This window comes from Paenibacillus sp. D51F (genome assembly GCF_053345695.1).
In genome coordinates this window covers 225368-281202 of sequence record NZ_JBKFAO010000002.1, presented here as the reverse complement: position 1 = coordinate 281202, position 55835 = coordinate 225368, and the positions used below count along the sequence as shown (strand labels likewise).

At 56.8% G+C, this 55835-nt stretch carries 54 protein-coding genes, 1 tRNA gene and 4 pseudogenes (2 of these 59 running past the window's edge); 38 read left to right on the top strand and 21 right to left on the bottom strand.

The window, feature by feature from the left end; translation table 11 throughout:
* The 10 genes from ACLBWT_RS04940 to ACLBWT_RS04895 all read left to right on the top strand — a co-directional run.
* A protein-coding gene (locus ACLBWT_RS04940; RefSeq protein WP_447661938.1) for a chromate transporter crosses the window boundary here: on the top strand, positions 1 to 90 show its end. 1122 nt of this gene lie to the left of the window's left edge; 90 of the gene's 1212 nt are visible here — the last part of the coding sequence; its start codon lies beyond the left edge, outside the window; the stop codon is at positions 88 to 90.
* A 237-nt stretch (positions 91 to 327) separates the two neighbouring features.
* Positions 328 to 1887, top strand: coding sequence for a response regulator transcription factor (locus tag ACLBWT_RS04935; RefSeq protein WP_447661937.1), 1560 nt, complete (start codon positions 328 to 330; stop codon positions 1885 to 1887).
* A gap of 24 nt (positions 1888 to 1911) precedes the next feature.
* Entirely contained in the window at positions 1912 to 3675 is a 1764-nt protein-coding gene (locus ACLBWT_RS04930) for a cache domain-containing sensor histidine kinase (RefSeq protein WP_447662249.1), read from the top strand.
* A 171-nt stretch (positions 3676 to 3846) separates the two neighbouring features.
* Positions 3847 to 5166: an ABC transporter substrate-binding protein gene (locus tag ACLBWT_RS04925; RefSeq protein ID WP_447661936.1), complete on the top strand. Its 1320-nt coding sequence runs from the start codon at positions 3847 to 3849 to the stop codon at positions 5164 to 5166.
* Positions 5167 to 5276: 110 nt separating this feature from the next.
* The gene (locus ACLBWT_RS04920) at positions 5277 to 6170 is read left to right on the top strand and encodes a carbohydrate ABC transporter permease (protein WP_447661935.1); all 894 of its coding nucleotides are present in this window, start codon (positions 5277 to 5279) and stop codon (positions 6168 to 6170) included.
* Entirely contained in the window at positions 6163 to 6987 is an 825-nt protein-coding gene (locus tag ACLBWT_RS04915) for a carbohydrate ABC transporter permease (protein ID WP_447661934.1), read from the top strand. The genes ACLBWT_RS04920 and ACLBWT_RS04915 overlap by 8 nt, the downstream gene beginning before the upstream one ends.
* A gap of 365 nt (positions 6988 to 7352) precedes the next feature.
* Positions 7353 to 7832, top strand: a complete 480-nt coding sequence (locus tag ACLBWT_RS04910; RefSeq protein ID WP_447661933.1) for a DUF6530 family protein — start codon at positions 7353 to 7355, stop codon at positions 7830 to 7832.
* Positions 7833 to 7858: 26 nt separating this feature from the next.
* On the top strand, positions 7859 to 8245 hold the full coding sequence (locus tag ACLBWT_RS04905) for a GIY-YIG nuclease family protein (RefSeq protein ID WP_447661932.1): 387 nt from the start codon (positions 7859 to 7861) through the stop codon (positions 8243 to 8245).
* Between the two features lie 153 nt (positions 8246 to 8398).
* Positions 8399 to 8482 (top strand) — tRNA-Leu (locus tag ACLBWT_RS04900).
* A 417-nt stretch (positions 8483 to 8899) separates the two neighbouring features.
* Positions 8900 to 9688: a divergent polysaccharide deacetylase family protein gene (locus ACLBWT_RS04895; protein WP_447661931.1), complete on the top strand. Its 789-nt coding sequence runs from the start codon at positions 8900 to 8902 to the stop codon at positions 9686 to 9688.
* Here the strand turns inward: ACLBWT_RS04895 and ACLBWT_RS04890 are convergent.
* Positions 9653 to 10369, bottom strand: coding sequence for an N-acetylmuramoyl-L-alanine amidase (locus ACLBWT_RS04890; protein WP_447661930.1), 717 nt, complete (start codon positions 10367 to 10369; stop codon positions 9653 to 9655). The two genes, ACLBWT_RS04895 and ACLBWT_RS04890, sit on opposite strands and share 36 nt — an antisense overlap.
* Before the next feature lie 124 nt (positions 10370 to 10493).
* On the opposite strand from ACLBWT_RS04890, the gene ACLBWT_RS04885 reads away from it, so the two are divergent.
* Positions 10494 to 10685 (top strand): YqzE family protein, encoded by a 192-nt coding sequence (locus ACLBWT_RS04885; RefSeq protein ID WP_447661929.1) that lies wholly within the window; start codon positions 10494 to 10496, stop codon positions 10683 to 10685.
* Between the two features lie 54 nt (positions 10686 to 10739).
* On the opposite strand, the gene ACLBWT_RS04880 is transcribed toward ACLBWT_RS04885, so the two are convergent.
* The 3 genes from ACLBWT_RS04880 to ACLBWT_RS04870 all read right to left on the bottom strand — a co-directional run bounded on the left by ACLBWT_RS04880 (position 10740) and on the right by ACLBWT_RS04870 (position 14538).
* Entirely contained in the window at positions 10740 to 11663 is a 924-nt protein-coding gene (locus tag ACLBWT_RS04880; protein ID WP_447661928.1) for a hypothetical protein, read from the bottom strand.
* Positions 11664 to 11824: 161 nt separating this feature from the next.
* Positions 11825 to 12775 (bottom strand): YqhG family protein, encoded by a 951-nt coding sequence (locus ACLBWT_RS04875; RefSeq protein WP_447661927.1) that lies wholly within the window; start codon positions 12773 to 12775, stop codon positions 11825 to 11827.
* Positions 12772 to 14538, bottom strand: a complete 1767-nt coding sequence (locus tag ACLBWT_RS04870; protein ID WP_447662248.1) for a DEAD/DEAH box helicase — start codon at positions 14536 to 14538, stop codon at positions 12772 to 12774. Before ACLBWT_RS04870 ends, ACLBWT_RS04875 begins: the two co-directional genes overlap by 4 nt.
* A gap of 282 nt (positions 14539 to 14820) precedes the next feature.
* On the opposite strand from ACLBWT_RS04870, the pseudogene ACLBWT_RS04865 reads away from it, so the two are divergent.
* Positions 14821 to 15458 (top strand): annotated as a pseudogene (locus tag ACLBWT_RS04865) (adenosylcobalamin-dependent ribonucleoside-diphosphate reductase); the annotation flags it as partial.
* A gap of 78 nt (positions 15459 to 15536) precedes the next feature.
* Here ACLBWT_RS04865 and ACLBWT_RS04860 read toward each other — a convergent pair.
* Positions 15537 to 16055: a GNAT family N-acetyltransferase gene (locus ACLBWT_RS04860; RefSeq protein WP_447661926.1), complete on the bottom strand. Its 519-nt coding sequence runs from the start codon at positions 16053 to 16055 to the stop codon at positions 15537 to 15539.
* 28 nt (positions 16056 to 16083) lie between these two features.
* On the bottom strand, positions 16084 to 16536 hold the full coding sequence (locus ACLBWT_RS04855; protein ID WP_447661925.1) for a MarR family winged helix-turn-helix transcriptional regulator: 453 nt from the start codon (positions 16534 to 16536) through the stop codon (positions 16084 to 16086).
* A gap of 153 nt (positions 16537 to 16689) precedes the next feature.
* Here ACLBWT_RS04855 and ACLBWT_RS04850 point away from each other — a divergent pair, with 153 nt between their 5' ends.
* From ACLBWT_RS04850 to ACLBWT_RS04795, 12 genes are all read left to right on the top strand, one after another.
* Positions 16690 to 17028 carry a Gfo/Idh/MocA family protein gene (locus tag ACLBWT_RS04850; RefSeq protein WP_447661924.1) on the top strand — a complete coding sequence of 113 codons (339 nt, stop codon included), beginning with the start codon at positions 16690 to 16692 and terminating at the stop codon, positions 17026 to 17028.
* Positions 17029 to 17229: 201 nt separating this feature from the next.
* On the top strand, positions 17230 to 18366 hold the full coding sequence (locus ACLBWT_RS04845; protein WP_447662247.1) for a Gfo/Idh/MocA family protein: 1137 nt from the start codon (positions 17230 to 17232) through the stop codon (positions 18364 to 18366).
* Positions 18367 to 18446: 80 nt separating this feature from the next.
* The gene (locus ACLBWT_RS04840) at positions 18447 to 19499 is read left to right on the top strand and encodes an oxidoreductase (RefSeq protein WP_447661923.1); all 1053 of its coding nucleotides are present in this window, start codon (positions 18447 to 18449) and stop codon (positions 19497 to 19499) included.
* A 28-nt stretch (positions 19500 to 19527) separates the two neighbouring features.
* On the top strand, positions 19528 to 20364 hold the full coding sequence (locus ACLBWT_RS04835) for a sugar phosphate isomerase/epimerase family protein (protein ID WP_447661922.1): 837 nt from the start codon (positions 19528 to 19530) through the stop codon (positions 20362 to 20364).
* Between the two features lie 12 nt (positions 20365 to 20376).
* Positions 20377 to 21147, top strand: coding sequence for an SDR family NAD(P)-dependent oxidoreductase (locus ACLBWT_RS04830; RefSeq protein ID WP_447661921.1), 771 nt, complete (start codon positions 20377 to 20379; stop codon positions 21145 to 21147).
* Positions 21144 to 21989 (top strand): MBL fold metallo-hydrolase, encoded by an 846-nt coding sequence (locus ACLBWT_RS04825; protein WP_447661920.1) that lies wholly within the window; start codon positions 21144 to 21146, stop codon positions 21987 to 21989. The genes ACLBWT_RS04830 and ACLBWT_RS04825 overlap by 4 nt, the downstream gene beginning before the upstream one ends.
* A gap of 15 nt (positions 21990 to 22004) precedes the next feature.
* A complete protein-coding gene (locus ACLBWT_RS04820) occupies positions 22005 to 23054 on the top strand; it encodes a Gfo/Idh/MocA family protein (protein ID WP_447661919.1) in 1050 nt (349 codons plus the stop codon).
* The gene (locus ACLBWT_RS04815; protein WP_447661918.1) at positions 23051 to 23812 is read left to right on the top strand and encodes a sugar phosphate isomerase/epimerase family protein; all 762 of its coding nucleotides are present in this window, start codon (positions 23051 to 23053) and stop codon (positions 23810 to 23812) included. The genes ACLBWT_RS04820 and ACLBWT_RS04815 overlap by 4 nt, the downstream gene beginning before the upstream one ends.
* A 260-nt stretch (positions 23813 to 24072) precedes the next feature.
* Complete coding sequence (locus ACLBWT_RS04810) at positions 24073 to 24387, top strand: ArsR/SmtB family transcription factor (RefSeq protein ID WP_447661917.1); 315 nt, start codon at positions 24073 to 24075, stop codon at positions 24385 to 24387.
* Positions 24388 to 24400: 13 nt separating this feature from the next.
* Positions 24401 to 25816 carry an arsenic transporter gene (locus ACLBWT_RS04805; protein ID WP_447661916.1) on the top strand — a complete coding sequence of 472 codons (1416 nt, stop codon included), beginning with the start codon at positions 24401 to 24403 and terminating at the stop codon, positions 25814 to 25816.
* Complete coding sequence (arsC, locus tag ACLBWT_RS04800; protein WP_447661915.1) at positions 25806 to 26261, top strand: arsenate reductase (thioredoxin); 456 nt, start codon at positions 25806 to 25808, stop codon at positions 26259 to 26261. Before ACLBWT_RS04805 ends, arsC begins: the two co-directional genes overlap by 11 nt.
* 539 nt (positions 26262 to 26800) lie before the next feature.
* Complete coding sequence (locus ACLBWT_RS04795) at positions 26801 to 27664, top strand: DUF2785 domain-containing protein (RefSeq protein WP_447661914.1); 864 nt, start codon at positions 26801 to 26803, stop codon at positions 27662 to 27664.
* A gap of 204 nt (positions 27665 to 27868) precedes the next feature.
* Here the strand turns inward: ACLBWT_RS04795 and ACLBWT_RS04790 are convergent, their stop codons facing one another.
* The 5 genes and pseudogenes from ACLBWT_RS04790 to ACLBWT_RS04770 all read right to left on the bottom strand — a co-directional run.
* Positions 27869 to 28450 carry an LOG family protein gene (locus ACLBWT_RS04790; RefSeq protein ID WP_447661913.1) on the bottom strand — a complete coding sequence of 194 codons (582 nt, stop codon included), beginning with the start codon at positions 28448 to 28450 and terminating at the stop codon, positions 27869 to 27871.
* Positions 28451 to 28659: 209 nt separating this feature from the next.
* Complete coding sequence (locus tag ACLBWT_RS04785) at positions 28660 to 29511, bottom strand: SDR family oxidoreductase (RefSeq protein ID WP_447661912.1); 852 nt, start codon at positions 29509 to 29511, stop codon at positions 28660 to 28662.
* Entirely contained in the window at positions 29508 to 30599 is a 1092-nt protein-coding gene (uxuA, locus tag ACLBWT_RS04780) for a mannonate dehydratase (RefSeq protein ID WP_447661911.1), read from the bottom strand. Before uxuA ends, ACLBWT_RS04785 begins: the two co-directional genes overlap by 4 nt.
* Positions 30596 to 31294, bottom strand: a complete 699-nt coding sequence (locus tag ACLBWT_RS04775; protein WP_447661910.1) for a GntR family transcriptional regulator — start codon at positions 31292 to 31294, stop codon at positions 30596 to 30598. The genes uxuA and ACLBWT_RS04775 overlap by 4 nt, the downstream gene beginning before the upstream one ends.
* A 247-nt stretch (positions 31295 to 31541) precedes the next feature.
* A pseudogene (locus ACLBWT_RS04770) lies at positions 31542 to 31715 on the bottom strand (helix-turn-helix domain-containing protein); the annotation flags it as partial.
* Positions 31716 to 31747: 32 nt separating this feature from the next.
* Between ACLBWT_RS04770 and ACLBWT_RS04765 the strand changes: the two are divergent.
* Positions 31748 to 32068: pseudogene (locus ACLBWT_RS04765) on the top strand (carbohydrate ABC transporter permease); the annotation flags it as partial.
* 147 nt (positions 32069 to 32215) lie between these two features.
* Here ACLBWT_RS04765 and kduD read toward each other — a convergent pair.
* From kduD to kduI, 3 genes are read right to left on the bottom strand one after another with little or no spacing between them, the layout of a single operon-like run.
* Positions 32216 to 32968 (bottom strand): 2-dehydro-3-deoxy-D-gluconate 5-dehydrogenase KduD, encoded by a 753-nt coding sequence (kduD, locus tag ACLBWT_RS04760; protein WP_447662246.1) that lies wholly within the window; start codon positions 32966 to 32968, stop codon positions 32216 to 32218.
* A 35-nt stretch (positions 32969 to 33003) separates the two neighbouring features.
* Complete coding sequence (locus ACLBWT_RS04755; RefSeq protein WP_447661909.1) at positions 33004 to 33768, bottom strand: DeoR/GlpR family DNA-binding transcription regulator; 765 nt, start codon at positions 33766 to 33768, stop codon at positions 33004 to 33006.
* A 27-nt stretch (positions 33769 to 33795) separates the two neighbouring features.
* Positions 33796 to 34629: a 5-dehydro-4-deoxy-D-glucuronate isomerase gene (gene kduI / locus ACLBWT_RS04750; protein WP_447661908.1), complete on the bottom strand. Its 834-nt coding sequence runs from the start codon at positions 34627 to 34629 to the stop codon at positions 33796 to 33798.
* 334 nt (positions 34630 to 34963) lie between these two features.
* Between kduI and ACLBWT_RS04745 the strand changes: the two genes are divergently transcribed.
* The 5 genes from ACLBWT_RS04745 (at position 34964) to ACLBWT_RS04725 (ending at position 40947) form a co-directional block, all read left to right on the top strand.
* The gene (locus ACLBWT_RS04745) at positions 34964 to 36136 is read left to right on the top strand and encodes a Gfo/Idh/MocA family protein (protein WP_447661907.1); all 1173 of its coding nucleotides are present in this window, start codon (positions 34964 to 34966) and stop codon (positions 36134 to 36136) included.
* Positions 36137 to 36217: 81 nt separating this feature from the next.
* A complete protein-coding gene (locus tag ACLBWT_RS04740; RefSeq protein WP_447662245.1) occupies positions 36218 to 37327 on the top strand; it encodes a Gfo/Idh/MocA family protein in 1110 nt (369 codons plus the stop codon).
* Between the two features lie 37 nt (positions 37328 to 37364).
* Entirely contained in the window at positions 37365 to 38237 is an 873-nt protein-coding gene (locus tag ACLBWT_RS04735; protein WP_447662244.1) for a sugar phosphate isomerase/epimerase family protein, read from the top strand.
* Positions 38238 to 38316: 79 nt separating this feature from the next.
* Positions 38317 to 39165, top strand: coding sequence for an AraC family transcriptional regulator (locus ACLBWT_RS04730; RefSeq protein ID WP_447661906.1), 849 nt, complete (start codon positions 38317 to 38319; stop codon positions 39163 to 39165).
* A 342-nt stretch (positions 39166 to 39507) separates the two neighbouring features.
* Positions 39508 to 40947: an FAD/NAD(P)-binding protein gene (locus ACLBWT_RS04725; protein ID WP_447661905.1), complete on the top strand. Its 1440-nt coding sequence runs from the start codon at positions 39508 to 39510 to the stop codon at positions 40945 to 40947.
* An 84-nt stretch (positions 40948 to 41031) separates the two neighbouring features.
* On the opposite strand, the gene ACLBWT_RS04720 is transcribed toward ACLBWT_RS04725, so the two are convergent.
* Both ACLBWT_RS04720 and ACLBWT_RS04715 read right to left on the bottom strand, forming a co-directional pair.
* Positions 41032 to 41307 carry a barstar family protein gene (locus ACLBWT_RS04720; protein WP_447661904.1) on the bottom strand — a complete coding sequence of 92 codons (276 nt, stop codon included), beginning with the start codon at positions 41305 to 41307 and terminating at the stop codon, positions 41032 to 41034.
* Between the two features lie 92 nt (positions 41308 to 41399).
* Complete coding sequence (locus ACLBWT_RS04715) at positions 41400 to 41837, bottom strand: ribonuclease domain-containing protein (RefSeq protein WP_447661903.1); 438 nt, start codon at positions 41835 to 41837, stop codon at positions 41400 to 41402.
* Positions 41838 to 42146: 309 nt separating this feature from the next.
* Between ACLBWT_RS04715 and ACLBWT_RS04710 the strand changes: the two genes are divergently transcribed.
* Positions 42147 to 42893: a C40 family peptidase gene (locus ACLBWT_RS04710; RefSeq protein ID WP_447661902.1), complete on the top strand. Its 747-nt coding sequence runs from the start codon at positions 42147 to 42149 to the stop codon at positions 42891 to 42893.
* Positions 42894 to 43277: 384 nt separating this feature from the next.
* Here ACLBWT_RS04710 and ACLBWT_RS04705 read toward each other — a convergent pair whose 3' ends face one another.
* The gene (locus tag ACLBWT_RS04705; protein WP_447661901.1) at positions 43278 to 43442 is read right to left on the bottom strand and encodes a hypothetical protein; all 165 of its coding nucleotides are present in this window, start codon (positions 43440 to 43442) and stop codon (positions 43278 to 43280) included.
* Positions 43443 to 43600: 158 nt separating this feature from the next.
* Between ACLBWT_RS04705 and ACLBWT_RS04700 the strand changes: the two genes are divergently transcribed.
* Positions 43601 to 44575, top strand: a complete 975-nt coding sequence (locus tag ACLBWT_RS04700; RefSeq protein WP_447661900.1) for an SDR family oxidoreductase — start codon at positions 43601 to 43603, stop codon at positions 44573 to 44575.
* A 95-nt stretch (positions 44576 to 44670) separates the two neighbouring features.
* Here ACLBWT_RS04700 and ACLBWT_RS04695 read toward each other — a convergent pair whose 3' ends face one another.
* The gene (locus tag ACLBWT_RS04695; protein ID WP_447661899.1) at positions 44671 to 45345 is read right to left on the bottom strand and encodes a zinc dependent phospholipase C family protein; all 675 of its coding nucleotides are present in this window, start codon (positions 45343 to 45345) and stop codon (positions 44671 to 44673) included.
* On the opposite strand from ACLBWT_RS04695, the gene ACLBWT_RS04690 reads away from it, so the two are divergent.
* The 3 genes from ACLBWT_RS04690 (at position 45344) to ACLBWT_RS04680 (ending at position 50996) form a co-directional block, all read left to right on the top strand.
* Positions 45344 to 45874, top strand: a complete 531-nt coding sequence (locus ACLBWT_RS04690) for a phosphotransferase family protein (RefSeq protein WP_447661898.1) — start codon at positions 45344 to 45346, stop codon at positions 45872 to 45874. The two genes, ACLBWT_RS04695 and ACLBWT_RS04690, sit on opposite strands and share 2 nt — an antisense overlap.
* A gap of 184 nt (positions 45875 to 46058) precedes the next feature.
* On the top strand, positions 46059 to 48626 hold the full coding sequence (locus ACLBWT_RS04685) for a beta-mannosidase (RefSeq protein ID WP_447661897.1): 2568 nt from the start codon (positions 46059 to 46061) through the stop codon (positions 48624 to 48626).
* 399 nt (positions 48627 to 49025) lie between these two features.
* Positions 49026 to 50996, top strand: coding sequence for a PAS domain S-box protein (locus tag ACLBWT_RS04680; RefSeq protein WP_447661896.1), 1971 nt, complete (start codon positions 49026 to 49028; stop codon positions 50994 to 50996).
* A 301-nt stretch (positions 50997 to 51297) separates the two neighbouring features.
* On the opposite strand, the gene ACLBWT_RS04675 is transcribed toward ACLBWT_RS04680, so the two are convergent.
* Positions 51298 to 52530: an aminopeptidase gene (locus ACLBWT_RS04675; RefSeq protein WP_447661895.1), complete on the bottom strand. Its 1233-nt coding sequence runs from the start codon at positions 52528 to 52530 to the stop codon at positions 51298 to 51300.
* 126 nt (positions 52531 to 52656) lie between these two features.
* Between ACLBWT_RS04675 and ACLBWT_RS04670 the strand changes: the two genes are divergently transcribed.
* The 3 genes and pseudogenes from ACLBWT_RS04670 to ACLBWT_RS04660 form a co-directional block, all read left to right on the top strand.
* The gene (locus tag ACLBWT_RS04670) at positions 52657 to 53265 is read left to right on the top strand and encodes a GNAT family N-acetyltransferase (RefSeq protein ID WP_447661894.1); all 609 of its coding nucleotides are present in this window, start codon (positions 52657 to 52659) and stop codon (positions 53263 to 53265) included.
* A gap of 55 nt (positions 53266 to 53320) precedes the next feature.
* Positions 53321 to 53554, top strand: coding sequence for a helix-turn-helix domain-containing protein (locus ACLBWT_RS04665; protein WP_447662243.1), 234 nt, complete (start codon positions 53321 to 53323; stop codon positions 53552 to 53554).
* Positions 53555 to 53671: 117 nt separating this feature from the next.
* Positions 53672 to 53911, top strand: a pseudogene (locus tag ACLBWT_RS04660) (alpha-glucosidase/alpha-galactosidase); the annotation flags it as partial.
* A 90-nt stretch (positions 53912 to 54001) separates the two neighbouring features.
* On the opposite strand, the gene ACLBWT_RS04655 reads toward ACLBWT_RS04660, so the two are convergent.
* Positions 54002 to 55081 carry a Ger(x)C family spore germination protein gene (locus ACLBWT_RS04655; RefSeq protein ID WP_447661893.1) on the bottom strand — a complete coding sequence of 360 codons (1080 nt, stop codon included), beginning with the start codon at positions 55079 to 55081 and terminating at the stop codon, positions 54002 to 54004.
* Positions 55078 to 55835, bottom strand: the 3' portion of a protein-coding gene (locus ACLBWT_RS04650; protein ID WP_447661892.1) for a GerAB/ArcD/ProY family transporter. Its footprint extends 343 nt past the window's final position; the window shows 758 of its 1101 coding nt (coding positions 344–1101); the start codon falls outside the window, past its right edge; the stop codon is at positions 55078 to 55080. Before ACLBWT_RS04650 ends, ACLBWT_RS04655 begins: the two co-directional genes overlap by 4 nt.

The window sequence follows — 55835 nt, the reverse complement described above, 5'->3', positions numbered from 1 at the left end:
CTGTTTTTGATGCTCGTATTTTGGAAGTTGCCGCCTTGGGTTGCTGTCATTACGGGTGCGATTGGCGGAATGCTGATCGGACATGTTTGAACGATTTTTCCTGTGCTGTTAATAGATCAACGCGGGACGGATCCCGTTTTCTTTTGGGCCTCGAAATGCTACTATGAAATCAAGTTCATAACAGGCAGGAGCCGGATAAACCACATTGTCCCCCCTTTGCGATCGGCGCAAAGGAGGATGGTGGTTTTTTTCATTTAAGCAGGATAGCTCGGCATCCAAGGATGTCGGCATCTTCGAAATGACAGCGTTATCATTGGGGGGCTGACCATGTCGGAAAAAGTATGGTGCGACATTGTGCTGGTGGACGACGAGGTGCTGATCAGGCAAGGCATCAAGCATTATCTGAATTGGGAGCAGGAAGGGTTCCGTATAGCGGGCGAGGCTTCCAACGGCAAGGAAGCGCTGTCGCTCATCGACAAGCTCCGTCCCCATATCGTGCTGACGGACATCGTCATGCCTGTCATGGATGGGGAAGAGCTTACACGGCAAATCAAGAGCCGTTATCCGGATATCGAGGTCATTATCTTAAGCAGCTTCGGAGAATTCGATTACGTGAGAGCGACCTTCCAAAGCGGCGTCGCCGATTATATCTTGAAACCCAAACTGGAAGAGAACGAGCTGCTGCGCATCTTGAAAGAAACGGCTGCCCGGATTCCGGCGCTCGCAAGCGAAAAGCTTGCCTCCCCGGAGAAGCTCTCCAAGAGGGCGGCGGTTGAAAGGCTGCTTGACGGCTGCGGAGCGGATTGGGACCAAGCTTGGATGGAGGAAATGTTTCCTCATCGTCATTTCTGCCTGGTGGGAGCCGAGTTGAATACCCGTCCATTCTCGAATTCCGGCGGCACAGGAGAAATGCGGAAGAGCGTGGAGGAAATGCTGGCTGGCCTGCTGCCGGACACGGCCGCATGCGTGCTGGAGCCGAAGAGCGGATCTTTCCTTGCTCTGCTCAACTTGGAGACTCGCGACACTTCCGGCATTCTCGAAGCCGTGCGAGCCGTTGCCCGCTTGACGGAGGAACAGTTTCCGCATGCCGCATTCGCCTTGAGCCATGTCTACGGCAATATCGCCCTGACGGCGGATGTGTACAACAGCGAGCTATCCAAGCTTCTGAAAGGCCGATTCTATTTCCCGGACCGGAGGGTCATCGTAGAGGAGGAGCTGCCGGATGCCGGGCAGTCGCCGGGGCCGTTCCAGCTCAATCGGTTCGCGGACGAAATCCAGCATGGCCGTTATGAAGCTGCTTTTGAGGAGTTGAAGAACTATGTGGAAGCATGGGCCTTATGCTGCGAGACGGATGTGTTCGAATTCAAATCGTTCCTGACCGCGATCATGTTCAATATTACGGTGCTTCTGGTCAATGGGAAGCATGACGTCAAGGAGTTGGAACGGGTCAAATACGCTTACTTCAACGAGATCAACGAGTCCTTGTACGCCGCGGACGCAGTGGAATGCCTGAATGCTTTCGTCGAGGAGGCGAAGCTGTGCATCGGGCAGCAGGGGCAGCCCGGCGGCAGCAACATGAAGAGGCTGCTTGAATATGTCGAGAAGAATTATGCTGAGCCTCTCACGCTGAAGGAAATGGCCAAGCACTTCCACTTCAACCCCTCTTATCTGTCCAGCTACTTCGCCTCTCATAACAAGGAGGGCTTCACGGAGTATCTGAACAAGATCCGTACGGACAACGCCGCCGAGCTGCTGAGGCAGAGAGAGGCGACGATTTCCGAAGTCAGCGAGAGGGTCGGATACTCGGATCCCAATTATTTTTCCAGAGTGTTCAAGAAGGCGACGGGCTTCTCGCCAAGCGAGTATCGACGCCATTATGCGAAATAGAAAAGGATGGCTGGCATGAAGGCAATGAAGCGGAGAATGGAACGATTGAAGTTCCACGGCTTGTTCATGAAGATGTTTGTCGTTCTGCTGCTCAGCATCGTATCCGTATCGCTTCTTACCTCCTGGAGCACGATCCGGATATCCGAGCGCTTGTTCATCGATACGTTCAGCATCACGAACGCCAAGGTGATCAGCCAGATCAAGTCGGGGTTCGAATCGTTCAACGATTCCGTCTCCACATCGATCATCAACATCCAGCAAAGCGGGACGGTGCGGCAGTTCCTTACGGAAGGGACTACCGATTCGGCGACCTTGTTCAAGAGCTACTACAGCATGAGCAAGCAAGTCAAGCCAAGCAGCTCGAACCTCGATGCCTATGATGTCGATCTCCTCTTGCTCGGGAACAACGGCCGCACATATTCGACCAACCGCAACATCTGGTCCGTTACGGACGAGCAGCTCAAGGCAAGCCCGCTTACAAAGAGCGTCCAGTCGGCGCCGGACCGGCTCCAGTACCAGTTCCATTACGATCCGGATCACGGAGAGCAAAAGCCTTTTATTGTCGCGGCGAAGGCGCTGATGGACCGGACGACGAGAAAGGTATACGGGTCTTTGTACGTAGCGATTCCAGAGAGCCAGCTGAGAAGCTTCTACAGCAGCTACACGAGCAGAGGGAACTCGGTGGTGATCCTGAGCAAATCCGGCGTCATCCTCTCCAGCAACGATTCGGCTCTCATCGGTCAAGAGGCTCCTGATCTGCTTCGGCATGCCGTGGACATCCATCAGCAGGGACTTTCCTTCAAGGAAGCGGAATTCATGGGCAAAAAAGACTTGATCCTAGCGCAGGACCTCTCTTTCTACGACATGTACATCGTCAATCTCATCGACAAGCAGTGGGCGCTCGGACAACTGATCGATACCCGGTCGATCCTTCTGATCTGTGTGGCCATCGTGGCCGGAGCCCTCATCGTGGTGTTCTTCATCACCCGCAAAATGACGAAGTCGCTGACTCGGCTGGTCAAACAGATCTCCACCATTTCGAAGTACGAGTTCCATCATTACGTGAAGGTGTCGGGAAGTTATGAAACCCGGCAGTTGGCCCAAGCCTTCAACTTCATGCTCGACGAGCTGCATGAATATGTGGAGCAGCTCGTGCAGACCCAGCAGAAGCAGAGGCAGGCGGAGCTGGCCGCGCTGCAGCGCCAGATCAATCCCCATTTCCTCTACAATACTTTGGCCTCGATCAAATTCATGGTGAAGCAGGGGAGCCGTGAGAAGGCGGCGGAAACGATCAACGCCCTGATCTCTCTGCTCCAGAACGCCATAGGCAACGTCAGCGAGACGGTCACGGTCGACCAGGAGCTGGACAATCTCAAGCATTACGTATTCATCAACCAGGTGCGTTACGGCGAGCGCATCCGGGTTCAGTATTTCGTATCGGAGGACTGCAAGGAAGCGTCTCTGCCCAAGCTCATCATCCAGCCTTTCATCGAAAATGCCTTTTTCCATGCTTTCAATACGAAGCCTGAAGGTCATGTGTACGTTACGATTACCCGGGAAGGCGAGACGCTCGCATGCGAGGTCGCCGACAATGGAGACGGCATGGACATGAGCGAGCCGAGGCCCAAGAGCTCGAAGAGCCGGCGGCAGCTGTTCACGGGAATAGGGATGAGCAATGTGCACGACCGCTTGATCCTTCTCTATGGTGAACCTTGCGGAATCTCCATCCACAGCGTGAAGGGAGAAGGGACGCGCGTACGGATTCGGATTCCTTTTCAAAAGATCTGAAGATCGTGCTACTTTCCAAATACAGTGCGGAATGAAAGGGCTGTCATCTGCAGGGAAGCAATAAATGTACCGGTTGAGATAAAGATAATGCTAACCCCCTCATTTTCGCCGATGCTACGATGGCTTCACGGCGGAAATCGCTTACAAACTATGATTTTGGGGGTTCGAGAAATGAAAAAAGCAACCTTGCTTTTAGCCATGGCATTGCTCCTGATCCTAAGCGCTTGCAGCTCCAACAGCGGCACCGGCAACAGCTCCAGCGCCAATAAAGGCGGAAATGAGCAAAGCGGCGGCAGCTCTTCCAAAGAAATCACGATCTGGGCTTGGGACAAGAACTTCAACATCAAAGCTTTGGAGCTCGCGAAGGAAATGTATGCAAAGGATCACCCGGACACCAAAATCACCGTGATCGAAAATGCCCAGGCCGATATCGTCCAGAAGCTGAATACCGGCTTCGGTTCGGGATCGAACAAAGGGCTTCCGAATATCGTCCTGATCGAGGACTATCGCGCGCAAAGCTTCCTCCAGGCTTTCCCGGATATGTTCTTCGATCTCACCTCTTCAATTAAAGGCTCCGACTTCGCCCAATACAAAATCGGGCCGACGAGCGTCGACGGCAAAAATTACGGCCTTCCGTTCGACTCCGGCGTAACCGGCCTGTTCGTCAGGACGGATTATCTGGAGAAAGCCGGCTACAAAACTTCCGACCTGCAAAACATCACTTGGGACCAGTACATCGAGATCGGCAAAAAAGTAAAAGAAGCGACCGGTAAAAATATGCTCGCCCTGGATCCCAACGACCTGGGAATTGTCCGGACCATGATCCAGACGGCAGGCTCCTGGTACATGGACAAAGACGGCAAGAAGCCTTACCTGGAAGGAAACCCTGCCCTCAAGGAAGCCTTCCAGCTGTACAAAACGATGATCATGGACAACATGGTCAAGCCGGTGTCCGATTGGAGCCAATATCTGGCCGCATTCAACAGCGGCGATGTCGCTTCGGTGCCGACCGGCAACTGGATCAGCGCTTCCATCAAGTCGCAAGCGGATCAATCCGGCAAATGGGCGGTCGTGCCGATTCCAAGACTTTCCGGCCAATCGGGCGCCGTCAATGCATCCAACCTCGGAGGCAGCTCGTGGTATGTGCTCAACGTGCCCGGCAAAGAGGCGGCTGCCGACTTCATGGCCAAAACCTTCGGCTCCAGCACGGAGCTGTACCAGAAGCTGATCACCGACATCGGCGCCATCGGAACCTATGCGCCGGCCGCCTCCGGAGAAGCCTATTCCCAAGCGGATCCATTCTATAACAATCAGACCGTCATCGCCGATTTCGCCAATTGGACCAATCAAATCCCGCGTGTCAACTATGGCGCCAGCACTTATGCGATCGAAGATATCCTGATCGTGGAAATGCAGAACTTCTTGAGCGGGAAATCGATTGACGATGTTCTGAAGGACGCTCAGCAGCAGGCGGAAGCGCAAACCCAATAATCCTTCCGAAAACTTAGGCGTCCGAAGGCAGGCGGTGTGGAGACACCTGGCCAGCTTCCGGACGCTCTCCCCTTATTTTGGCGTCCTCAAAAGAAAGGAGCTGCTCCCGCATGAATGCGAGAACCCGGGCGAGATTGCAGCGGAAATCCCAAGCCATCGGCTGGATATTTGTTTCGATTGCTGTGCTGCTGATCTGCGTCTTCTATTTCTATCCCATGATTCAAGCGTTCCTATTGTCATTGAAATCGGGCAAAGGCACGAACCTGCACGCTGCCGGCTTTGCAAACTACGGGCGCTTGTTCGGAGACTCGACCTTTCTGGCAGCCGTGAAGAACACGTTCACGTACCTCATCATCCAGGTTCCGATCATGATCATCCTGGCTTTGTTCATTTCCGTGCTGCTCAACGACAGCGGGCTTAAGTTCAGAGGTTTTTTCCGCACGGCGATCTTCCTGCCCTGCGTCACTTCCCTGGTCGCTTATTCCGTCATCTTCAAGTACCTGTTCGGCCAAGACGGACTGGTCAACACGGCGCTGATGCAGCTCCATCTCGTCTCCCAGCCGATCGGGTGGCTGACGGACCCTTTCTGGGCCAAAGCGACGATCATCATCGCCATCACGTGGCGATGGACTGGTTATAACATGATTTTCTACCTCTCCGCGCTCCAGAACGTCGACAACTCGATCTATGAAGCAGCCCGCATCGAAGGAGCAGGTCCGGTCCGCCAGTTCTTCGGCATCACCGTGCCGCTGCTGAAGCCGATCATCCTGTTCACTTCGATCACTTCCACGATCGGGACGCTGCAGCTCTTCGACGAGGTCATGAATATTACCAGGGGCGGTCCGGGCAACGCGACCACGACCATTTCCCAGTACATCTACAACCTGTCCTTCAAGTACACGCCGGACTTCGGATATGCGGCTACGGTGTCTTATTCCGTCGTAGCCCTGATTGTCCTCTTCTCCATCATCCAGTTCAAAGCGGCAGGTGATCGAAATGGTTAAATCGAGAAGGGCTTTCACGTATGCTTTCCTCATCGCGGCCACCGTCGTCTCTGTGTTCCCGTTCTTGTGGATGATCGTCAGCGCGACGAATAAATCCGTCGACGTGACGCAAGGGAGGCTGCTGCCAGGCAGCCATCTGATCGTGAACATGCGGAATCTGTTCGATCAATACGATGTCGTGACCGCGCTGGCCAATTCCGCCAAAGTCTCGCTGACGACCACATTCCTGGCGCTTGTCATCGGCTCTCTGGCCGGATACGGGTTCGAGGTCTATCGCAGCAGAGCGAAAGATATCGTCTTCAATATTCTGCTGCTGTCCATGATGATTCCTTTTGCCGCGCTGATGGTTCCGCTGTACCGGATTTTCGCCGCCGTCTCCCGCAGCGTACCCTTCATCGGCATCAATACTGCCGCCGCCGTCGTGCTGCCGACGATGACAACCGCTTTCCTGATCTTCTTCTTCCGCCAGAGCACCAAGATGTTTCCGCGCGATCTGCTGGAAGCAGGAAGGGTCGACGGAGTGAGCGAGCTGGGGCTGTTCCTCCGCATCTTCGTCCCGACGATGAGAACCACCTACGCCGCCGCGGCGATCATCACGTTCATGTCCAGCTGGAACAACTATCTCTGGCCACTGATCGTGCTTCAATCGGAGGATACTCGGACCATTCCTCTGCTCATCTCCAATCTCGGCTCAAGTTATACTCCGGATTACGGAGTCATCATGATGGCCATCGTCATCGGCACCCTGCCGACCGCGCTCGTCTTCTTCCTGATGCAGAAGCATTTCGTGGCGGGCATGACGGGTTCCGTCAAATAACCGGAATCAGACGGCAACAGTAGAACATTTGCAATCGCATCGCTGTTCCCGATAGGCCTTCGAAGATTCTAAGGCGGATGGGGGAAAGAGACCGCAAGAAGGGGGAACTTGGTTCCCATTCTTGCGGTTTTTTCGTTTGTACGCTTGCAAGCGAGAGCGGTCTTGGCTGGCTGCAGAAGGTCGGGAAAAGAAAAGGCTCGGAGAACGGAGGCATCCGAAGTACGTACCGACATGGTCATCCCTTGACTGCGGATGCTCGTGACGATATGATGAAGTGAGAAGTAAATTAGTAATTCAGTAACTTAGTGATTTAGCAACTTAGTAATTCATCGTTTCGATCACATCTTTCTTTTGGAGGATTTAGAATGAAAATTCCAACTACGCTCAAGCATAAACCGGTCCTTACGGTTGAGAACTATGTCAATGTCGATGGACGCCAGGCCGGCCATTCGGATGCGAAAGGCTTGTCGCTTGGCCTTGCCCAATGGAATGACCGCGGAAAGGTCGACATTTCGGCAAAAGTATGGCGCTACACGGGAGAGAAATGGTCCCGGCAATCGGAGGAGCTCCCTCTGCACAGAGTGCTGGATCTGGCGATTCTTGTTGCGAGCGGCATGGCTCACTTCCGCGAAGCCTACCAGCATCCCAAGCTGTACGATCCGGCAAACCCTGTGATCGACCGGATCGGCCTCCAGGGAGATGCCATGACGGTAGCCGTATGTACGGATAATGACAAGCTCGACGAGGACATCCAGCTGTTCAGCCAGGCGCTGAGCGATGATGGAGAGCTGATCGGAGAGAGGCTGCGCACGCTTTCGCGCATTCTGGCGGAGATGGGCTATTGATTTGAATCTGAAGAGGAGGGATTGGGATGGCGCTGGACAAGCAAAGCAAGAAGGAGCTCGCCGCCTCCTACAAGCAATCGTTCCGCCCGATGGGCGTTTATCAGATCCGGAACAAGGAAAACGGAAAAGTGCTTGTATGCGGCAGCATGGATCTGCCTGGAGCGAAGAACCGGCTGGATTTTTTCAAGAGCACGGGGATGAATACGCTGCATGAATTGAAGAGCGATTGGAAGGCTTACGGAGCGGAGAGCTTTGTCTTCGAGGAGCTGGACCAGATCAAGCCGAGAGAAGAGTACGCCGGAGATCCCGAGGAGCTGAAGGCCTATCAGGCCGAAGTGGATGCGCTTCTGGAGCTGTGGATCGAAAAGCTGCAGCCTTACGGCGACAACGGATACAACAAGCCCAAGCGGTAAGGCAGCCTGCGTATTGCTGCGGAACGGAAAATTAAAGCAAGCTCCCGAAAGCTGCTGAGTCGGCAATCTAAATCAATTAAAATCAAACTAAAAAATAGACAAGAAAGGGTTGACATCACTTTCTTCTTCGTGTTATATTATTTCTTGTGATTCGCGGTCATGGCGGAATTGGCAGACGCGCTAGATTCAGGTTCTAGTGTCAGCAATGACGTGGAGGTTCAAGTCCTCTTGACCGCATTAATTAAAAATGCAAGAGCTCTTGAATTTGTCCTGGCGACGATTCAGGAGCTTTTTGTATTGTTGGGATTTGTAACGCGTTGCTCATGACTTGAGCTGACGAAATCTTTGAGCTGCAGTCAAGATGAGCAAGCTGTGGCGAAGATCATGGAAGCGAATATGCCTAATGCTTGGCAAATTGCACGAGTCTCCGAGTTTCGCAAACGTCCCAATTCGGCTGCTTTTTCGACTCCTTACGGGAAGCCTTGCGGCTCGTTTCGTTCAGAAAGCGCACATAAGATTCAGCGCCGATGCCCAGGCTGATTCCGAAAAAGGCATGGGGGCGGCTTCCAGGATGGAGCAGGCCATTTTTCTCCTTACATAAAACGCATCCCTTCTCTGCAAAATGAAGGAGAAACCTTCAGGGGGTGCAGATCAATGAGGAACGCAATCTGGAAAGCCGCGGCGGCCGGCATGCTTGTAATCGGGCTCTTGCCGCAGCAGCATGTGTCGGCGAATTCACCGCATCGGGTTGCCGTCGTCATTGACGACTTCGGCAACAACATGAAGGGCACCGAGGAGATGTTCAAGCTGCCGGTACCGATTACGGCCGCGATCATGCCCTTCATGCCTTCCACGCATGCCGACGCCGAGAAGGCGCATCGCCTCGGCCTGGATGTCATTGTCCATATGCCGATGGAACCGAACAAGGGCAAGCCGGAGTGGCTGGGGCCGGGAGCGCTGTTCAGCAGCATGACCGATGATCAGGTTCGCCTCGCGGTGCAGAAGGCGATCGACGATGTGCCTCATGCGGCCGGCATGAACAACCATATGGGCAGCAAGATTACGGCTGATGAACGCATCATGCGGATCGTCCTGCAGGTATGCAAGGAGCGGGAGCTGTTTTTCCTGGACAGCCGGACGACATTCAAGACGGTCGTTCCGAAAGTCGCGGCTGAGATCGGGGTACCCGTCCTGCGCAATGACGTCTTCCTGGACGATGTATACGAAGCCGGCCATATCGCCAGACAAGTCGACAAATTGAAAAAGCTGTCCGCCGGCCAGGCGGACAGCATCACGATCGGGCATGTCGGCACTCCGGGCCTCATGACCTCGGGAGCGTTGTCCCGGGCAGCTGCCGGAATGTCGGGCACGACCCGGTTCGTCCGGCTGTCCGAGCTTGTTCCGGCCTCAGCGGAAGAGCAGCTTATATTGCCGAAGCCCTGACGCGACGGCTTCGGCTACCTGCTCCTGGCCTTTCTGCGAAGTCAGCATGGACCTGTCCCCATCATTGCTGATGAATCCCATTTCCACGATGACGGCAGGCTGTTTGACCGTGTTGAGCAAATAGAATGGGCTGCCCGCGCGGGGCAGCTCATTCGTTTTTTGCTGCCGGTTCAAGGAGTCCTGAATGCATAACGCCAGCAGCACGCTTTCGCCGCGCTCTTGATGAAGGACGACCGGTCCGCGCGCAGCGGCTCTGCGGGACCAGTTCACATGCAGGCTGACGAGCAGGCCGGTGTGGATTTCCTCCGTCAGCTGCCGCCGCTGGGACAAATCCCGCTGATGACGGGACCGGCTCGGATGCCAGCGGTTCTCCTCGCTGAGCGCGTAGTCGGAGCTGCGGTTCAAGACGGCACTGATCCCTTTTTGCTGCAGGCTCGCCAGCAGTTTTTTGCCGACAGCGAGATTGATGTTCTTCTCCAGCACATCCTCGTGGGAAGTTCCGCCGTCGATGCCGCCGTGGCCGGCGTCGATGAGAACTTCGGCATAGGGGAGAGCTCCTTTGTACCTGGGGCCGGCAGGATCGGAATCCGACGAGTCGTGAAGGGTCCCGGCTGCCGCTGTGCCCGGTTGGAGAACCAGAGCTGCCGCAAGCGCCGCGGCTGCGAACCATCGCAAATCCATTTGCAATCCTCCATAATGCAAAGTTGTCCGAACCTTTATACTTTGCCGCAATCAGGCAGGACTATTCCCGTTTGCGCCAAGAAGTTATCGGACATACTAAGCGCATAAAGAGGAGGCGACAACGATGGACCCCGAAGATTGGATCAAATACATGACCGAGAAGCTGGTTGTCTATGTGGAAACGCCCCGGGAAGTGCGCAAGCAGAAGCGCAGCGATCATAAGCAGGCCAAGGAGCCTTGGCTGACGCGCTGGTTCGGCGTCCCTGGCATGAGCATGCTGATCTGGTTCAGACTGCTCCGCCGCAAGGAGGGATGATCGCCGCTCCGGCAGACGAAGAGTTTTCGCTCGGCGGCTTCCGGCATTTTCTGCTCAGACGCGGTAGAACTGGCCTGCCAGCAGGGCTTGGTCAAGGGTGATGTAACGTTTGGCAGCCGATTCCGTGTTGACGAAGGAAGCATAGGCTTGGCCCGTCGTCCAGCGGTGAAGGCCGGCTGCCTGCCACACCTGAAGCACTTTGCCGGCATACAGCTCGGATGCGTAATCCAGCGGACGACCTGATTTGAGAATAGAAGCGAGAGAGCCGGAGGTCGGGCTGCCGATCGGCTTGGACACAAGCCAGCTGAGCCGCTGCATCGGATCGGATGAGCGCAGCGTCCGGGCATACGCTACCGCCGTTTTGGACGGCGGGGCCGCAGACGAGAAAGACAACGCCAACGTTGTCTTTTTTTCGTTTTCAGAAGCGCTGACATCGGATGAGGACGAGGTTTTCAAATGCTTGGCCCAGTCTCCGTCGGAAATGGGGAGGATTTCTCCTGTCCAAGCGTCGGCGTAGACGACTTCCCGGTCTTGGCTTACGATCCGCCATACCGCCGCGGCAGGCGAGGCGTAGAGCTTTGATCGTTGTGCAGCCGCCACATTCTGCTCCTTGAGCTTCTTTTGGAGCAGGGCGGATGAATAGAGCGGGTAGGAGCCCGCCCCATATTCTCCAAGCGAATATCCATCCGGCTGCCTGGCGTTGATAATCATATATCCGGCTGTCCGTCCGGCTTTATCCAGCGTCACAAGCCATGAATGGGTGCCTGGACCGAGAGGCTCGATGACGGCGCGGGCGCCCTTCCAGCCGGAAAATTCCGGTTGGGCGGAAAGCGCCAGCCGCCAGGCTTCGGCTTGTTCCGCCAATCCGGGAGCGGAAGCGGCTGGAGACGCGGCATGGGCCGCAGCATTCGCCAGGAACAGGACGCAAAGCAAAACCGCGATTGCGGCTGACGCGGTGATGGCGTATCTTCTTCTCATTTTTACAAATCCCCCTGTCGTATCGCTATAGGGTGGCAGCATGCGTGATTACGAAGCTTGTCTAGTTGATTGTAGAGCGGCCGGCGCGAGAAGAATGCTGCATTCTGTCGCGCAAACGACCGCTATTATTGGCGAGATCGGGCTGACACGGAAGATTGCTGTCACTCGATGCCTTCCAGATGGAAAATGCCGCAGTTGATCGAGGATGCGGTTACCCGCGGCTCGAACTGCCAGCGGATTTCTTCTTTCCGGGTCGCATATTGCTCCTCGGCAGCGGCTCGCTGCTCCTCCTCCGCGGATTCCAGCAGGCGATCGTAATAGTGGGCGACGATCTCAAGCTCTTCCTCCAGACGGCGCGAGGCGGCTTCGGCCCAGGAGAAATCCGCTCCCCTGAGCTTACGCTCGAGAGAGGTTTCGATCAGGCTCATCGCTTTGCCCAGCGTGATGCCGTTTTTGGCCGTATGCACGTTGGCGGGCAGCCTGGGCGTCATCCTGAGGTCCACCAGCCGTTCGTGGAAACGCTCCACGACGGTTCCGGTCGCGAGAGAAACGCCGAAGGAATGGATTTCCTCGCGCTTCATGTCGCAGGCGAATTCCACACGCAGATTGACACCGAGCCAAGCTGTATACGCGACTGATTCCGTCGGGTGGAGCGAGCGGCGCTCCGGCTCCTGGAACAAATAGACGAAGCTGCCTCCCGTGCGCGCGGCCTCGAACAGCTGATCAAGCTTGCGCGCGCCGAAATACATGTCCTCGCGCGGCGTGCGGACGCCGGAGACGGAGCTGTGGAGAAAGCCGATGGAGCGGCCGAGCGCGCTTTGGGCGGCCTGCTCCATCGGATTCGGACCGGCCTGCGTCCGGGCTTCCTGCTCCTCTCGTTCCTTAGCCAGCTCCTCGTACCGGGAGCGGTCGGTCACGAACAGATAAGTCATCGTCTCCGGCTCCACGCCGGCGCGGTCGACATAGTTCCAGTAATAAGGACGGTTCGTCAGCTCCCGGTCCGCCTGCGGCGACAGCTTCACCGTCAGATGGGAAGGGGATTTCTCGACGATCCGGCATCCCGTCGCCTCCGCGTACTTCTGGATATAGCGATGCACTTGCTTTCCGTTCATGGCGAATCCACCTCCACAACATGTCCGACCCCGTCCAGCAGACGGTTGATCGCATGCTTGCGCGCGGCCGCTGTGCCGGCCGGCTCCTCGGATACATCGGGCTCGCCGGATTCCGCAGCCCGGCTTCTTCTCATGCTGCTGATCGAACGGCCCAGATTCTCGATGCTCTCGGACAAGACGTCGGGATCGCTTGCCTCCAGCATGAGGCGCGCAAGCCTCTCCTCGATGCTTTCCTCCTTCTCGAACTTCTCGAGAATATGGTCCAGCTCGCCGATGACGGATTCGAACATATCGATCTTCTCATGCAGCAGATTGACGATATGCTCTTCGATCGTGCCGATCGTGCACAGGTTGTAGATCTGGACATCCTCGGTCTGGCCGAGCCGGTGCACGCGGCCGATCCGCTGCTCCACCCTCATCGGGTTCCAAGGCAGGTCGAAATTGATGATGCGGCTGCAGAACTGGAGATTGATGCCTTCTCCGCCTGCTTCCGTGGCGATCATCACCTGCGCGCGGCCGCGGAACAGATCCATCATCCAGTCCTTCTTGCCGCGGCCCATCCCTCCCCGGTAAGGGACGGCGGTAATGTCGCTGCCGCGGAAAAACTGGAGCAGATATTCCTGCGTCGCGCGGTATTCCGTGAAAATGATCGCTTTGCCATCGCTTTCCCGCACGAGCTCCATCGCCTTCTCCGCCTTCGTGTTGGACTTGATCTGCTTGATGACCTCGATTAGCTCCCAGATCTTGCCGCGGATGGGGGAGTCCTCAGCCGTCTTCTTGAACAGGTTCACGAGGGTGAGGAACACCGAGTCGCGGCTCGAGCATACCTCGCGCTGCAGCGTGACCATCGACAGCATGCTCGTCAGGTTGCCGCCGCTTTCCTCATAGCGCTCTTTGACGAAGGAAGTGACCGCGTGATAGAGGTCCATCTCTTCCTTGGACAAGTGCAAAGGGATGTTGCGGACGATCCGCTTCGTGAACTTCACATCTCCTTCGCCGCGCCGGTTGCGGATCATGACGCCGGACAGCGCCTCCTGCAGCTGATCCTCGTTCTTGGGCATCCGCTTGCCGACGACAAAATTGGATGAAAACTCGCCGTGTCCGCCGAGCTGGCCGGGCTTCAGCAGCGTGATGAGATTGTAGAGCTCCTCGAGGTCGTTCTGGACCGGTGTGGCGGTCAGCAGCAGGCAGTACTTTTTGCGGAGCTGCGTAATGAATTGGTAGTTCGTCGTTTTCTTGTTCTTGAGCTTATGGGCTTCGTCGATAATGAGAATGTCATAGTCGGTGGAGAGCAGCAGATCCTTGTGCGGCTCCCGCTTGGCCGTATCGATGGAAGCGACGACGACATCGTAGTTCCAGGTGTGGGCCCGCTTCTGGGCGACGGCTGCGATGCCGAACTTGCTGTTGAGCTCCCGGACCCATTGCAGGACAAGCGATGCGGGCACAAGAATCAGCGCGCGCTTCACGAGACCGCGCACCATGTATTCCTTCAGCACCAGCCCGGCTTCGATCGTCTTGCCGAGTCCGACCTCATCCGCCAGAATGGCGCGTCCGCCCATATCATGCAGCACTTTGACCGCTGTATCGATCTGATGCTTCATCGGCTCCAGGCCGTTCAGGAAGCGCAGCGACTGCAGCTCCTCGAAGCTCTCGATGCGCCGGGACTGCTCGGCCTCCATGGCGAGCTGATAGAGAGTCCAGTCGTCCCACGGGCCATTGCGGTCGAGCCGGGCCTGCAGATCGTCGAACCAGCTCCGGTCCATGCGGAAATCGACGAGCGGATGCAGCTTGGCGGATCCGTTCTCTCTTGTTGTGCGCGACAAGTTATCGGCTCCTCTCGGCTTTGGAATGTTCCCAGTATGCCCCAAGCAAGGGCTTCTAATAAGGGAGAGGAAAAAAGTCGAGAATCATGGAGAAAAACCAATATGTTGTATGGTAAAATAAGAATAGATACTAGATATTGATTTTCTTTGCCTAATAAATTTCGGCAGCCCGGAGAAAACGCGAATCATGGGCCGCGCCGGATACGGAATGGTTGGCTGCATGTGGACACGAAGGCTGAACGTCTGAACGGGTTGAGCGGGAAAATATTTTTGGACCGGTACGCGTGGAAGAAAGCCGATCCGGGCGAGGCGGCTGTCGGGGATACCGTGCTCGTGCTGACGAAGGACGATCCGATGTTTCCGGCCAAGGAGGTCGGCGAAATCATTGCCCGCAGCGGCCGGACGGCCACCGTGCTTACCCGGAGCGGGGAGCTGGTGGAATCGGATGTCGAGAAGCTGACTCTGGCCGCGGAGCGGACGCCTGAGGAGATGTGGGACCGCCTGGCCAAGGCGATGGCATCGGTAGAGGAGGACGAGGAGGCGCGGTGGCGGTGGGAGAAGCGGTTCCGGAGCATCCTGGACGGCTGGAAGCTCGTGCCGGCGGGCGCATCGCCGCTGGCGCGGGGGTCGGCGAAGAGTTGACGCTGTTCAACTGCTACGTCATTCCATCTCCGCATGACAGCCGCGGCGGCATCATGGAGACGCTCACGGAAATGACGGAAATCATGGCCAGGAGCGGGGGCGTCGGCATCAATCTCAGCTCGCTGAGGCCCAGGAGCGCGATCGTGGCCGGCGTGAACGGCTCCTCCAGCGGAGCGGTGTCCTGGGGCGGCCTGATCAGCTACACTGCTTATTTATTAGCGGTGTTCGATCGTGTGATCGGCTGCCCATGTGTTTTCTGGAGCTTTTGTCTCCTTCAGTTGAATCTCATTACAAAGTTATATGAGGGTTTTAGTCATTACAAAATCTATTTGTTCTTCATCACCCATATAGAAAGAGTGGGACCCTGTTTGAACAAACCCCATTTTCTTGTAGAAAGCAATAGCATTTTCATTCTTTTCCCATACACCTAGCCAGATTTTCTTTTTATCGCGTTCCATCGCAGTTTCTATCGCTGTATTTAGCAGATATTTGCCAAGTCCATGTCCTTGGAATATCTTTTTTATATAAATCCGCTCGATCTCAAGTGCTTCGTCACCCATTTCTTCAGACTGGGCATCATTGGTGTTGACCTTTAAATATCCTGCAACTTCATGATTAAAATAAACAAAAAGAAATTGCGAAAAAGAAATGGATAATTCCATTTCCAACTGATTTAAGTTAAATGCCCTGTCCAGATAGGCGTTCAAATTTTCAGGTGAATTCTGGTCTTTAAATGTCTCTGTAAATGTTTCAAAACTAATTTCTTGAAGTTTGCGTAAATCGTCAAGGATACATTTTTGTATACTTATCGTCATTTCAGCATGTAGCTCCTTTTTGTAAAAATCAATAATTCCTCTTATTTCCCTTTTTTACGAACTCCCAGTCTTTCTCAATATTTCTTCTTATTCTTTGAAGAAAAGTGAAGATGGTTTCTACTTCGCTTTCTGAAAATCCATCTAGTGCAACGCTATTGGAATAGTCGTGTTCTCTTTTTATGAAAGGATAAACAATTCCACCTTTTTCTGTTGGAAAGAGCTTTTTAATTTTTTTGTTCTGTGTATCGTCTTTCTTTTCAATAAATCCATTCATTTCAAGTTTTTGAATTGCACGAGCTGCTGTGGTTCGATCCACCTTTATCATTTCAGCCAACTTTTCTTGAATGATTCCTGGGGTTTCACATATTCGCACAAGGTACAAGAACTGCCCTTTTGTAAGGTCGTACTCTTTAAATTCGATATTACTTATTGAATCTAAGGCCCTAGCGATCATCCCAATTTCACGAAGGATTTCCTTCATAATAAACTCCTTAAAACATATTTATTTTGTTGCAAACTCAACAAAACCGATATCAGTTATTCTAAATCTAATTTGTTGCATTTGCAACATATATCTATCTCTAATCGGTCCTTTTTTTTGCTGTTTACTTCAACTATCCTGCCAGATAGTTGAATGAAAGATCAACAACAACGGGCAACAGAGCCTGAAAACCTCTACACGAATATGTCCGACCTGGTTAAACAAGAGGACATCGACGTGGTGTTCATCTTAAACAGCGACGAATACCACACCGAATGCGCGATCGAAGCCATCCGCAACGGCAGGCATGTGTTCATGGAGAAGCCGATGTGTCTGACCTTCACGGAAGCGGACGCCATCATCGCGGAACGTGATCGGTACAGAGTAGTACAATACGATACGCCTTATATTCGCCACTTGCCCACGAAGCTGTTCATCGGTGAAAGAACGATCTTCCCATCGTATTTTCGGTGCAAAACAGTAACAGCTTAAATTCTGTTGTTCAAAATAGACGCGGGCAAGGCGTACTCCGTCCGAAACGGCGAAGAACTCATCTTGTACGGCCAGCAGTCGACCGCTCCATGAACGCCCTTGGCGGAAGGGGCGGATACTCATCACGGCTATACCGTGATAGAATAAGAATGCGTTCGAATTTTCTTAATTATGGAAAAATAATCGGAGAAAGAATAGGTGATGTTGATGCATAGGGTAAAAGCAGGCCTCATTGGCTGCGGAATGATCAGCGGAATTTATTTGAAAAATTTGACGCAAGTGTTCGATCATGTCGTGGACCTCGTCGCTTGTGCGGATCTGATGCCTGAGCTTGCCAAGAAGCGTGCGGAAGAATTCAACATTCCTGCAGCATGCTCGGTCGACGAGCTGCTTGCGAATCCGGAAATTGAAATCGTTCTCAATTTGACAGCTCCAGCAGCGCATGCGGCAATCAATCTAAAGGCGCTCCACGCCGGCAAGCATGTCTACACCGAGAAGCCATTCGCTCTGACAAAGGAAGATGCAAGAGAGGTGCTGTCGATTGCGGAGTCCAAAGGCCTGCTCGTCGGCTGCGCTCCCGATACCTTCTTGGGCGGTGCGCTGCAAACTTGCCGCAAGCTCATCGATGAAGGCTGGATCGGAACCCCGTATGCCGCTAATGCAACGATCATTATGGGGAATGCCGAAGCCGGCATGCATCCGAACTTACAAAATTTCTTGAAACTCGGCGGCGATCCTCTCCTGGATATGGGACCGTATTATTTGACGGCGTTGGTCCATTTGCTGGGTCCCGTTCGGAGAGTGACCGGTTCCGCTCAGCAGCTCCGCCAAGAAATCATTATTCAAAACCCCAAATCTCCGCGTTGCGGCGACACCGTCCCGGTAGAAGCGCCTACCAACGTTACGGCCGTACTGGACTTCCACAGCGGTGCGGTTGCCAGCTTGCAAGCTGCCAAGGAAAGCTTTGGCTACAAGCCGAGGCTGGAAATCTTCGGTACGGAAGGAAATATGACGGTGCCGGATCCGAACTTTTTCGGTCCTGTATCCGGACTGGGCAGCTTGCTGACCATCCAGTCCCGCAGCGGTGAAGTAAAGGAGCTTCCGCTTTCGCACGGATTTACGGAAGACAGCCGCGGGCTGGGCGTTGCCGATATGGCGTATGCGATTCGCAGCGGCAGGCCTAATCGGGCGAGCGGCCGCTTGGCCGAGCACATTTTGGACATATCGCTCGGTATCTTAGAGGCTTCGGAGACGAATCGGCATGTGCATCTCCAGACGAAGGTAGACCGTCCCGCGCCGCTGCCGCTTGGATTGAAATACAATCAGCTGGACCTCTAGCAAGGAGCTGTAAATCCCTGTAATAAAGAGGCCCCCCAATCGTTCGTCCTATTTGCTCACCATCTAGAGGAGTGGTCAAGATGGGAAATGTACTTCGCGCAGGTTTAATCGGTTATGGGTTTGCCGGCAGAACGTTCCATGCGCCGGTCATTGCCGCTGTGCCTGATTTGATGCTGGCAGCAGTGGTGCAGCGGAGCGGCACATCAGCCAAGGAGAAGTATCCATCGGTAGATTTAGTTCAGCATGCAAGCGATTTATATCGGGATGACCGTATCGATCTGGTTGTCGTGACGACACCGAGTCCGCATCATTATGAGTTTGTGAAGGACGCCCTGGAAGCGGGGAAACACGTCATCGTTGAAAAGCCGTTTACAGTTACGACGGAGGAAGCCGATCGATTGATTGCGCTGGCGAAGGAACGCGGGAAAGTGCTGAGCGTGTTTCATAATCGGCGTTGGGACGGCGATTTTCTCACGATTCGAGAGCTGGTCCGCCAAGGAGTGCTGGGCCGGATCAGCGAAGCTGACTTCTGCTGGGATGCGTACCAGCCGAACGCAGGCAGCAATTGGCGTGACAGCGGAGCGCCGGGCACCGGGGTGTTCTATGATCTGGGGGTGCATCTTCTGGATCAGGCGCTTACTCTGTTCGGCATGCCGAAGTCAATCCAAGCCGAAATCCGGACGATTCGCGATGACGCCATCGCCACCGACTACTTCAATGTCATGCTCGGCTACGACGATGGATTGCGAGTCCGCTTGAAGAGCTCCAAGCTCGTTCGCGAGCGCGGTCCGCGATTTGTGCTCCATGGAACGAAGGGATCTTTCGTCAAATACGGGCTCGATCCGCAGGAGCAGGCGTTGATCCAAGGCGACACGCCGCTTAAGCCGAACTGGGGATCAGAGCCGGAATCGGCGTGGGGCAAACTGAATACGTCCATCGAGGGGCTTCGCTTTGTGGGATGCGTTCAAACGATACCGGGCTCGTACACGTCTTATTTCCAGAACGTGGCCGATGCCATCAACGGCAAAGCAGAGCTGGAGGTCAAGCCGGAGCAGGCGCGCATGGCGATTCGCTTGATCGAGCTGGGGCTGAGGAGCAGTGTAGAAAACCGGACCATCTTGGTAACGCCTTAACCGAAATGATTGGATGTGAAGGAGCCGTATGTTTCCATTTAAACCCGCATTGAATGCTTCGACTTTGTTTCCTTTCAAGCTGAATGTGAGAGAGCAGGTTAGAGTCGCTGCCGAAGCCGGCTATGAGGGGATCGAGCTTTGGGTGAAGGATATCGACGCCTATGTGGCCGGCGGGGGCTCGATCAACGAGCTTCGACGTTACATATCGGACACGGGCATAGCCGTCGTCAACGCGATCGCCTTCTTCGCATGGTCGGATGCGGACCAATCGGCACGGGAGCAAGCGTTCATCCAGGCGGCGCAGGAAATGCGGATGCTGGCCGAGCTCGGCTGCGCCGCTGTAGCTGCACCGCCGTTCGGCCATGTCGCACCCGTGTCGCTGGACAGCATGGCAGCTAATTTCGCCCGGCTTGCGGATACGGCCAGCAGCATCGGGATCAAGCCCTATCTGGAATTTTGGGGCAGAGCGAATAAGCTGTCCAAGCTTAGCGAAGCGCTGTATGTCGCGATAGAGAGCGGAGCAGCGGATGCGCAAATTTTGCTGGACCCCTTCCATATGTATACGGGCGGCAGCGGCATAGACGGCATCGCCTATATGAATGGGGAGCGTATCGGTATCGTGCATGTCAACGATTATCCGGAGCTTCCGGAAAGAGCTGTCATAACCGATCGGGAACGCGTATTCCCGGGAGAAGGAATAGCGCCATCGCGGAAGCTTGCCCAACTGTTGTACGAAAGCGGTTACAGAGGATATTTGTCGCTGGAATTGTTCATGGAAGACTTCGGGGGCAAAAGCGCTCTTGAAGCGGCGCGGTACGGATTGGAATCCATGATCCGTGCCTACCGCATTGAGGTTGTACGCTGAAAGGAGATCAGCATGGGGAGACGGCTTGATGGCAAGGTGATCGTCATAACAGGCGGAACGAAGGGCATCGGCAAGGGAGTCGCTATGATGTGCGCCAAAGAAGGCGCGACGGTAGTAGTGGGGGGGAGGAATGAGCAGGACGGCGCCAGAGTTGTAAAAGAAATGAAGGAAGTCCATGACGCAGAGGCGTTGTTTGTTCAAGGGGACATCAGCCGGGAAGCGGCGTGCAAGCAGCTGATCGATGAGACGGTCCACGGGTACGGCAGGGTTGACGGTCTTGTCAACAATGCCGGCATTTTCCCAAGAGGCTCGATGGTGAATACGTCGGAGGAGCAGTTCGATTCGATTTTTGCCGTCAACATGAAAGGCGCTTTCTTCTGTTCAATGTACGCCATTCAATCGATGCAGAAAACCGGAGGAGGCTCTATCGTCCATATGGGCTCTACGAACGGCTACAAAGGCGCAAAGGAATTGGCTGCCTACTCCTGCTCCAAGGGAGCCATGCTTACGTTGAACCGCCATATCGCTGCCCACTACGGAAAAGACCGCATTCGCTCGAATTGGGTTACTGTCGGCTGGGTAGCTTCCGAAGGAGAAATCGAACTCCATCAGAACATGGGCATAAGCGAGGAAGATTTGCATACGAAGGCATTGACACATGTACCTTCCGGCCGCATGCAGACTCCTGAAGATATGGCCTATGGAGCCGTCTATTTGTTATCCGATGAATCGAGCCAAGTGACCGGAACCGAGCTGCACATCAATGGGGGGCTGGGCTTATGACGCACAAACCATCGACACGTATCGGAGAAGAGCTGATCCAAGAGATCGACGGCACGCGAGTACCGTTCGGCATGCTGGCGGTATGGTTTCTCGGCCAATGCAGCGTCGTCATCAAGGGAGGGGATGTGGTCATTTACATCGATCCGTATTTGACGCCCTCGCCGCATCGGGCGTTCGAGCCGCCGCTGAAGCCGCAGCAAATGACGAATGCACAATATGTGTTGATTACCCATGACCATATGGATCATATGGATCCGGACACAGTGTCAGCTTTGGCGGCAGCCCACAGCGACCCGGTCTATATGGCTCCGGGATATTGCCGGGAGGAGATGCTGCGGCTCGGAGTTGTACCGGACAAGCTGATCTCGGCGCGGACGAATGAGTGGTGGAACGGGCCGGGGTTCCGGATCAAACCGCTGCCCTCCGCCCATGAAGAGCTGGAATACGATGATGATCTGGACCATCGCTTTGTAGGCTATGTCGTGGAGCTTAACGGAGTAACGATGTACCACGCCGGAGACACCACCGTGTATCCCGGACTGATCGAGCTGCTGCAAGCCGAATCGATAGACCTCGGCATGCTGCCGATCAACGGGCGCGACCCCTTCCGCAATGCGAGGAATATCGTAGGCAACATGAACTATAGGGAAGCGGCAGAGCTCTCGGTCGCTGCTCGCTTCGACACGGTCATCCCGCTGCATTACGATATGTTCGCAGGTAATTCGGAACACCCGGGTTATTTTATCGACTATCTGTATGATCGGCATCCGACGCAGAAGAGCCACGTAATGGCGCGGTTCGAACGATTTGTGTACGTTTCCGATGCGGCATTGAGCGAATAAATGGAGGGATTGGAAATGAGCCAATCGTATCGTGTGGCTTTTATCGGCTGCGGAAAACGAGCCTATGAGCATGCCATAGGGGTTAAAGCCGACAGCAGATGCCGTGTCGTAGCATTATCCGATCTTCAGGCGTCGGCTGCCGAAGCGTTGAACAGTGAATTCGGCTTCAATGCGGATGTATACGCCGATTATAAGGAAATGCTGGCGAAGGCCTGTCCGGATGTGGTCATCCTTTGCTTATGGACACCGCTTCATTTGTCTGTATTTCGCGACTGCGCGGAGGCGGGCGTAAAGGCAGTGTCGTCAGAGAAGCCGATGGCGCCGACTTGGGGAGAAAGCTTGGAGATGGGGCGCATCGCCGAAGAGACGGGATGCCAGTTGACGTTCTCCCACCAGCGGCGCTTTGCTTTCGGGAACAGGATGGTGCGCCGGCTGCTGGACGAAGGCGTATTCGGGCAGATCGTTCGGATGGATCTGTACTCTCCGCCCAATCTTCTCGACTGCGGGACGCACACATTCGATCAGGCGATGAGCTTCATGAACGAATGCCCAGCCAAGTGGGTGCTCGGTTCAGTGGATGTCAGTGAAACCTATAACTGGTTTCAAGTTCCTTCCGAATCCGTTTTTGCAGGAATCGTCGTGTTTGAGAACGGCGTTCGTGCGAACATCCAAGCCGGCGGACCTGACATGGATATTTGGGGCGGCGTTCGAGTGACGGGCACCAAAGGGTTTATCGAGGTGTTCTGGGATGGAGATATCCGCGAGGCAGCCGTGTATGCAGACCCGTCATGGAAGCCTCCAGTAGAGACCGGCGAGCCGAACGAACAGATGGCAGGCCTGTTCCGAAATGTCATCGACTGTCTCGTTTCGGGAGAGGAACCCGAGCTGTCCCATCGCAAAGCGCTTCGCGCGGCGGAAATTATCTTTTCCTTCTACGAATCGGTACGCCGCAATGCGCGCGTTCAACTGCCGCTTACGGGCGTAACCGACAATCCATTCATAACGATGCTTGAGAGCGGAGCTTTTCCGTCAAAGGACAAAAACGACAAGGAGCTGGCGATATGAACAGACCGAAGCTAGGTCTTATCGGCTTGATTAAAGAAGAAGCGGATAAGGATTTCTGGGGAACGATGCGGCGCGTGGCTGAGATCGGCTATGAAGGCATCGAAGGAGCCGGCGAGCTTCTGCAAGGAGATGTGAAAGCCAATGTCAGGCGGTTTCATGAGCTGGGTCTGCAAGTAGCCACTCATAGTGCGAGCTCAGATCAATTGCGCAACGATCTCGACAAAGTCATTGCGGAGGCGTTGTCCTTGGAAACTTCCCATGTAACCTTATGGTGGGCGCCCTGCAGCTCGAAAGAGGAGCTGCTGCGTGACGCCGAGCTGTACAATGCCGCAGGCGCCCGATTGGCTGCCGAAGGGCTGAAGCTGTGCTACCATAACCACGACCACGAATTCAAGACGACCTTCAACGGCCTGTATGCACTGGATATTCTCGCGGAGCATACCGATCCGAAATCGTTGTATTTCCGAATGGATGTGGCTTGGATTACAGTCGGCGGAGCCGATCCGGCTCACATCTTGCGCAAAATGGCCGGCCGCGTCCCCGCGATACATATCAAGGATGTGTATGGGACGGACGTGGTCGGCAAATGGACGGCAGTCGGAACCGGCATCGTCAGCATCCACGACTCGATCCGGACGGCCTGTGAAATCGGCGGGGTCGAATGGATGACTGTCGAGCAGGATCAGCTGCGCAACTTGACCGCATTCGAAACGGTGCTGGTCAGTTACCTTAACTTGAAAGAGGCTGGTCTAGTTTAAACCTTTATCAGCATGACAGGAGGATATGATCCCCTCATGGCAGACAGTGAAAAAGAGTTCATGCCATCTTGAACTCGGCGCTGTTGATCGGAGGGGATTTTTCTATGCCGCCGAAGAAGGTACGAACATTTGAACGCAGTGACGAGGAGAATTTCTTCTGAATTTCCAACAAATAAAAAGACCGGCACACTATATTAGCGATTGTTTATATAAACGATTGCTAATATAATAGGGAGAGAAGTTCATGCTGGAGGTACATAATGGAAGCGCGGATTGAAGAATTGACCGGACATTTGAAGCTGCTGGGCGACAAATCCCGGCTCATGATCCTGGCCTACCTTCGGGAACGAGAGTTATGCGTATGCGATCTTGTCGAGCTGGTCGGATTGTCGCAGCCGGGCGTCAGCCAGCATCTGGGGAAGCTCAAGGCGGCCGGATTGGTGAAGGAGTCCCGGAGAGGGACCTGGATCTACTATTCTTTAAGCCTGGAAGACAAATCTCATGTGGAATCGATTTTAAGCTGCATCCCGCCGCAAACCGAACGGCTTAGCCGGCTGAAGGGCTGCGGGGAATAAAGAGGGGTCGAAGATGGCAATCACGGCAGCAATTCTATTTGCAACTACGCTTGTATTCGTTATTTGGCAGCCCAAAGGACTCGGCATCGGCTGGCCGGCCGCCGGGGGAGCGGTTCTTGCCTTGGTCTTTCAAGTCGTTACCCTTGAGGATGTCGCGGCGGTAACGGGAATCGTATGGAACGCGACGCTGGCTTTCGTGGCCATCATCCTGATCTCGCTGGCTTTGGACGAGATCGGCTTTTTTGAATGGTCCGCCCTGCATATGGCGCGGCTGGCCGGAGGAAGCAGCCTGCTCATGTTCATTTATATGATTCTGCTGGGGGCGGCCGTATCGGCTCTGTTCGCCAACGACGGAGCCGCGCTCATTATGACTCCGATCGTGCTGGCGGTGGTGCGCGCGCTCCGGTTCGACGAGCGGATGGTCCTGCCTTTCGTCATGGCGAGCGGCTTCATTGCGGACACAGCATCCTTGCCGCTTGTCGTCAGCAATCTCGTCAATATCGTCTCCGCCGATTTTTTCGGCATTTCTTTTGACGAATACGCCAGCCGCATGATCGTTCCCGCGCTATTCTCCATAGCGGCCAGCCTGCTCGTGCTGTACCTGTTCTACCGGAAAAGCATTTCCGGCAGCTACACGGTCGGCAAGCTGAAAAATCCGCGGGACGCCATCAAGGATCCCCGGCTGTTCAAGATGGCCTGGGTGGTGCTGGCGGCTCTTCCGATCACGTACTTCGCCAGCGGCTGGCTGCATGTTCCGGTTTCCATTCCGGCGGGAGCGATCGCGCTCCTGTTCCTGGCAGCGGTACGCAGAAGCCCGGAGATGGATGTCCGGAAGCTGGTCAAAGGCGCGCCGTGGTCGATCGTCATCTTTTCCATCGGGATGTACGTCGTCGTATACGGCCTTCGGAATGCGGGGCTGATGGACTCGCTGACTTCCCTGTTCGAAGCGATCGGCCGGCAAGGCTTGCTGATCACGAGCATAGCCGCAGGGTTCATCGCAGCGTTCCTGTCCTCCGTCATGAACAATCTTCCGACGGTCATGATCGATGCGCTGGCCATCCAGGCAACGAAGACGAGCGGCGTCATTCGGGAAGCGATGATCTATGCCAACGTCATCGGCTCCAATCTCGGACCGAAAATCACGCCGATCGGCTCGCTCGCGACTCTTCTGTGGCTGCATGTCCTGTCCCGCAAAGGCTTGCGCATCGGCTGGGGGTATTATTTCAAAGCGGGAATCGCGCTTACGGTTCCGACGCTGCTGATTACTCTGGTCGGACTCTATTTGTGGCTGTCTTTCCTGTCCTTGAATATCATTCATGTCTGGCTTGCGAATGCGGGCGCTGTTCTGATCTTTGTTGCCTTCGGCTGGCTGCTGATTGCAAGATCAAAATCGAAAAGGAAAGGGGATATCCCGTCTTATGAACGCTAGACCGATGGTATATTTCTTATGTACCGGCAACTCCTGCCGCAGCCAGATCGCCGACGGCTTTCTCAAGGCGGAAGGGCGTGGACGGTTCGACGTCAGAAGCGCCGGCTTGGAGGCTCACGGCTTGAATCCACGCGCCGTGCAGGTGATGAAGGAAGCCGGGATCGATATAAGCGGGCACAGCTCGGATGTGATCGATCTCGATTTGCTGAACGCTGCCGATTATGTCATCACCCTATGCGGGCATGCAGACGAGCATTGCCCGGCCATTTCCAATACGGACGTCATCAAATGGCACTGGGGGTTCGACGATCCCGCCAAGGCGACGGGAACGGAAGAGGAGATCATGGCGAAGTTCCGCGAGGTGCGCGATGCCATTCATGCCCGAATCGCCGATTTTGTACGGGAAAGGAACGCGGCCGGCGAGGAGCCGTCCTCCCGCCAGTAAAACATTTTCAACGGGTTCTTTGATTGCAACAAAGGCATTCCGACGCGGCTGGCGTCCGAATGCCTTTTTGCTTTTTCTGCATAGTTGGATCCGTACCTTGCTGCATTATCACAACATCATGGGTACGCCTACTAAAAAAATTGATATGAAGACGATGCCAAAAATACTGCAATGGTTTGGTTATTCGGTATTTGTTGTTTTGGGGATAGCTGTAATCCTATTCATCCTTTCCATCTTCTTTTCCTTTTCAAGTGACGTAGAGTAGATGGGGAAATTCGCTTGATTGTCATCATCCGAATGATCATTTGCAGGGGAAATCGGTTTAACCTATTTCTTACCTCAGGTTCATGAATCCTCCATGTTATGCTGATTTGAACATGGAAAGATAGAATCTCTATTGAACGCATAGATTCGCTCCGTCCGCAGATGTTGACCTCCTGCGGGCTTTTTTGCAAGCTGCCGGGCAGATATTACATTCATGTGGATGAGCCGGAGCTTGTGGTGGAAGAGATCGAATGCATGATGAAGGGGATAAAGAGATGAACGATGCGAGGACGCAGCTCAGACATAACTTGCAAAGAGTAGAGAAGGAGAACTACCAGCTTCGCGAAGGAGAGAGCAGGGAGGATTATATCGCTCAAATGCTGCGGTTCATCGGCGATCCCGATCCGGAATTGCGGGATGAGCTCATCTATCCGACATTCTATGTCTGGATGACGGAGGAGAGATTGGCCGAAGAAGAATGGCAAAGCCTTCTCGAGGTGCTTGCCGATGAGAATCATTTGTTCTACCATATCGGCAGGGATGGCGATCAGACGGTATTTACGAGGACTTTCTCCGTATTGCCGCTGGCTTTGATCGCCAGGCGCCATAGTCGAAAGCCTTTTCTGGACCAAGACGGCTATGAGCTTCTGAAACATTCTCTGCTCCGCTATTATCGGGAGGAAAAGGATCTTCGCGGGCTTCTGCCTGAAGAAGGCTGGGCGCACAGTGCCGCGCATGGAGCGGATGCGCTGAAGGAGCTGGTCCAGTGCCCGGAAAGCGATGCTGCGGTACAGCGCGAGATGCTTGCCGCGATCCAAGGCATGCTGCAGAATGGAAGCCATATTTTCGGCGAGGAAGAGGATGAACGAATCGCAAGCATCGTGGACGCCATGATCGGCGATGGGCGGCTTGCTCAGGCGGAGATCGCGGATTGGATAACCGGATTATCGACCTGCTTGAATTGGCCGGGAAGCCGGGCGCAGGCTGTCGCCCGTGTGAACGGCAAGAACCTTCTTCGCTCTCTTTACTTCAGAAGAGGACAAGAGGGGGAAGGAAATGCTCTTGCCGCCGCTATTCTCGAAACGGAAGCGAGCCTGAACAGATTTGCCGTCGCGGACAGGCAGCGGCAAACCTCCTAATCACGCTGCTCTGAGCTTGATCCGGAGTCGCCCGAACCCGATCCGATTCCGTCGTCTCAAGGCGGCTTGCTCTCTGTTTTTAAGCCTGCTTACGAAAACATTGCCGCCTTCGGGTTCTTTCGTTGCAAAAAGGCATTTCGACGCCGCCGGCGTCGCAATGCCTTTTTGCTTGCCCTGCATAGATGGAGCCGTACCGTTCGGCGGTTACGTCTGGCTTTTCTTGATGTACGTCTTGACTTCCGGAGGCGTATACAAAGCGAATTTGTCCAGCAGCGAGGCCGGGTCGGAATCCGACAGCGCCATCGACATGTATTTGTCCTGGAGGAACTGCTCCTTGTTCATATGGCCGAAGAAAGAGATCAGCCCGTCGTAGTAGCCGTCCACATTCAGCAAGCCGATCGGCTTGCCGTGCAGGCCGAGCTGTCCCCAGGTGAAGATCTCGAACAGCTCTTCCATCGTGCCCGGGCCGCCGGGCATCGCGATGAATCCGTCCGCGAGCTCGGACATTTTCAGCTTTCTTTCGTGCATGGAACCGACCACGATCAGTTCGGTGAGTCCGCGATGGGAAATCTCCCTTTCCTCCAGCATCGTTGGAATGACGCCGATGACCTGGCCGCCCGCCTGCAGAACGGAATCGGCGAGCACTCCCATGATGCCGACGCTTGCCCCGCCATAGACAAGGGTGATTCCCCTCCGCGCCAGCTCCGAACCGAGTCTGGATGCTCCTTCGGCATAGGTCGGCTTGGCGCCCATGCTGGATCCGCAAAATACCGCGATTGCTTTCAAACGTGTCTACCTCCCCTAAAAGCAGTCCCTCTCATTATACTAAAGAGAAGCCTGGAGAGATGTTAAAAAATAGTAAAAAGCAGCCGAATGCAATCATTCGGCTGCCGGACTCGGATCTAGCAGAGATTAAAATACGGTTGCTTTCTTGCTCGTGGATGCGATGCCGTTCGTGCCGTTGAATACGAGGCTGCCCCAGGACGTCAGCTCTATCATACGCCGGAATAAGCCATGAATCCGCCGTCGACCGGAATCACCGTGCCGGTCACGAAGCCGGACGAGTCGGAGTCGAGCAGCCAGAGCAGCGTGCCGAGCAGATCCTCCGGGACGCCGAAGCGGCGCATCGGAGTATGGGCGATGATCTTGCCGGAGCGCTCTGTCCAGCTGCCGTCGGGATTTTGCAGCAGCCCGCGGTTCTGCTCTGTGAGGAAGAAGCCCGGAGCGATGGCGTTGACGCGGATTCCGGATTCGGCCATATGGACGGCCAGCCACTGCGTCCAGTTGTTGATCGCGGCTTTGGCGGCACTGTAGGCCGGCACCTTGGTCAGCGGCGAAGGAGCGCTCATGGAGGAGACGTTGAGCACGGTGCCGCCCCGTCCTAGCATCTGCTTGGCGAACGTCTGGGTCGGAAGGAGCGTTCCGACCATGTTGAGGTCGAACACGTTCCGGAAGCCCTGGACGCTGAGATCGAAGAAGGATACCGTCTTCTCGTCTTCCAGATCCCCGGAGCGGAAAATCTCGTTCGTCGTGTTGGCGCTGGGATGGTTGCCGCCGGCGCCGTTGACGAGAATGTCGCATGGACCGAGCCGCTCCTGCACGGACAGGGCAGCGGCTGCGACGCTGTCCGGATCGGTCACATCGCAGGAGAGCGCGATGGACTTGCCGCCGGCAGCCGTGATTTCATCGGCGACGGCAGCCGCTTTGTCGAGGCTGCGGCCGAGGACGGCGACGCGGCAGCCCTGGCGGCCGAGCTCCAGCGCCATGACTCGGCAGAGCACGCCGGAGCCGCCCGTGACGACGGCGGTTTTGCCTTCGAGAGAAGCATGCAGAGGCAGGAGACTCATGAAGCGTGTCCCTCCTTCACGGCGGATGGAGTCAGGCTGCCTGCTGCGTCCCACAATCCCCACAGATACATGATGCCGAGCGCGCGGTCGTACAGTCCGTAGCCGGGACGGCATTGCTCATCCCAGATATGCCGTCCGTGATCCGGGCGGGCGTAGCCGTCGAAGCCGATGTCGCGGTAAGCCTTCACGATGCCCGCGATATCGACCGTTCCGTCCTGCGTCCGGTGGGACGTCTCGATGAAGTCTCCGTTGTCGAACACCTTGACGTTGCGGATATGGGCGAACGGAATGCGGTCCGCGAATTCGTGGATCATGCCGACGATGTCGTTGGCGGGGTTCGCTCCGAGCGAGCCGCTGCACAGCGTGATGCCGTTGGCGGGACTGTCATGGAGAGACAGGAAGCGGCGCAGGTTGTCCTGACCGGTGATGATGCGCGGGAGGCCGAAGATCGGCCATGGCGGATCGTCCGGGTGGATGGCCATCCGGATGCCGAGCGTTTCCGCCGCCGGGATGACTTTGTCGAGGAAATACTTCAGGTGATCCCAGAGATGCTCCTCGGTCACTCCGCGATACACCTCGAACAAGGAAGTGAGATGGGAGAGGCGCTCCGGCTCCCAGCCCGGCATCGTGAGCGTGGAATTCGCGTTTATTTGCCGGACGAGCTCGAACGGATCGACGTTTTCGATCCGGCTTTTCTCATAGAACAGAGCGGTCGAGCCGTCTCCGCTCGGATGATGGAGATCGGTGCGCAGCCAGTCGAAGACGGGCATGAAGTTGTAGCAGATGACCTTCACGCCTACTTGAGCCAGCTTTTCCATCGTTTTTATGTAGTTCTCGATGTAGACATCGCGGCTCGGGAGTCCGAGCTTGATGTCCTCGTGGATATTGACGCTCTCGACGACGTTGATGCCGAGGCCATGCGCCGCAGCCTGATCTCGGATGTCCACGATCCGGTCGAGGGGCCATTCCTCCCCGGCCGGAATGTCGTGCAGCGACCAGACGATCTCGGTGACGCCTGGAATTTGCCTGATTTGGCTCAAGGTGACGGTATCGTTGCCTTCACCGAACCAGCGGAAGCTCATGTTCACTTGGCATTCTCCCTTTCCGGCTTGAAATAATGCGGATACTCCTTCTTGAGCAGCTCCTGGTCGGCGATGCCGAGCCGCAAATGCTGCTTCATGAGGTCGTCGGCTGCTTCCTCGCGTCCATCGGCGATCGCTTCCGCCATGGCGGCATGCTGCTCGTACAGATGGGTCCAATGGGGATCGCTCGCCAGACGCAGCAAGCGGGCCCGGTTCAGATGGAGATTCATCTGCTGGATGACCGACCAGGTGTTCAGCTTGCCGCAGCCCTGGAACAGGGCGCGGTGGAACGCCTCGTCGAGCTCGAACAGCCTCCGGTCGTCGAGCCGCGTCATCGCATCCTGCTGGGCGGCGAGATTGTCCCGCAGCGCGGAGAGCGAGAGCGGAGGGAAGCCGGCGCAGGCGAGCCGGATGACGGCTCTCTCCAGCTGCTCCCTCATGAAGCGCGCTTCCTCCACGAGCTCCGGGTCGATCAGCGAGACCAAGGTGCCGCGCTGCGGGAGCACTTGGACCAGCTGTTCCTGAGCGAGCCGCAGGAAAGCTTCCCGTACGGGAGTGCGGCTGACGCCGAAGGCGGCGGCCGAGTCCTTTTCGGACAGAGCCGTTCCCGGAGGCAGCTCCAGGCTGAGAATCTGTTCTCTCAAGCTGTCGTACACGATGTCGCGGGCGGATGAACCGCGGGTTGCGAGGGGTTGATTCATGGCGGTATCGCCTCCTCCTTTTTGATACTACCATACTACCATACCAGTTTGACAGCGTTTTCTTGAAAACGGGAACGGAGGTGCCCGGATGCAGCATCGGCAGCGGCCCGATCAGGCGTCCAAGCCGCCGTCCAAGCCGCCGTCCAAGCCGCCGTCCAAGCCGCCGTCCAAGCCGCCGTCCAAGCCGCCGTCCAAGCCGCCGTTACCAAGCCGCCGTTACTTTCGGAATCGCAGTCTGCAGCGGGGCTCAGACATGCAGCTGCTTCCTGTATTCGGAAGGAGAGAAGCCCGTCCAGCGCTTGAACTGGCGGCTGAAGTGGGCGATATCGCGGTAGCCGAGCATGCCGGCGATCATCTGGATCGAATACTTCGAGTCGGACAGCAGATGCCGGTATTCATGCAGGACGAGCGAGGACCAGTATGCTCAAATATGGCATCTCGATGGGCAATTTCTCGCTCGCGACGGTCGCGCTCTTCACGGGCGTCTACCAGTGGAACTCGTGGTTCGATGTGTTCCTCTACAACTCCGAGAAAGTGAATCTCAGCACGCTCCAGTACGAGCTGATGAAGATGCTGGCGAACTCCAACTCGAATTCCTCGATGACGTCGGCGTCGGCATTCGCGAACAGCGCGAACTCAAGCTCGAACTTCGTCACGCCGAGCTCCATCCGCGCGACGATGACGATCGTGGCCAGCCTGCCGATGATCATCGTGTATCCTTTCCTGCAGAAATACTTTGTCAAAGGCATGACCGTCGGCGGCGTGAAAGGCTGATGCCGGCTTTCAATCGGTACGATTCAAAAAGCAGCGGCAATCGGATGAATTCATGTCCGGAGCCGCTGCTTTTTATGTGGATGTATGCGGTGCGTCTTGATTTGCGTAGCAAGCGAAGAAGCTAGGAGCATAGGCTCCTGATTCCGGTCAGCGAACCATCCAGCCGCCGTCCACGCAGAGGACGTGGCCGTTCATGTAATCGGAAGCCTGGGAAGCGAGGAACACGACCGGTCCCTTCAGGTCCTCGGGCGTTCCCCAGCGGGCTGCCGGAATTCGTTCCGTAATGGAACGATAGCGGCCTTCGTCGGCTTGGATAGGGGCGGTATTGTTCGTCATCATGTATCCCGGAGCGATAGCGTTGACCTGGACGCCCTTCGCGGCCCATTCATTGGCGAGCGCCTTGGTCAATCCGGCGACCGCATGCTTGCTCGCCGCGTAGCCCGGCACGTTGACGCCGCCTTGGAAGGAGAGCATCGAGGCGATGTTGATGATTTTGCCGCTGCCCCGCTGGATCATCCCTCTTCCTGCCAGCTGGCTGAGATAGAAGACGGCATTCAAGTTCAGGTTGATGACATCCTCCCAGTCGCGGCGTCCGTGCTCCGCTGCAGGCGTCCTGCGGATGATGCCGGCGTTGTTGACGAGGATGTCGATGCCTCCCGTGAAGGAGAGAGCAGCGGCATAGACGTCCTCGAGGGCGTCCAGATCGCCGAGATCGGCGGGGAGATCCTTCGCTTGGCCGCCGAGGCCGCGGATCGTCTCGACCGTTGCCCGGCTTCCCGAGGAGGAGACGGCGACGACGGCAGCGCCGCTTTCGGCCAGGGCGACGGCCATGGCTTGCCCGAGGCCGCCGGAGGTTCCGGTGACAAGGGCCGTTTTGCCGGTCAAATCGAACAAGGACATCATTCCTTCATTCCTTTCATGGCTTATTGGAGGAGCTAAGAAGGAGCTGCGGCCTGCAGCCTGACACCCGCTTCGGCATACTCCTTGGCGCAGCCGGAAGGCAGCAGGGAATCCGTCAGGATGGCGTTCATTTCGCTGAGCTTGGCGAAGGTGAACAGAGCGCTTCGGCCGAACTTGCTGCTGTCTGCCACGGCATAGGCTTGGTCTGCGGTTTCAATCATGGCGCGCTTGATTTCCAGCAGCTCGCCGGTATAGATCGTGAAGCCGTTCTCCGGATGAACTCCCGTCGCGGACATAAAAGCCTTATGGATGTTCAGCCTCCGCACGTAGGCGGCTGCTTCCTGGCCGGCAAGCATATTGCGGACCCGATAGCCTCCGGGAACGACGAGGCGTATCGCATCCTTAGGAGCGAGCTCGGCGATGATCCTCACATCGTTCGTGACGACCGTCAGCGGCGCGTTGTCCAGCCGCTTGGCGATCTCCAGCGTCGTGCTGCCCCCGTCCAAGGCGATGACCTCGCCCGGCTTGATCAGCTCGACAGCCAGTCCGGCGATTTCGGCCTTCTCCGGATTATGCCGGACGAGCGGCTCTCGGGAGCTCAGAATCCCGAGCTGATCGCTTTGCGCCAGCATGGCGCCGCCGTGGATCCGGGTCAGAAGCCCCCGCTCTTCAAGCTTCTGAAGATCCTCGCGGATCGTCTTTCCCGTTACCTGCAGCCGCTCGCTCAGCTCGGCCACCGTCACTTCGCGCTGGGCGAGCAGAATTTCCATAATCGTCTCATAACGCCGCAATGGGTTCATTTTCGTTCATCCATTCGTTTTTTTTCTCTATTTTAGTTCACTCATGGCAACGGGGTCCATATCCTCGAACACTTGGTTCTCGCCGGCCATGCCCCAAATGAACGTATACCTGCAACTGCCGACGCCGCTGTGGATGGACCAGCTCGGGGAGATCACGCCCTGTTCGTTGCGTACGACCAGATGGCGGGTTTCCTGCGGCTCTCCCATGAAGTGGAAGACATTGCCGTCCTCCGGCATGTCGAAGTAGAAGTACACCTCGGAGCGGCGATTGTGCGTATGGCAAGGCATCGTGTTCCACATGCTTCCGTCCTTGAGCAGCGTCATGCCCATGACCAGCTGGCAGCTCTGGATGCCGCCGAGATGGATATAGCGGTAGATCGTCCGCTCGTTGGAGTTGGCCGGGCTTCCAAGATGATTGGGCGAAGCCTCGCTGATGGCGGCTTTCGCTGTCGGATAGGTCTGATGAGCAGGAGTGGAGTTCAAGTAGAATTTGGAAGGATTGGAGGCGTCGGCGCTATGGAAGGCGACTTCGCCGGCGCCGCGGCCGACATAAAGGCAGTCCTTCGGCTCCATGGCGTACTCGATGCCGTCTACGGTTACGGCGCCTTGACCGCCGACATTGATGATGCCGATCTCGCGGCGTTCCAGGAAGGATGCCGCGCCGATCGTCTTCGGATCGGCCTCCAGCTTGACGCTGCCGGTCACCGGCATGACGCCGCCGACGATGAAGCGGTCCACATGCGTGTAGAAGAGAGCGAGGCGGTCGGCTTCAAACAAGCTCTCGATCAGAAACTCCTGGCGCAGGCGGCCCGTATCGAAAGCTTTTGCTTCCTGCGGGTGGGAAGCGTAACGGATTTCCATTTGAATTCCTCCTAATAGGTTTGGATTAGTTCATATAAGTTCATATTAGTTCGTTTAAGGTTTAATTTCAAGAGCAAAATGCCGGATTCAGGAAAAAAAGGGGACATAGAACGAAGGCTTGTAAAGCTTCTGCTCGGTTGTGCCAGCCACATTCGCTATATCAGTGGGGGAGCTGGTGCATCGGAATGGGGTGTTTGGCCTGTATTGTGCAACGAGAGTCAAATGGGAGCGATAATCGGTCCATCTCGGTCAAGAGCTGCAACCGCTGCCATGATACAATCACGGCATGCCCCGTCGACAGGCGGGCGGAACCGAAGCATGGGGAGGCATTCAAATGACGACTGAGCTGAGAATCGGAATTGTCGGGCTCGGCAATATGGGCTCGGGCCATGCCGCGTATCTGGCGGCAGGCGAAGTGCCGGGAGGCGTGCTGGCTGCCGTATCGGATGTCCGGGAGGAGAGGCTCTCCTGGGCGAAGGCAGCCTTCGGCGACTCCGTCAAGACGTACGGAAGCGCCAGGGAGATGTTCGATTCCGGCGAGGTGGACGGCGTCCTGATCTGCACGCCGCATTATTCCCATCCCGAAGAAACGATAGCCGCCCTCCAAGCGGGACTGCATGTGCTTGTGGAGAAGCCGGCCGGCGTGTATACGAAGCAGGTCAAGGAAATGAACGAGGCTGCCGCGGCCAGCGGCCGGGTGTTCGGCATCATGTTCAATCAGCGGACGAACCCTCTTTACCGCAAGATGCGCGAGCTGATCGGATCCGGAGAACTCGGCGAGGTCAGGCGCATCAATTGGATCGTCACGGATTGGTACCGTTCCCAAAGCTATTACGACAGCGGCGGCTGGAGAGCGACCTGGGAGGGCGAGGGCGGAGGCGTCCTGATGAACCAATCGCCCCATAATCTCGATCTGTGGCAGTGGATCACCGGTCTCATGCCGACTCGGATCCGTGCTTTCTGCGGCTTCGGCAAACATCGGGACATTGAAGTGGAGAACGATGTTACCGCTTATGCCGAATACTCGAACGGAGCGACAGGAGTGTTCATCACGTCGACCGTCGATGCGCCCGGCACGAACCGGCTCGAGATTACCGGCGACCGCGGCAAGCTGGTCGCCGAGGACGGCAAGCTGACGTTCTGGCGTCTCAGAACGCCGGAGAGCGAGTTCAACCGGACGTACGCCGGTGGCTTCGGCAGCCCGGAGACATGGCGGATCGATGTCCCGGTGCCGGGCGGCGATCCCAACCAGCACCGGGCCGTGACCCGCAACTGGGTCGATGCCATCGCCGGACGCGCCCCGCTGGAGTCGCCCGGAGAGGAAGGAATCAAAGGCTTGGCGCTGGCCAACGCCATGCTCCTGTCCGCCTGGACGGACGGATGGGTGGAGCTGCCGCTGGATGACGAGAGGTATTACCGTGAGCTGCAGGCCCGCATCGCGGCTTCGACTGCCGGCAAGGATCAAGCGGCTGCAGGCCGTACGCTGGATGTGAAGGGCACTCATTAAAAGCTGGGGATGGGCAAATATAGCGTCGCGGCGGATAACGCTGCTTGATGCAAGGGGGAACCGCAAGTGAGCAAGGACGGTATGAATTATGCCCCGCAGGGGAAGCCGAGTCCCGTCGTCGGCAGGGGGGAATTCGTGTTCGCCGCTGTCTGCCTCGACCACGGCCATATTTACGGCATGTGCAACGGGCTGATCGAAGCCGGCGGCACGCTGAAGTCGGTTTATGATGCCGATTGCGATCGGGCAGCCGCATTTGCTTCCCGCTACCCGGGCGCGGCCATTGCCGGATCCCTGGAAGAAGTTCTTCAGGATCCGGAGCTGCATCTCGTCGCCGCGGCCGCCGTGCCGAACGAGCGTGGACCGCTCGGCGTCAAGGTCATGCGGCATGGCAAGGATTATTTTACGGACAAAACGCCGTTCACGGAGCTCTCGCAGCTGGAGGAAGCCCGTCGCTGCGCTGCCGAGACGGGCCGCAAGTATGCCGTCTATTACAGCGAAAGGCTGCATGTGGAGAGTGCCGTATTCGCCGGAGAGCTTATCGCCGACGGAGCCATCGGCCGTGTCGTGCAGGTGATGGGCACCGGCCCGCATCGGCTGAATGCGCCGTCGCGGCCGGACTGGTTTTTCGACCGGCAGCGGTATGGAGGCATCCTGTGCGATATCGGCAGCCATCAGATCGAGCAGTTCCTTCATTTTGCCGGCTGCCGCGATGCCCGGGTGCTCCACAGCAAGGTGGGCAATTACCAGCATCCAGCCTATCCCGAGCTGGAGGATTTCGGGGATGCCAGCCTGCTGGGCGACAACGGAGCCAGCCATTACTTCCGGGTCGACTGGCTGACGCCGGCAGGCCTCTCGACCTGGGGGGACGGACGCACGGTCATCCTCGGCACGGAAGGTTATATCGAGCTGCGCAAGTATGTGGATATCGCCCGTTCCCCGCATGGTGATCATCTCTATCTCGTGAACGGCGAGGGAGAGCATCATATGGAGCTTTCCGGCAAGGTCGGGTATCCGTTTTTCGGCAGCCTGATTCTTGATGTCCTGAACCGGACGGAGGAGGCCATGACGCAGGAGCATGCGTTCAAGGCGGCGGAGCTGTGCCTGCTGGCGCAAGCGGAAGCGATAAGGATCGGCGGATTCAATGGAAGATCCGCCTTGAAGGAGGAGCCTGCTTCCTGGAGGCGGGAATAAATCAGATGATAGATCGGAGGCCATCTCGACCATGACGATTCAGCTGTCTGTATTTACCGTGGCAACGCCGGAGCTCTCTCCGGAGGAGCTGGCCGCAGCCGCCCGCAAGGCAGGCCTGCAGGGGATAGAATGGCGCTGCAAGGATACTCCCGCAGAAATCAGGCAAGAGAAGCCCTCCTTTTGGGGGAACAATCTGGCTACGGTGCCGCAGAGCGCGGATGCCGGCGTGCTGGCCCGGTTCCGAGGCGCGGCGGAGAAGGAAGGACTGAAGTCCATAAGCTTGACGCCTTATCTGCAAGCAGGCGATCTGGAAGGGACCGAGCAGGTGCTGGCTGCTGCGAGGGAGCTCGGGGCGGATTATATCCGTCTGGGCGTGCACGGCTACGACCGATCGAGACCTTTCGGCGAGCTGTTCGGCCTGCAGAGGATCTACCTGCGCGAGGCTTCAAGCCTGTGCAGGCAGTATGGAGTCAAAGGCCTGATCGAGACCCATCACGGCACGATCGCCCCGAGCGCTTCGGCCGCCATCCGGCTGTGCGAAGGGCTGGACACGGACGCCGTCGGGGTCCTCTACGATCCCGGCAACATGGTCCATGAAGGCTACGAGAACCACCGCATGGGCTTGGAGATGCTCGGGCCCTATTTGGCTCATGTGCATATGAAGAATGCCGGGTGGACATCGACGGCCGATGCCGATGGAAGCGTCCGGTGGAACAGCAGCTGGACGGGCATGAAAGGCGGAGTCGTCCGCTGGAAGGAAGTCGTCTCCGACCTCATCGCCGTCGGCTACGACGGGTTCATCGGGGTGGAGGATTTCAGCGGGCAATACAGCTCGCCGGAAATGCTGGAGCAATACTCGCGCTATATGCGCGAGCTGCTGGAGACCAGCGGTGCCGCGTCCGGAGCCTGACCGGTCCTCTCTTATCAGAAGCGATGGACGATGGTATGCTGAACCCATGGCACATAGCCATGGAGAGGATGTGGCATGCATGTCCGGAAGCGGCGGTTATCCTGCCGGCCTGCTCGATTATTCCTTTCGCGACGATGGGCAGGTCATGCAGGATTTCCATTCTCACCCCTACTATGAGATTTATTTCTTCCATGAAGGGGATTGCACGTATCTGATCGGAAGCCGCATTTACCGGCTGGAGCCGGGCGACATGCTGCTCATGTACGGCATGACCCTGCACAGGCCCAAAGTCGATCCGAGCCAACCTTACGTGCGGAGCATCATTCATTTCTATCCCGATCCGCTCCGGGCCGCCTCGCCCTCCGGGGCGCAGCTGCCCGTCATGCGGCCGTTCGAGGAGCTCCGCAACTATCGGCTGTCTCTGCGGGGAGAGCATCGGGAAGAAGCGGAGCTGATTCTGGCCAGGATGGACCGCTTCAAGAAGCAGGGCGATGCTGCCGGCCTGTACCGGATGAAGCTGGCGTTCGAAGATCTGCTGGGGTTCATCTACGAGCGATGCCAGGAGCCGATGAATCTGGCGCCGGAACGGTCGAGGGACAAGGAGCAGATCGCGCAGGATATCATGGACTATATCGGCGGGCATCTTTCCGAGGAGCTCACGCTGGAGCGGCTTCAGAGCGAGCTGCATTTGAGCCGTTCTTACCTGTCCAGAACGTTCAGGGAAGTTACAGGCGTGCAGCTGTTCGAGTATATCTACAAGCAGCGGGTCAACCAGGCCAGGGTGCTCTTTCTGCTGGAGCCGGACATTTCCGTTACGGAAGCGGGCTTCCGCGTCGGGTTCAAGCATCCGGCCCATTTCAGCCGTCTGTTCAAGCAGACGGTCGGCATGTCTGCCGACAAGTACCGGCGCAGCCTTCCAGGTTTTTAAAGCCGGCCAGCAAGAAGCATCTCCGAAGCGATCTCCACTCGCTCCGGAGATGCTTTTTTTTCGTTTCAATCGGAATGGAATGGCGGGAGGTAGAAAAGGCCGTCAGGGAGAGAAGGCGGAGAATATCGTTACGCTGCACAAAATCCGAAAAGCGGATTACAAGATGCAAAGCTCTATATTTACACGACAGGTTATAAAATATAACATGAAAACAATTTCGAAAGAGCTGAATGAGAGTGGGTGGCCGCATATTGTCGCTAGAGCTCTCATCCTATCGACTGATTCCTTTGATGAACGGTCATGCAAGGATGCCATCGCGTCCGGAAAGGTATGAATGCTGCCATGAGCCTAGAGGAACTGAACGCGCGCGTCCGCAAAGATCTTGCCTATATTGCTTTTGGAGGAAAGGATTGGGTTCGTCCCCGCGTACATCCGGACGGCCACGTCTATGACGTTGTCATCGTCGGCGGCGGCCAAAGCGGCCTCGGCACCGCCTTCGGCCTGCTGCGGGAGAGAGTGTCCAACATACTCGTCATCGACGAAAATGCAGAGGGCTGCGAAGGTCCATGGGAAACTTATGCCCGAATGGTCACGCTGAGGACGCCCAAGCATCTGACTTCCATCGATCTCGGCGTTCCATCCCTGACCTTCCGCTCCTGGTGGGAATCGCAGCACGGAGAGGAAGGCTGGGAGGAGGTGGACAAAATTCCGCGCGGCGAGTGGATGAATTATTTGCGATGGTATCGCCGCATCCTCTCTCTGCCTGTCCGGAACGATGCCAGGCTGAAGCTGATCGAGCCGCTGCCCGGCGGCATCCATCGCCTTCATGTGGAAGGCCCCGAACCGTCATCTCCCCATCTGCTGGCGCGCAAGGTCATTCTGGCTACCGGCATACAGGGAGGCGGAGAGTGGCATGTTCCCGGCATCGTGGCCGACAACGTATCCAGCAGCTTGTATGCCCACACTTCGGAGCCGATCGATTTCTCCAAGCTTGCCGGGAAGAGGATCGCTGTGCTGGGAGGGGGAGCATCGGCGTTCGACAATGCCAACCACGCGCTTGCTCAAGGAGCAGCCGCCGCGCATGTATTCGTCCGGCGCAGCGAGCTGTCCCGGATCAATCCGATCCGCCAGATGGAGTATTCGGGCATGATCGAGCATTTCCACATCCTCTCCGATGAGGAGAAATACGAGGCGATGGCGCATTTCTTCCATCATAACCAGCCTCCCACCAATGACACCTTCCAGCGGGCATGCTCCTGGCCCGGGTTCAGCCTCCATCTGGGAGCGCCATGGCTGGCTGTCAGGGAGGAAGGGGAGCAGGCGGTCGTAACGACGCCTCAAGGAAGCTTCGCTTACGACTTCCTGCTCGTCAGCACCGGCTTGCTGACCGATCCGGCGCTGCGTCCGGAGCTGAAGCTGGTGGAAAGCCATATCGCCCGCTGGAAAGACCGGTATGACGCTCCTGAGCCCATCGCCAGCGCAGTGCTTGACGCCCATCCTTACTTGACGCCAGGTTTTGCCTTCACGAGCCGAAGCGAGGAGGGGAACAGCCTGCTGCACGGACTGTTCACGTTCAATTACTCCGCGATGATCAGCTGCGGCTTGTCGGCTTCGGCCCTTTCGGGCATGCGCTATGCGATTCCCAAGCTTGTATCCGCCGTGTCGAGCCAGCTGTTCCTCGATGACCGCAAGCCGATTCTGGCCAGCTTTTACGCTTATGACGAGCAGGAATTCGCCGGATATTGGCCGGCCGCTTCAGAGGTTGCAGCAGATGGCGGCTGAAATGAAAACGCGCGTGGAATGGAAAAGGGAGATAGAGTGTAAGCCTGAAGAGGCCTGCCGAGTTTTTCGGCAGGCCTCCGGTTTTTAAGCCGAGTCGGGGGACGAGAAGGTCAAGCTCGGATTATGGTCTGCGGCATCCTTGAATACGGAGAGCAAGGCCGATGTCGTCCGTTCGCCAAGCAGCTTGAGGCTGTCTTCGATGGAAATCCAATGAATGGCCAGAGGGGAACCGGCATAATCCGTCAGGCAATCGTAAAGAGCGTCCAGATTGCGGCCATAATAATCGGGGAAGTGCAGCTCGCGGCTAAGCGCATCGTGAAAAGCTTCGATCGTCGCCAGCTTGCTGCCGTCAAGTAGCAAGATCTTGTCCAGCCTTCTCATCTCCTTGGAGAGGGTTCTTGTCTATTCCAAGAATAAGGGACTTGCCTGAAAAAGCAAGTCCCCCAAGCTGTTCACCACTTCTGGAAGCTGGCGTAATGGTCGCTTGTCGTGTAGTAGAGGCCGTCATTGGAATAAAGGACCCGGGAAGCGTTGCGGCATCCCGACGTGTAGTAGGCATCCGCCTCGCGCCAGGTGCGTCCCGACTTGGCTGGAAGCAGGCCTTCATAGTTGGAGAAGACATCCCCGCCGATGCTGTAGCCGGGTGCTACTGTAGCCAGATTGCATTTGCTGGACACCCAGCCTTTGCTTGTCGCCTGGCTTTTCGTCAAGAAGTTGGCCGGCAGCTTGCCGTTTGCCTTGATGTAGTTGATGATGCCGGCAAAATCGGTCGGTCCGGATACGGCTGCATCCGCCACCGGGGCAGCTTGTCCAATCAGCGGACTTACATTGCCCAGCAGCAGAGCCAGCATGAGGACGGCCGACGCTAAAAGCCTGACGATTGATTTCATTACATAATGCCTCCTTTTCGATAGGGAAGATAGTTGCAATTGGATTATACAGGAATTTAATTGGCGACGAATTATCGATTTCGTAAAAACGCTTGATTCTGCCTTCGCAAGGCTCTATTTACTGCCTCTTATCCAGTCCCGGCATCAATTCGGGCAGCCGAATTTTGATGAGATAGTTCTCATTTATTTCTAAGAAAGGCCTTGAAAAGCATGTCCCCCCTGGATTTCTGCTCTTCGTGGAAAATCTTAGGCCGTTAAAAATCTGCTACAGTTGGGATAGACCAACAACCCGAGGAGGTTTTCACCAACATGAGCAGTAATTGGTTCAACCGCAAGCTGATCGGAGCGAGTCTGTGCGCCACCGTGGCATTTACCGCTATTGGAGCCGTTTACGTCCCGCCGACCCCGGCAGCTGCGGCATCTTCTTCTTTTGAGACTACCATTACATATGGCGTCAATATGCGTACACAGCCAAGCAACTCCGCCGCCAAAATCCGCATGCTGAAAAAAGGCGAAGCGGTCCATGTCGTCGGACAGGCCAACAGTTACTGGCTGCATGTCCTGACAGCAAAAGGCGAGAGCGGATATATCTCCTCCGGCAGCAAGTACACCACATACTCGCGATCAGCAGCGGGAGGCGGCAGCGGAAGCGTGCAGCCTGGAGCAAGCGCGAAAGCCGATCAGGTCGTCTCGCTGGCGCAGAGCTACATCGGCAAAGTATCGTACAGCTACGGCGTCCGCAATGAGAGCAAGCTGATCTTCGACTGCTCCTCCTTCACCCAGTTCATCTACGGCAAAGCCGGAGTCAGCTTGAAATGGGGGACAAGCTCCCAGAAATCCCAGGGAAGCGCCGTCAGCCGGGCAAATCTGAAGAAGGGCGATCTCATCTTCTTCGACACCGTCGGTACGAACAATGGCGTCATCAATCATGTCGGCATCTACATGGGCGACGGCAACTTCATTCACAACACTCCATCCGCCAACGGGGTGACGGTGAACAGCCTGACATCCGGCTGGTGGAAAGACCGCTTTGTATCCGCGCGCAGCGTACTGTAGAAACTCGCTTCGGATAACTGCGCAGCGTGCGGGGGAAACTCGCCTCGCATGACCGCGCAGCGTGCTGCGGAAGCTCGCCTTGGATATCCATGCGCGATGCCATGGACTTTCGCCTTGACTGTCGCTCCTCGACCTGCAAGAATTCGCTGCGAACCCGCTTACGGCTAGCGGCAATTATCGCGATAGAACGCTAGGCCGCTCCTCCAGGAGCGGCTTTTTTTCATTTCCTTGGCTATTTTTACGTCTTTTTAACGCTTCGGACGTCGATCTTTACCCCGTTTTTACAGCTGCCCGCAGTACCATTTGATCCGCTCGATAGAACGGAAGCGAAGAAGCCCGGCGCGCCGGATAGCGCCGGGTTTTCTCATCCGCCGTGAGAGCCTCTCAAGCGACCGGATACTCCGATTCCAAGCGGGCATTGGCGTAGAAGGGCGGACGGATGGCGATGAGCGGCAAAGCGAACTTAAAAGGTTTGTAAGCGACCTCGACCGTTTCCTTGGAATAGGGCATGAGCAGCAGCTTGATGCTCTCGTCATAATAGTATTTCACGATGATCTCCTCCTGTAAGCCTTGTTGCTGCCTGATACTATATTCCATACGGAGCCGTGCGGGCACATCGCAAAAGATTGAGCCGGGTGGGCAGGCACGGCAGGCGCCCAGAGCCCATAGGCTATGGATACAAGAAGGTTCAGGAGGTAGGACGCGGCATGAGTGAAAAAAAAGACGATGGCCTCAGCGAAATCCGGGACTTGCAGGAATGGTTCGAGAACTGCAAGCAGAGCGGTTATCCGCTGTACCCGGCCTACGGCAAGATTACCCGCTACGAGGATGTGCAGATCAGCTTTCCGGAGCAGCGCCAGCTGTTCCAGCCGGGTCTGGAGAAGCTCATGGTGCCTCGCCCGATCATCGAGAATCCCCATTACAAAGGCAGCGGCAAGCTCGAGGGCAAGGTCGCGCTGATCACGGGCGGAGACAGCGGCATGGGAGCTGCGGTCGCCATCGCCTTCGCCAAGGAAGGGGCGAATGTCGCGATCTCCTACCTCGACGAGCATGAAGACGCCGGCCGCACCAAGGCTCGCGTGGAGCATTTTGGAGGCCGCTGCCTGCTGCTGCCCGGCGACCTTCGAGACAAAGCCCACTGCAAGTATATCGTCGCCAAGACGGTCGAGGTTTTCGGCTGCCTGAACATTCTCGTGAACCATGTGGGCATCCAGTTCCAGCAGAACGAGCTGACGGATATTACGGATGAGCAGTTCGACGAGACGTTCAAGGTCAACATCTATTCTCATTTCTATACGACGAGGGCCGCGCTCCCGCATCTGAAGGCGGGAGATTCCATCATCAACACGGCGTCGGTCGTGCCCTACGTCGGGGAAAAGCAGCTCATGGACTATACGGCATCCAAGGCCGCTATCGTCGGCTTCACGCGGGCATTGGCCAAAAACCTGGCGAAAAAAGGCATCCGCGTCAACGCCGTCGCCCCCGGGCCGATCTGGACGCCGCTCATTCCTTCGAGCTTCTCCGCCGATCAGGTAGCCGTATTCGGAACGGACACTCCGATGGGGCGGCCGGGCCAGCCGTTCGAGCTGGCTCCGACCTGGGTGTACCTCGCTTCGGACGATTCCCGCTATGTGACGGCGCAGGTGCTGCATGTAGACGGCGGCCTGTCGACGAATTCATGAGCCTCTGCTGCTGCAGTCAAAGCGGCTCTCGCACACAAAAAACAGCCGATCCTATGCCTCAGGGTCGGCTGTATCGTCTGGGGCCGGGGCGGGAGTCAGCCTCGCTCCATGGCGGACTTCATGCCCGGCAGCTTGCCGGCGACTTCGTGGACGAAGGCGTCGGTTTCTTGAGGCGAGAGGAAGCGGAACTCGTAATCGCCGCCCCAATCCTTCTGGAAAGCATGGCCTGTGTAATAGGCGGCGATCCGGTCGATCTGCTTCTGGATCTGTCCCGCCGGGAAGATGTCCAGATAGTCGGGGAAATCGCGGACGCTGCTGAAGCAGCGGGTGAAGATGTTGGCGGGCTCCTTCTCTAGATACAGGAAGTCGGCTCCGTACCAGTCGCTTTTCAGCCGGAAGGAGCGGTCCGGCATTCCCTCAAGAGCTTGCATGGCAGGCTCCCTTCTTTTGCGCTTCTGGAGCTCGATCCATTCGATGTCGGTCAGCAGATGGCAGTAGCAGCCGAGCAGGAATGCGGTTCGAGGATTCATGGCATCCGCTTTCTCCGCTCCTTCCGGCAGGTACGCTTCCAGGAACAGTTCCGGGCGAATCATTTTGTCGGCGTCGAGGAAATGGGTCGCGGACTTGGGGGGCTGGAATTGCCCCGTGTCCGGATCGGGCAGGCCGCAATCCGGGCCGATGTGGCCGACGACGAACTCCGGCAAGCTGGCCTTGAATCCGTTCTTCAGCATTTGATCCGCGATTCGAAAATGGGTCATCCATGTTGCCATGTCAGCCTCCAATAATCCCGATGCACGGGAGGATGATTTCATGACGAGGCTTGACTGGAAAAAGTTCCGTGATCTCCCATTCATTCCTGAATTTACTACGTGTCGGAAGGATTGGGCGTGGGCGGGAGAAATTCTGGATGCGGCATCGGATTCATTCGACCGCTTCGACCGGCCCGTCTACGTCATGGGGGATTTCAAGTTCGACAATCTGCTGGTCAGACGCAGCGTAGAGCAGTGGGAGCTGAGCGGCCTGTTCGATTTTACGAACGGCTACTTCGGAGACGGGGCAGCCGATCTGACCAAGATCGCGACCCAGTTCATCGACCGCGGCAGATCCGATCTCGCCGAGCGATTTCTTCGGGCTTATCGAGACGGGCTGGACGATAAGGAAGGGTTCGATCAGAGGATCAAGGTCCATATGCTTCATCAAAAGGTTCTGGATTGGGGCTGCTTCCATGCGATCGGCGCGGTCAGCTGGAATCCGGAATGGACATTCCGGGATTGGGCGTCCCGCTACATAGGGCTCTAAGCGGCTTGCTGTCCCGGCACGGCTATGATCCCGCAAACCCGCTCGGTGGCGAGCGGGTTTTTTCTCCTTGATTCCGGCTTGACGAAAAAACCTAACACCGTTATGATTGGCGCGAAATCACATGTATGTTATCCTAACAAACCTAACAATACGGTTTTGAAAGCGTTTAAAGCGCATGGGGAGGATGAGCACTATGACATCGATCGTCATCGGAAGCTGGACGTTCAGAGCGGTTGACCGCGGGGAAGCATGGCTGGAAGCGAGTGTTCCCGGCTGCGTCCATACCGATCTGCTGCGCAATGGAAAAATCGAGGATCCTTTCTATGGAACGAATGAACATCGGCTCCAGTGGATCGACAAGCAGGACTGGGAATACGAAGCCCAGTTCGATGCCGCGGCGGAGCAGCTGGACGAGGACTTCGTCCGGCTCGCGTTCGAGGGGCTGGATACGTACGCGGACGTTACGTTGAACGGATCCCGCCTGTTCTCGGCGGACAATATGTTCCGGCTATGGACGGCCGATGTGAAGGGCCTCCTCAAGGAGAGCGGCAACAAGCTCCATATCCGCTTCCGCTCGCCCGTCAACGAGGATCTGCCGAAGCTGGAGCGGCTCGGCTATGCGCTTCCGGCGACGAACGACCAGTCGGAGCTCGGAGGCCTTGGAGACAAGCGGATCAGCGTTTTCGCCCGCAAAGCTCCTTATCATTACGGCTGGGATTGGGGACCTCGATTCGTGACGAGCGGCATTTGGCGTCCGGTCCGTCTGGAGAGCTGGTCGGGCGTCCGCATCTCGGATCTGTTCATCCGGCAGGACTCCGTCTCGGCCGAAGCGGCCGAAGTGACGGCGGTTGTCACGGTGGAAGCCGCCGCCTCGGGTCCCTCGACGATTGCCGTATATGTGGAAGGACAAGAGCACAAGCTCGAAGCGGACTTGGAGACGGGAGTCCAGACGCTGGAGATCCCCGTTCGGATCGAGCAGCCTCGCTTATGGTGGAGCCGAGGTCTCGGCGAAGCCTATCTGACGGAGTTCCTGGCCAAGGTTGAAAAGCGGGACGGAGCCGCCGACTCCAGGACGGTCCGGACCGGACTGCGTTCCGTCCGTCTTGTGCGCGACCGCGACGAAGCCGGCACCTCGTTCTTCTTCGAGCTGAACGGCGTCGCCGTGTTCGCCAAGGGAGCGAACCATATTCCGAACGACAGCTTCGTAGCGGAAGTGACGGAGGACCGTTACCGCCATGAGATCTTGTCCGCGGCCGAGGCGAATATGAACATGCTGCGCGTATGGGGCGGCGGCATCTACGAGCAGGATATTTTCTACGACCTGTGCGACGAGCACGGCATCATGGTCTGGCAGGACTTCATGTTCGCCTGCAGCATGTATCCCGGCGACGAGGCCTTCCTGGACAGCGTGCGCGCAGAGGCCGAGGACAATCTGCGCCGGCTGCGCAACCATCCGTCCATCGTGCTCTGGTGCGGCAACAACGAGATCGATTCCGCCTGGGCCCACTACGACGAGAACGGGGGCTGGGGCTGGAAGAAGGAGTTCACTCCAGAGCAGCGGGAGAACATCTGGGCCGACTATGAAGCGATCTTCCACAAGCTGCTTCCCGAAGCGGTGGATGCGCTGGCGCCGGGCATCGGCTATTGGCCATCTTCGCCGCTGATCAGCCTTGCCGAGGATGCCGGCCAGCATGCCTATCCGGAATCGACGGCTGGAGATGTCCACTACTGGGGCGTGTGGCATGCCGTAGAGCCGTTCGAGAACTACAAGCTCAAGATCGGCCGCTTCATCAGCGAGTACGGCTTCCAGTCCTTCCCGGAATACAGATCGGTGCGCTCCTTCGCCGAGGAAGCCGATATGGAGCTGCTGTCCACCGTCATGCTCGCCCATCAGAAGAACGGAGCCGGCAACAGGCTGATCAAGGAATATATGGACATGTATTTGCCGGAGCCGAAGGACTTCCCTGCCTTCCTCTATGAAAGCCAGATCCTGCAGGGCGAGGCGATGAAGATGGCGATCGAAGCCCATCGGCGCCGCCGCCCTTACTGCATGGGCACGCTGTACTGGCAGATGAACGATTGCTGGCCGGTCGCCTCCTGGGCGGGCATGGATTATTTCGGCCGCTGGAAAGCGATGCATTATTACGCCAAGCGGAGCTTCCGGGACGTTCTTCTTTCCGCAGACCGGACCGATACGGGGATCGATCTCCATTTGGTGAACGATTTGCAGGTTTCCGTGCAAGGCACCCTCAAGGTCAGCCTGCTGGATTTCTCCGGGCTCGCGCTTGCCGAGCGCGAGGTGCCGGCTGCGGCGGCAGGCGGCCAATCGCTGCTGCTGCTCTCGCTCGCACGCGGAGAGCTGCTGCCGGAAAGCGCCGCTTCCGATTCCGTTCTGGTGACGGCGGAGCTGATCGCCGAAGACGGGTCGCTGCTTGCCGCAGCCACCGGCTTCCTCGAAGGCGACCGCCAGCTTGCGCTTGCCCCGGCATCGATCGATGTGGAAGAGATCGAGGGCAGCGGCGGCAGCCGCTTCCGCGTCAGCGCCAGCCGTCTGGCAAGAGCGGTATGGCTGCAGAGCGGCAGCGAAGGCATGTTCAGCGACAACTTCTTCGACCTGGTGCCGGGACGGCCCGTGACGGTGGAGTTCAAGGCGCTGAAGCCGGGCGCAGCCCGGTATGAGGCTGCGGACGCCGGCCGGGTGACGGCCTCGTCCATGGCGGATGCAGTGAATGCCCTCGCCTTGAAAGGCTGAGCAATAGCAGTCGGATTGGGTGTTCTGCTGTCCATAGGACAGCGGAGCAGCCCTTTTCCTTTTCCTGCGCAAAAAGGCGTGCCTCTCGGAAGCGCCAAGGCAAAAGCTGCCGCCGCGTTTCCATTGCGCCTTGTCGAACATTGACGTTCTCTGACGAGTAGCGGTAAAATCCAGTAAGAACGGCTTGTTCATTTTTTTATGGCATGACAGACTTCTCCCGCGCGCTTACACATGGGATGGATTCAAGGACATCGGGTCAAAGAGGAACGGGATGGCGCTTAAGCTGCGCCACTACCTTGAGGATCCAGCGGCAGCGATCTTCTCCACTCGTCAGGTTTCCCTTTCGAGATGCTGGTAGTACAATGATTGCATACACGAAAAGTTGAAGAGGAGATCCTTATGAGCGAAGAGAGCCGCTTTTCCCTGATAGAACCTGACGGCAGGCGGATAAGACTCCATGCGGAGGAGCCCGGACTGCCGCAGTACAAATCCGTCGTGCTTAATAATCCCCATCCGCTCGTCATGATGGATTCTTCTTGGAGAATCTCCATCGTGAACCCGGCGTTCACCGAGAAGCTCGGCTGGGCCCAGGATGAGCTGGCGGGCATGGATGCGATTGAATTCAGAGCTCTGCTGATGCCCCAGTCGGACATCGACCTGGAGCGGTTCGGCGCGGGCGGAACGGAGCCGGTCTCCTATGAAAACCAATGCAAAAGCCGGAGCGGCAAAATTATCAGCCTGGAGGTCGTCTTTTACCCTTTGAAAGCGGACAACGGGGATATTTGCGGATACCTGTTCTCCCTGATGGACATATCCGCCCGCAAGGAAGCCGAGCTCAAGCTGCAGGAGACGATCGAAAGGTACACCTCGCTCAAGAAATACAACCATGATGCCGTCATATCCCTGGATCTGAAGGGCTGCTTCATTCATTGCAACGCAGTCGCCGAGAGGCTGCTCGGCATGCATGCCGAAGAGCTTGTCGGCAAGGACTTTTCTCCATACGTCAAAGTGCCGGATATCCGCTCCGTTCTTGAGGACTCGCATGAAGGCGACTCGGTCGAGCGGCGGATCAACGAAATCGTGAATCGCGACGGGAAGGCGGCGGAGATTCTGACCTCCGTAGCCCCGATCATCATCAACCAGCGGATCATGGGCTATTATCTGATCGCCAAGGATATCACCGAGCAGAAGAAGCTGCTTATCGAGAAGGAGGCTGCGGAGTCGACGACCCGCGCCAAGAGCGACTTCCTGGCGATGATGAGCCATGAGATCCGCACGCCGATGAACGGTGTCATCGGCATGACGCAGCTGCTGCTGGATTCGCCCGATCTGAGCGACGAGCAGCGCAGCTTTGTCGAGATCATCCGGCAGAGCGGGCAATCTCTCCTGACGATCATCAACGACATTCTGGACTTTACGAGAATCGAGGCCGGCAAGACGGCTATCGCCAAGGTTCCGTTCAGCATCCGGGAGCTCGCAGCCGAGACCGTCTCCGTCCTGATGCCGGAAATTCTCGAGAAGAAGCTGTCCGTCGATTCCAAGGTCGACGGCGATGTGCCGGACATGCTGCTCGGAGACGGGGGCAAGCTGAGGCAAGTGCTGCTGAACATCATCGGCAATGCCGTCAAATTCACGGATTCCGGCGGTGTCAGCCTCCATATCTCGCGGAGGGCGTCGACCGGCTCCAACGTCCTGCTCCTCGTCAAGATCAGGGATACAGGAATCGGGATTCCCGCCGATGCGCTGCCGCTCTTGTTCAACCCGTTCAGCCGCCTGGACAACTTCATGACCCGCAAGGTGGAGGGGAGCGGCCTGGGCCTTGCCATCTCCAAGAAGTTCGTCGAGCTGATGGGCGGAACGATCGGAGTGGAGAAAGTGGACGGGCCGGGAGCTTGTTTCGCCTTCACGGTCAACCTCGAACGCAGCTCTGAACAAGCGGCTCAAGCCGAACAGGCCGAAGCCGGAGCGGAAGACGCCCGTTCCTTCAAGATCCTGATCGGCGAGGATAACGAAGTGAACCAGATGGTTCTGCAGAAGATGCTCGTCAAGCTTGGCCACGAGGTGGCGGTCGTCGGCAATGGAACGGAAGTGGTGGAGGCATTCCGCAAGGATGGCAGCGGATATGACATGATTTTCATGGATGTGCTCATGCCGGTCATGGACGGGATGGAAGCGACCCGATGCCTGCGCAGCCTGTCCGGGAACGAAGAAACGCCTTATATCATCGCGGTTACAGCCAATGCCCTCAAGGGGGACAGGGAGGCCTGCCTTGCTGGCGGCATGAACGATTACATCAGCAAGCCGATCCGCAAGGAATCGCTCATACAGGCGCTGGAACGATACCGGCTTCAGAGGCCGAGAGGGGATTAGCGTGGTCAAGACATCAACCGATACCGGCAAGTTTAAGCTGGAGAGGCCGAGAATTGCACCGGCTGGTTTCGAGGAGCCCGTTCCGGTATCGATCTCAGCACTTGCGAGTTCCAGCAGCTCGGCGTTGAGATGGAGGATCTGAAGGGATGCATTATCGCGCCGGCCCAGGCGATCCTGTTCACGAGAATTTTCGGACTGGTCGTCAAGGAGTAGCGGCCCGGCTATGAGCATGAAGAAGGACCGAGCGCGAGCAGACATGCTCGCGTCCGGTCCTTTTTTGGCGGGACGATTTCGATATTCTTTAGAACGCCCAGTTGCCGCCGCGGAAGATCGGCTCCAGGCTGCCGTCCTCGAGGATGCCGTCGATATCCATTTCGGCGGAGCCGATCATGAAGTCGACATGGGTAATGCTCGTGTTCAGCCCTTTTTCCTTCAGCTCGTCCTGGGACATGCCCTTGCCGCCTTCGAGGTTGAAGGCATAAGCGCTGCCGAGCGCAAGATGGTTGGAGGCGTTCTCGTCGAACAGCGTATTGAAGTACAGGATGTTGGAGCGGGAGATCGGGGAATCGTAAGGAACGAGAGCGACTTCGCCGATCCGGCGCGCGCCTTCGTCCATCTCGAGCAGTCCTTCCAGAGCTGCAAGCCCTTTCTCCGCCTCGGCCTTCACCACGCTGCCGTTCTCGAACGTCAGCTTGAAGTTGTCGATGATGGTGCCGCCGTAGCTGAGCGGTTTGGTGCTGGATACATATCCGCTTACGCCGTCGGCCTTCGCCGCTGTGAACACTTCCTCCGTAGGAAGGTTGGCTACGAACTGATTGCCTTGGATATTGTGGCTGTCCGCGGCGACCCACAGATGGCCTTCCGGAAGTTCGATCGTCAGATCCGTTCCGGGGGCGGTGTAATGCAGTTTTTTGTATTTGCGCGAGTTGAGATGCTCCGACTTGGCGTTCAGGCTGGCGATATGCTCCTTCCAGGCGGCGACCGGATCGTCGAGATCGGCGCGCACGGCCTTGAGGATGGACGTCCACAGGCTGCTGTACTGCTCTTCTTCCGTCGATCCCGGGAACACCTTCTTCGCCCATGCTTTGGACGGCGCCGCGACGACGCACCAGCTGAATTTGTCGGACTGCATCATCTGGCGGTATGTAGAGAGGGCTTTGCCGTAGGTTTTCTGATGGTTGATGATACGCTCCTGGGCGACTCCCTTGAGCAGATCCGGATCGGAAGAAACGACGCTGATGACAGCCGCGCCTTCCTGGACAAGCTCCAGCATCTCCCCGGCATACCATTTGGGCTCGTCGAGGAACGCTTCGTCCGGCGCGAGCTCATAGCGCAGGCGGGCCAGCGTGTCGTCGTTCCAGTTGACCTTGACGGAACGGGCTCCTGCTCCGTACGCTTTTTTGGCGATCAGTCGAACGAGGTCTGCGGCATCAAGAGACGCGTTGATGACCAGCTTCTGGCCGGGCTGGATTTGGACGCCGACCTGAACGATCAAATCCGCATACCGCTCGATCTGCTCTTTCAGTTTGGTCATGTTGGTTCCTCCATTCATTGTTCGGGTTCCTGATCATTGTACACGATCTGTTCCGAAAAATGAAAATGCCATGCTATGATGGGAATACCAATCCGCCTTGCCGGCGCCTGAAAGGAGAGGGACGGCTTGTTCTCCTGCCAATTGAACCCCGACCTGGAGCTGAGGCTTCTGGAGACGCGGTATGCGCATCCCTTGTTCCGGACGGTCCAGCGGAACCGGGACTACCTGGACCGATGGCTTCCCTGGGTCAAGCATATCGAGAATGTCGACGACATGAAGGATTATATTGATTTCGAGCAGAAAAGAAGAGATCTTCAGCAAGGCTTCTCCGCGATCATCCTAGAGGGCGGGAATCCCGCCGGAGTCGTCAGCTACCAGGAGCTCGACTGGCGCAACAGCAAGGCTTCGCTCGGCTATTGGCTGAGCGCCGACTGCCAGGGAAGAGGAATCATGACGCTGGCCTGCAAGGAAATGGTTCAGTACGCCATCGTGACGCTCGAAATGAACCGGGTCGAGATCAGGACCAGGTCGGACAACGCCCGCAGCCGGGGCGTCGCCGAGAGGCTGGGCTTCTCGCTCGAAGGCTTGCTCAGGCAGGAAGAGCGGAGCGGAGCTTCCTACTACGACCATGCTGTCTACGGCATGGTCGCCTCGGAGTGGGACCGGCACAAAAGAGCGCGCCGGGAAGCGGCAGGAGAAAGCAACTCGGGACCTGGCGCAGCGGGGGAAGGATGACTCCGGCCGGGGCGAGCAGCCTGTACGATGCGAAGCTGGCGAGCGATGAAGGGGTATCTGTCGGAGCTTATCTGTCGGCGGTCGCTATGAGAAAGCGAAGCAGCTGCTTGCCCGAACCGCGATTCCGGTGTCACACTTATGGGATTATGTCGGCCTTGGCAGCCGGGCCTACTTCCACGCCTGGTTCAGCAGACTGTCCGGCATGACGCCGAGCGAATACCGACAGAGCATGCTCGCCGACAGCAGGGATCCAGGAGACTACAATGCGGGAACAGGCTTCGATTTCTGACATCGGCGGCGCTAGACAGTTCCGTTATCGATAACGCTCCTTCGTCCTCTCCTGGTACACTCTGTCCATAGGCTTCTTACAGACGGAGGGATTGCGAAATGGCCGCCGGAGATCTGACAGATGGTCGACGAGATGCTGGCCGCCGGAGCAGCCTGGCTCCCTCAGTACAAGGAAGCCGCAGCGCAAGCGCGCAAGCGCCTTGATGAAGGCCCGCTTCTGCCTGTGAGGGCGTACGAAGGGGCGGCGCGTCTGAAGACGAAGACGCTGGAGGAAATGCGGCTGAACCGCGAGGAAGCCGACCGCAATGCGGGAGAAGCGGACAAGGGCAAGCATCGCGCCGCTCCGATGGACCGCTGACCGGCCGCTGTTGCTGACGATCCATTATCCGTCCTCTAGTGAGTTTCATTCCCTGGATTCATCCACCTGCCGCCTATATGGCGGCTTTTTTCATTCCAGGAATTCGAGTCCGGTATTGCGCAGATCGATGTGGAACTTCATGCTGATCTGCGCTGATTTGTACCGTTCCGGCCATTCGTCGTATTGAGCCGGCTTCAGCCGGCTGCGGAAGCGGTTGCCGAACCCGAAGACATCCGCGCCGGCTTTTTGCGTTTTCGCGAACATGGATTTCGCCTGCACATTCAAGTCCTCCTGAAGCTCCTGTACAACCTCCGTTTCGGTCATTTCATTCATCTGGGAGCTGTCCACGAGCGTGACGATCAGCGAGGAATCAACGGTGATGATCGGCTGTCCGTTTTTGAGCTCGGTTTTTACTCGCGTACGGTTATGGACGATTTTGACGTCCGATCGGCTCATCAGCTTCACCTCCGAATCGTGGAAGCGATGGGTGATGATCTCATAGATGAGCGATTCATCTTTCGACAGCTCTCCCACCATGCGGTCCTTCATGAAGATGGCATTCCCGTCCAGCTCGAAGGAATTTTGGCTGCCTTCAATCAGGACCGGAATCAGATTGGAATGGAGCGGATTGTACAGCTTGGAATAGACCTCCCACAGCATCGTCTTGTTTTTGCGGGGAATGCCGCCGGCATAGGGCTCGAAGAACAGCTTGGTATAGATGCCGGAGAGCTCCCCGGTCGGATTGGGGCTTGTGAAGATCCGGCTCATCTTTCCCTTGACGATTGCCACGACGGCATCCAGCGGCACCGAACGCTCCCTGGCCGCAAACTCCAGATAGGACTTCAAGCCGAAATGGGCTATGGATTCGTCGAGAAGCAGCGCTCTCGTGGAGGAGGCATCCAGCGATTTGGGCAGCTTGTAGCGGGCTCGGTTCATCGCATCGGCAACGGTAAGGCCGGCTTGGCTCATCGTGAAGAAATCTTTCCCTTCGGTGCTCTCAACCGTCTTGGGCAGAGGGAACCGCATCCACACGTTGAGCAGCTTGCCGGATCCTTTCTCCAGTCCCATCGCACCGATCATGAGCCGGTTGTCCACATCCTTGGAATCCCAGCAGCCGGACAACAGCCCGAGCAGGCAGCACGCCGCCGCCGCCCGCAGCACCTTGCTCATGAACCCGCCTTCTTTCTCCGTCCGCGAATCGTCAGTGCGGCCATGCCGAGCAGCGGAAAGCCGAAGAGCGCGTACATTCGCAGGCCGACGGTGTAAAAAATGGTTCCTTCTACCGCTCTCCATGACGGGAGGGACGAGGCGGCAGCATAAACAAGCAGCACGATCGCACTGTAGATCCAAGCGGCTTTGGCGCGGGGAAACAAGCTTTTTACCGATTCGCCAAGCGCATGAAGCTTCAGAGCCATGATCAGCAGCACGTACAGCATCGTCACCGACACGAACAATGCGGTCAGGTTCTCGAAGACGATCCAATAATGGTAGACCGAGTCCATCTTGGAGATGAACGGCAAGGTGAGGTGGCGGCTGAGCTCACGGCTGAACGTCATGACGGGCAAGTAAATAAACCCGGCTATCATAGGGAACGACAACAGCAAGGCATAGGCATAGCTTTTGCGGTAACGGCTGGAGCTTCGGGAATTGTACCTGCCGATCAAGGCTGGGAAAACAAACCCCATCCAGATGAAGGAGCCGGAGTAAAAATACTTGTTCATCAGAAAATCCCCGCTCGTACGGAGCCAGGGGCCGCCGAGAATCCAATTGACGTCGCTGAAGCCGATCACCATCAAGCCGACGGAAAGGAAGGAGCTGACCAGGAAGAGGACTCTGGCAGCCCTCACAATCGGCATCATTCCGGCCAGGGCAAGCGCTCCGGGCGCAAGAAGCATGCCGTTGAGAAAGGTGATGGGAGTCGTCG

Excerpts from the sequence above, each read along its gene's own strand:
- ACLBWT_RS04935 (WP_447661937.1), top strand. The coding sequence starts at position 328 with ATGTCGGAAAAAGTATGGTGCGACATTGTGCTGGTGGACGACGAGGTG.
- ACLBWT_RS04930 (WP_447662249.1), top strand. The coding sequence starts at position 1,912 with ATGAAGCGGAGAATGGAACGATTGAAGTTCCACGGCTTGTTCATGAAG.
- ACLBWT_RS04925 (WP_447661936.1), top strand. The coding sequence starts at position 3,847 with ATGAAAAAAGCAACCTTGCTTTTAGCCATGGCATTGCTCCTGATCCTA.
- ACLBWT_RS04920 (WP_447661935.1), top strand. The coding sequence starts at position 5,277 with ATGAATGCGAGAACCCGGGCGAGATTGCAGCGGAAATCCCAAGCCATC.
- ACLBWT_RS04915 (WP_447661934.1), top strand. The coding sequence starts at position 6,163 with ATGGTTAAATCGAGAAGGGCTTTCACGTATGCTTTCCTCATCGCGGCC.
- ACLBWT_RS04910 (WP_447661933.1), top strand. The coding sequence starts at position 7,353 with ATGAAAATTCCAACTACGCTCAAGCATAAACCGGTCCTTACGGTTGAG.
- ACLBWT_RS04905 (WP_447661932.1), top strand. The coding sequence starts at position 7,859 with ATGGCGCTGGACAAGCAAAGCAAGAAGGAGCTCGCCGCCTCCTACAAG.
- ACLBWT_RS04895 (WP_447661931.1), top strand. The coding sequence starts at position 8,900 with ATGAGGAACGCAATCTGGAAAGCCGCGGCGGCCGGCATGCTTGTAATC.
- ACLBWT_RS04890 (WP_447661930.1), bottom strand. The coding sequence starts at position 10,369 with ATGGATTTGCGATGGTTCGCAGCCGCGGCGCTTGCGGCAGCTCTGGTT.
- ACLBWT_RS04885 (WP_447661929.1), top strand. The coding sequence starts at position 10,494 with ATGGACCCCGAAGATTGGATCAAATACATGACCGAGAAGCTGGTTGTC.
- ACLBWT_RS04880 (WP_447661928.1), bottom strand. The coding sequence starts at position 11,663 with ATGAGAAGAAGATACGCCATCACCGCGTCAGCCGCAATCGCGGTTTTG.
- ACLBWT_RS04875 (WP_447661927.1), bottom strand. The coding sequence starts at position 12,775 with ATGAACGGAAAGCAAGTGCATCGCTATATCCAGAAGTACGCGGAGGCG.
- ACLBWT_RS04870 (WP_447662248.1), bottom strand. The coding sequence starts at position 14,538 with ATGGACCGGAGCTGGTTCGACGATCTGCAGGCCCGGCTCGACCGCAAT.
- ACLBWT_RS04860 (WP_447661926.1), bottom strand. The coding sequence starts at position 16,055 with ATGACGATAAGTATACAAAAATGTATCCTTGACGATTTACGCAAACTT.
- ACLBWT_RS04855 (WP_447661925.1), bottom strand. The coding sequence starts at position 16,536 with ATGAAGGAAATCCTTCGTGAAATTGGGATGATCGCTAGGGCCTTAGAT.
- ACLBWT_RS04850 (WP_447661924.1), top strand. The coding sequence starts at position 16,690 with ATGAAAGATCAACAACAACGGGCAACAGAGCCTGAAAACCTCTACACG.
- ACLBWT_RS04845 (WP_447662247.1), top strand. The coding sequence starts at position 17,230 with ATGTTGATGCATAGGGTAAAAGCAGGCCTCATTGGCTGCGGAATGATC.
- ACLBWT_RS04840 (WP_447661923.1), top strand. The coding sequence starts at position 18,447 with ATGGGAAATGTACTTCGCGCAGGTTTAATCGGTTATGGGTTTGCCGGC.
- ACLBWT_RS04835 (WP_447661922.1), top strand. The coding sequence starts at position 19,528 with ATGTTTCCATTTAAACCCGCATTGAATGCTTCGACTTTGTTTCCTTTC.
- ACLBWT_RS04830 (WP_447661921.1), top strand. The coding sequence starts at position 20,377 with ATGGGGAGACGGCTTGATGGCAAGGTGATCGTCATAACAGGCGGAACG.
- ACLBWT_RS04825 (WP_447661920.1), top strand. The coding sequence starts at position 21,144 with ATGACGCACAAACCATCGACACGTATCGGAGAAGAGCTGATCCAAGAG.
- ACLBWT_RS04820 (WP_447661919.1), top strand. The coding sequence starts at position 22,005 with ATGAGCCAATCGTATCGTGTGGCTTTTATCGGCTGCGGAAAACGAGCC.
- ACLBWT_RS04815 (WP_447661918.1), top strand. The coding sequence starts at position 23,051 with ATGAACAGACCGAAGCTAGGTCTTATCGGCTTGATTAAAGAAGAAGCG.
- ACLBWT_RS04810 (WP_447661917.1), top strand. The coding sequence starts at position 24,073 with ATGGAAGCGCGGATTGAAGAATTGACCGGACATTTGAAGCTGCTGGGC.
- ACLBWT_RS04805 (WP_447661916.1), top strand. The coding sequence starts at position 24,401 with ATGGCAATCACGGCAGCAATTCTATTTGCAACTACGCTTGTATTCGTT.
- arsC (WP_447661915.1), top strand. The coding sequence starts at position 25,806 with ATGAACGCTAGACCGATGGTATATTTCTTATGTACCGGCAACTCCTGC.
- ACLBWT_RS04795 (WP_447661914.1), top strand. The coding sequence starts at position 26,801 with ATGAACGATGCGAGGACGCAGCTCAGACATAACTTGCAAAGAGTAGAG.
- ACLBWT_RS04785 (WP_447661912.1), bottom strand. The coding sequence starts at position 29,511 with ATGAGTCTCCTGCCTCTGCATGCTTCTCTCGAAGGCAAAACCGCCGTC.
- ACLBWT_RS04775 (WP_447661910.1), bottom strand. The coding sequence starts at position 31,294 with ATGAATCAACCCCTCGCAACCCGCGGTTCATCCGCCCGCGACATCGTG.
- kduD (WP_447662246.1), bottom strand. The coding sequence starts at position 32,968 with ATGTCCTTGTTCGATTTGACCGGCAAAACGGCCCTTGTCACCGGAACC.
- ACLBWT_RS04755 (WP_447661909.1), bottom strand. The coding sequence starts at position 33,768 with ATGAACCCATTGCGGCGTTATGAGACGATTATGGAAATTCTGCTCGCC.
- kduI (WP_447661908.1), bottom strand. The coding sequence starts at position 34,629 with ATGGAAATCCGTTACGCTTCCCACCCGCAGGAAGCAAAAGCTTTCGAT.
- ACLBWT_RS04745 (WP_447661907.1), top strand. The coding sequence starts at position 34,964 with ATGACGACTGAGCTGAGAATCGGAATTGTCGGGCTCGGCAATATGGGC.
- ACLBWT_RS04740 (WP_447662245.1), top strand. The coding sequence starts at position 36,218 with ATGAATTATGCCCCGCAGGGGAAGCCGAGTCCCGTCGTCGGCAGGGGG.
- ACLBWT_RS04730 (WP_447661906.1), top strand. The coding sequence starts at position 38,317 with ATGTCCGGAAGCGGCGGTTATCCTGCCGGCCTGCTCGATTATTCCTTT.
- ACLBWT_RS04725 (WP_447661905.1), top strand. The coding sequence starts at position 39,508 with ATGAGCCTAGAGGAACTGAACGCGCGCGTCCGCAAAGATCTTGCCTAT.
- ACLBWT_RS04715 (WP_447661903.1), bottom strand. The coding sequence starts at position 41,837 with ATGAAATCAATCGTCAGGCTTTTAGCGTCGGCCGTCCTCATGCTGGCT.
- ACLBWT_RS04710 (WP_447661902.1), top strand. The coding sequence starts at position 42,147 with ATGAGCAGTAATTGGTTCAACCGCAAGCTGATCGGAGCGAGTCTGTGC.
- ACLBWT_RS04700 (WP_447661900.1), top strand. The coding sequence starts at position 43,601 with ATGAGTGAAAAAAAAGACGATGGCCTCAGCGAAATCCGGGACTTGCAG.
- ACLBWT_RS04690 (WP_447661898.1), top strand. The coding sequence starts at position 45,344 with ATGTCAGCCTCCAATAATCCCGATGCACGGGAGGATGATTTCATGACG.
- ACLBWT_RS04695 (WP_447661899.1), bottom strand. The coding sequence starts at position 45,345 with ATGGCAACATGGATGACCCATTTTCGAATCGCGGATCAAATGCTGAAG.
- ACLBWT_RS04685 (WP_447661897.1), top strand. The coding sequence starts at position 46,059 with ATGAGCACTATGACATCGATCGTCATCGGAAGCTGGACGTTCAGAGCG.
- ACLBWT_RS04680 (WP_447661896.1), top strand. The coding sequence starts at position 49,026 with ATGAGCGAAGAGAGCCGCTTTTCCCTGATAGAACCTGACGGCAGGCGG.
- ACLBWT_RS04675 (WP_447661895.1), bottom strand. The coding sequence starts at position 52,530 with ATGACCAAACTGAAAGAGCAGATCGAGCGGTATGCGGATTTGATCGTT.
- ACLBWT_RS04655 (WP_447661893.1), bottom strand. The coding sequence starts at position 55,081 with ATGAGCAAGGTGCTGCGGGCGGCGGCGGCGTGCTGCCTGCTCGGGCTG.